44 protein-coding genes are annotated in these 45,015 nt (G+C 69.2%); 28 read left to right on the top strand and 16 right to left on the bottom strand.

The window, feature by feature from the left end:
- Positions 1 to 82: 82 nt before the first annotated feature.
- Positions 83 to 319: a biotin/lipoyl-binding protein gene (locus IEW15_RS17470; RefSeq protein ID WP_188580248.1), complete on the bottom strand. Its 237-nt coding sequence runs from the start codon at positions 317 to 319 to the stop codon at positions 83 to 85.
- 284 nt (positions 320 to 603) lie between these two features.
- Positions 604 to 1,071, bottom strand: coding sequence for a hypothetical protein (locus IEW15_RS17475; RefSeq protein ID WP_188580250.1), 468 nt, complete (start codon positions 1,069 to 1,071; stop codon positions 604 to 606).
- A gap of 417 nt (positions 1,072 to 1,488) precedes the next feature.
- Between IEW15_RS17475 and IEW15_RS17480 the strand changes: the two genes are divergently transcribed.
- The 3 genes from IEW15_RS17480 to IEW15_RS17490 are packed head-to-tail and all read left to right on the top strand — an operon-like array spanning position 1,489 to position 5,341.
- Positions 1,489 to 2,493 carry an ABC transporter substrate-binding protein gene (locus IEW15_RS17480; RefSeq protein ID WP_188580252.1) on the top strand — a complete coding sequence of 335 codons (1,005 nt, stop codon included), beginning with the start codon at positions 1,489 to 1,491 and terminating at the stop codon, positions 2,491 to 2,493.
- Between the two features lie 14 nt (positions 2,494 to 2,507).
- Entirely contained in the window at positions 2,508 to 4,208 is a 1,701-nt protein-coding gene (locus tag IEW15_RS17485) for an ABC transporter permease (protein ID WP_188580253.1), read from the top strand.
- Positions 4,205 to 5,341: an ABC transporter ATP-binding protein gene (locus IEW15_RS17490; RefSeq protein ID WP_229708222.1), complete on the top strand. Its 1,137-nt coding sequence runs from the start codon at positions 4,205 to 4,207 to the stop codon at positions 5,339 to 5,341. The genes IEW15_RS17485 and IEW15_RS17490 overlap by 4 nt, the downstream gene beginning before the upstream one ends.
- Positions 5,342 to 5,351: 10 nt before the next feature.
- Here the strand turns inward: IEW15_RS17490 and IEW15_RS17495 are convergent, their stop codons facing one another.
- Positions 5,352 to 6,569 carry an NAD(P)/FAD-dependent oxidoreductase gene (locus IEW15_RS17495; protein WP_188580329.1) on the bottom strand — a complete coding sequence of 406 codons (1,218 nt, stop codon included), beginning with the start codon at positions 6,567 to 6,569 and terminating at the stop codon, positions 5,352 to 5,354.
- A 244-nt stretch (positions 6,570 to 6,813) separates the two neighbouring features.
- Between IEW15_RS17495 and IEW15_RS17500 the strand changes: the two genes are divergently transcribed.
- Together IEW15_RS17500 and IEW15_RS17505 are read left to right on the top strand one after the other, a co-directional pair.
- Positions 6,814 to 7,911 carry a lipid A deacylase LpxR family protein gene (locus IEW15_RS17500; protein WP_188580255.1) on the top strand — a complete coding sequence of 366 codons (1,098 nt, stop codon included), beginning with the start codon at positions 6,814 to 6,816 and terminating at the stop codon, positions 7,909 to 7,911.
- Positions 7,912 to 8,061: 150 nt separating this feature from the next.
- The gene (locus tag IEW15_RS17505) at positions 8,062 to 8,859 is read left to right on the top strand and encodes a methyl-accepting chemotaxis protein (RefSeq protein ID WP_188580256.1); all 798 of its coding nucleotides are present in this window, start codon (positions 8,062 to 8,064) and stop codon (positions 8,857 to 8,859) included.
- On the opposite strand, the gene IEW15_RS17510 is transcribed toward IEW15_RS17505, so the two are convergent.
- Positions 8,846 to 9,307, bottom strand: a complete 462-nt coding sequence (locus tag IEW15_RS17510; protein ID WP_188580259.1) for a hypothetical protein — start codon at positions 9,305 to 9,307, stop codon at positions 8,846 to 8,848. The genes IEW15_RS17505 and IEW15_RS17510 overlap by 14 nt on opposite strands.
- Before the next feature lie 221 nt (positions 9,308 to 9,528).
- Here IEW15_RS17510 and IEW15_RS17515 point away from each other — a divergent pair, with 221 nt between their 5' ends.
- From IEW15_RS17515 to IEW15_RS17555, 9 genes are all read left to right on the top strand, one after another.
- Positions 9,529 to 10,302 (top strand): MOSC domain-containing protein, encoded by a 774-nt coding sequence (locus IEW15_RS17515; RefSeq protein WP_188580331.1) that lies wholly within the window; start codon positions 9,529 to 9,531, stop codon positions 10,300 to 10,302.
- 24 nt (positions 10,303 to 10,326) lie between these two features.
- Entirely contained in the window at positions 10,327 to 10,812 is a 486-nt protein-coding gene (locus IEW15_RS17520) for a DUF3574 domain-containing protein (protein ID WP_188580261.1), read from the top strand.
- 21 nt (positions 10,813 to 10,833) lie between these two features.
- Complete coding sequence (locus IEW15_RS17525) at positions 10,834 to 11,721, top strand: DMT family transporter (protein WP_229708225.1); 888 nt, start codon at positions 10,834 to 10,836, stop codon at positions 11,719 to 11,721.
- A gap of 109 nt (positions 11,722 to 11,830) precedes the next feature.
- On the top strand, positions 11,831 to 12,277 hold the full coding sequence (locus IEW15_RS17530; RefSeq protein WP_229708226.1) for a PadR family transcriptional regulator: 447 nt from the start codon (positions 11,831 to 11,833) through the stop codon (positions 12,275 to 12,277).
- 121 nt (positions 12,278 to 12,398) lie between these two features.
- On the top strand, positions 12,399 to 13,727 hold the full coding sequence (locus tag IEW15_RS17535; RefSeq protein ID WP_188580265.1) for an NAD(P)/FAD-dependent oxidoreductase: 1,329 nt from the start codon (positions 12,399 to 12,401) through the stop codon (positions 13,725 to 13,727).
- The gene (locus IEW15_RS17540; protein ID WP_188580267.1) at positions 13,724 to 14,980 is read left to right on the top strand and encodes an MFS transporter; all 1,257 of its coding nucleotides are present in this window, start codon (positions 13,724 to 13,726) and stop codon (positions 14,978 to 14,980) included. Before IEW15_RS17535 ends, IEW15_RS17540 begins: the two co-directional genes overlap by 4 nt.
- Positions 14,980 to 16,071: an ArsO family NAD(P)H-dependent flavin-containing monooxygenase gene (locus IEW15_RS17545; protein ID WP_188580335.1), complete on the top strand. Its 1,092-nt coding sequence runs from the start codon at positions 14,980 to 14,982 to the stop codon at positions 16,069 to 16,071. The genes IEW15_RS17540 and IEW15_RS17545 overlap by 1 nt, the downstream gene beginning before the upstream one ends.
- A gap of 128 nt (positions 16,072 to 16,199) precedes the next feature.
- The gene (locus IEW15_RS17550) at positions 16,200 to 21,101 is read left to right on the top strand and encodes an NAD-glutamate dehydrogenase (RefSeq protein WP_188580269.1); all 4,902 of its coding nucleotides are present in this window, start codon (positions 16,200 to 16,202) and stop codon (positions 21,099 to 21,101) included.
- 255 nt (positions 21,102 to 21,356) lie between these two features.
- On the top strand, positions 21,357 to 21,674 hold the full coding sequence (locus tag IEW15_RS17555) for an antitoxin Xre/MbcA/ParS toxin-binding domain-containing protein (RefSeq protein WP_229708227.1): 318 nt from the start codon (positions 21,357 to 21,359) through the stop codon (positions 21,672 to 21,674).
- 103 nt (positions 21,675 to 21,777) lie between these two features.
- Here the strand turns inward: IEW15_RS17555 and purH are convergent, their stop codons facing one another.
- Together purH and IEW15_RS17565 are read right to left on the bottom strand one after the other, a co-directional pair.
- Entirely contained in the window at positions 21,778 to 23,361 is a 1,584-nt protein-coding gene (purH, locus tag IEW15_RS17560; RefSeq protein WP_188580273.1) for a bifunctional phosphoribosylaminoimidazolecarboxamide formyltransferase/IMP cyclohydrolase, read from the bottom strand.
- A 136-nt stretch (positions 23,362 to 23,497) separates the two neighbouring features.
- A complete protein-coding gene (locus IEW15_RS17565; RefSeq protein ID WP_229708228.1) occupies positions 23,498 to 24,505 on the bottom strand; it encodes a lysylphosphatidylglycerol synthase transmembrane domain-containing protein in 1,008 nt (335 codons plus the stop codon).
- Positions 24,506 to 24,704: 199 nt separating this feature from the next.
- On the opposite strand from IEW15_RS17565, the gene IEW15_RS17570 reads away from it, so the two are divergent.
- Positions 24,705 to 25,703 carry an oxidoreductase gene (locus IEW15_RS17570; RefSeq protein ID WP_188580278.1) on the top strand — a complete coding sequence of 333 codons (999 nt, stop codon included), beginning with the start codon at positions 24,705 to 24,707 and terminating at the stop codon, positions 25,701 to 25,703.
- Positions 25,704 to 25,729: 26 nt separating this feature from the next.
- Complete coding sequence (locus IEW15_RS17575; protein ID WP_188580280.1) at positions 25,730 to 26,416, top strand: SOS response-associated peptidase family protein; 687 nt, start codon at positions 25,730 to 25,732, stop codon at positions 26,414 to 26,416.
- Between the two features lie 7 nt (positions 26,417 to 26,423).
- Here the strand turns inward: IEW15_RS17575 and IEW15_RS17580 are convergent, their stop codons facing one another.
- The 3 genes from IEW15_RS17580 to IEW15_RS17590 form a co-directional block, all read right to left on the bottom strand.
- The gene (locus IEW15_RS17580) at positions 26,424 to 27,041 is read right to left on the bottom strand and encodes a hypothetical protein (protein WP_188580282.1); all 618 of its coding nucleotides are present in this window, start codon (positions 27,039 to 27,041) and stop codon (positions 26,424 to 26,426) included.
- Between the two features lie 101 nt (positions 27,042 to 27,142).
- Positions 27,143 to 28,231, bottom strand: coding sequence for an adenylate/guanylate cyclase domain-containing protein (locus IEW15_RS17585; protein ID WP_188580285.1), 1,089 nt, complete (start codon positions 28,229 to 28,231; stop codon positions 27,143 to 27,145).
- An 89-nt stretch (positions 28,232 to 28,320) separates the two neighbouring features.
- Positions 28,321 to 29,049, bottom strand: a complete 729-nt coding sequence (locus tag IEW15_RS17590) for a Bax inhibitor-1/YccA family protein (RefSeq protein WP_188580287.1) — start codon at positions 29,047 to 29,049, stop codon at positions 28,321 to 28,323.
- Between the two features lie 491 nt (positions 29,050 to 29,540).
- On the opposite strand from IEW15_RS17590, the gene IEW15_RS17595 reads away from it, so the two are divergent.
- The 7 genes from IEW15_RS17595 (at position 29,541) to pqqE (ending at position 34,847) form a co-directional block, all read left to right on the top strand.
- Positions 29,541 to 30,092, top strand: a complete 552-nt coding sequence (locus IEW15_RS17595) for an invasion associated locus B family protein (protein ID WP_188580289.1) — start codon at positions 29,541 to 29,543, stop codon at positions 30,090 to 30,092.
- 78 nt (positions 30,093 to 30,170) lie between these two features.
- A complete protein-coding gene (gene rlmN, locus IEW15_RS17600; RefSeq protein WP_188580291.1) occupies positions 30,171 to 31,451 on the top strand; it encodes a 23S rRNA (adenine(2503)-C(2))-methyltransferase RlmN in 1,281 nt (426 codons plus the stop codon).
- A gap of 138 nt (positions 31,452 to 31,589) precedes the next feature.
- Complete coding sequence (pqqA, locus tag IEW15_RS17605) at positions 31,590 to 31,712, top strand: pyrroloquinoline quinone precursor peptide PqqA (RefSeq protein WP_188580292.1); 123 nt, start codon at positions 31,590 to 31,592, stop codon at positions 31,710 to 31,712.
- 9 nt (positions 31,713 to 31,721) lie between these two features.
- Complete coding sequence (pqqB, locus tag IEW15_RS17610; protein WP_188580294.1) at positions 31,722 to 32,642, top strand: pyrroloquinoline quinone biosynthesis protein PqqB; 921 nt, start codon at positions 31,722 to 31,724, stop codon at positions 32,640 to 32,642.
- A complete protein-coding gene (pqqC, locus tag IEW15_RS17615; RefSeq protein ID WP_188580296.1) occupies positions 32,639 to 33,427 on the top strand; it encodes a pyrroloquinoline-quinone synthase PqqC in 789 nt (262 codons plus the stop codon). The genes pqqB and pqqC overlap by 4 nt, the downstream gene beginning before the upstream one ends.
- Entirely contained in the window at positions 33,424 to 33,723 is a 300-nt protein-coding gene (gene pqqD, locus IEW15_RS17620; RefSeq protein ID WP_188580297.1) for a pyrroloquinoline quinone biosynthesis peptide chaperone PqqD, read from the top strand. The genes pqqC and pqqD overlap by 4 nt, the downstream gene beginning before the upstream one ends.
- The gene (pqqE, locus tag IEW15_RS17625) at positions 33,720 to 34,847 is read left to right on the top strand and encodes a pyrroloquinoline quinone biosynthesis protein PqqE (protein ID WP_188580299.1); all 1,128 of its coding nucleotides are present in this window, start codon (positions 33,720 to 33,722) and stop codon (positions 34,845 to 34,847) included. Before pqqD ends, pqqE begins: the two co-directional genes overlap by 4 nt.
- Positions 34,848 to 34,856: 9 nt before the next feature.
- Here pqqE and IEW15_RS17630 read toward each other — a convergent pair whose 3' ends face one another.
- Together IEW15_RS17630 and IEW15_RS17635 are read right to left on the bottom strand one after the other, a co-directional pair.
- On the bottom strand, positions 34,857 to 35,771 hold the full coding sequence (locus tag IEW15_RS17630; protein ID WP_188580302.1) for an MBL fold metallo-hydrolase: 915 nt from the start codon (positions 35,769 to 35,771) through the stop codon (positions 34,857 to 34,859).
- Positions 35,772 to 35,834: 63 nt separating this feature from the next.
- Positions 35,835 to 36,524, bottom strand: coding sequence for a glutathione S-transferase family protein (locus IEW15_RS17635; RefSeq protein WP_188580304.1), 690 nt, complete (start codon positions 36,522 to 36,524; stop codon positions 35,835 to 35,837).
- Between the two features lie 236 nt (positions 36,525 to 36,760).
- Here IEW15_RS17635 and IEW15_RS17640 point away from each other — a divergent pair, with 236 nt between their 5' ends.
- Positions 36,761 to 38,116 (top strand): adenylate/guanylate cyclase domain-containing protein, encoded by a 1,356-nt coding sequence (locus IEW15_RS17640; RefSeq protein ID WP_188580306.1) that lies wholly within the window; start codon positions 36,761 to 36,763, stop codon positions 38,114 to 38,116.
- Here the strand turns inward: IEW15_RS17640 and IEW15_RS17645 are convergent.
- Together IEW15_RS17645 and IEW15_RS17650 are read right to left on the bottom strand one after the other, a co-directional pair.
- Positions 38,101 to 38,802: a glutathione S-transferase family protein gene (locus IEW15_RS17645; protein WP_188580308.1), complete on the bottom strand. Its 702-nt coding sequence runs from the start codon at positions 38,800 to 38,802 to the stop codon at positions 38,101 to 38,103. The two genes, IEW15_RS17640 and IEW15_RS17645, sit on opposite strands and share 16 nt — an antisense overlap.
- A 14-nt stretch (positions 38,803 to 38,816) precedes the next feature.
- Positions 38,817 to 39,788 (bottom strand): DMT family transporter, encoded by a 972-nt coding sequence (locus IEW15_RS17650; protein WP_188580310.1) that lies wholly within the window; start codon positions 39,786 to 39,788, stop codon positions 38,817 to 38,819.
- A gap of 130 nt (positions 39,789 to 39,918) precedes the next feature.
- On the opposite strand from IEW15_RS17650, the gene IEW15_RS17655 reads away from it, so the two are divergent.
- Both IEW15_RS17655 and IEW15_RS17660 read left to right on the top strand, forming a co-directional pair.
- The gene (locus IEW15_RS17655; RefSeq protein ID WP_188580312.1) at positions 39,919 to 40,569 is read left to right on the top strand and encodes a TetR/AcrR family transcriptional regulator; all 651 of its coding nucleotides are present in this window, start codon (positions 39,919 to 39,921) and stop codon (positions 40,567 to 40,569) included.
- Complete coding sequence (locus tag IEW15_RS17660; protein WP_188580315.1) at positions 40,566 to 41,276, top strand: glutathione binding-like protein; 711 nt, start codon at positions 40,566 to 40,568, stop codon at positions 41,274 to 41,276. Before IEW15_RS17655 ends, IEW15_RS17660 begins: the two co-directional genes overlap by 4 nt.
- A 90-nt stretch (positions 41,277 to 41,366) precedes the next feature.
- Here IEW15_RS17660 and IEW15_RS17665 read toward each other — a convergent pair whose 3' ends face one another.
- Genes IEW15_RS17665 through IEW15_RS17675 form a run of 3 tightly spaced genes read right to left on the bottom strand, consistent with a single transcriptional unit; the run spans position 41,367 to position 44,112 of the window.
- Positions 41,367 to 42,290, bottom strand: a complete 924-nt coding sequence (locus tag IEW15_RS17665; protein ID WP_188580317.1) for a hypothetical protein — start codon at positions 42,288 to 42,290, stop codon at positions 41,367 to 41,369.
- Complete coding sequence (locus tag IEW15_RS17670) at positions 42,287 to 43,222, bottom strand: hypothetical protein (protein WP_188580319.1); 936 nt, start codon at positions 43,220 to 43,222, stop codon at positions 42,287 to 42,289. The genes IEW15_RS17665 and IEW15_RS17670 overlap by 4 nt, the downstream gene beginning before the upstream one ends.
- Positions 43,219 to 44,112, bottom strand: a complete 894-nt coding sequence (locus tag IEW15_RS17675; RefSeq protein WP_188580321.1) for a hypothetical protein — start codon at positions 44,110 to 44,112, stop codon at positions 43,219 to 43,221. The genes IEW15_RS17670 and IEW15_RS17675 overlap by 4 nt, the downstream gene beginning before the upstream one ends.
- Positions 44,113 to 44,343: 231 nt before the next feature.
- Here IEW15_RS17675 and IEW15_RS17680 point away from each other — a divergent pair, with 231 nt between their 5' ends.
- Entirely contained in the window at positions 44,344 to 44,715 is a 372-nt protein-coding gene (locus IEW15_RS17680; protein WP_188580322.1) for a type II toxin-antitoxin system RelE/ParE family toxin, read from the top strand.
- A complete protein-coding gene (locus IEW15_RS17685) occupies positions 44,712 to 44,972 on the top strand; it encodes an XRE family transcriptional regulator (RefSeq protein ID WP_188580324.1) in 261 nt (86 codons plus the stop codon). Before IEW15_RS17680 ends, IEW15_RS17685 begins: the two co-directional genes overlap by 4 nt.
- Positions 44,973 to 45,015 lie beyond the last annotated feature (43 nt).

Consider the following 45,015-nt stretch of genomic DNA (forward strand, 5'->3'; position numbering starts at 1 on the left):
AACTGTAATGCTAGGGTCTGTTGAGATTCATCGGCTATGTATGACGGCGGCAGCGAGATAGATTGCGGCTGAGAAGCTTGTATTAATCGGCATCGTCGATCCGGAACAGCACCGCCCCTTCGGCGACCGTGCTGTTGTCGGCCACCGCCACCGCGACCACCTGCCCCGCCACGCGCGGCGCGATATTGGCGATGTCGCTGTGCACATAGGCATCATCGGTGCTTTCGACGAAGCGGCCATGGGTCCACCAGGCAGCGCCATACCAGCCCGCGGCCCCAAGCACCGCCAGCACCACCAACACACCGATGATCCGCTTCATCCTGCCGCCTCCGGAATACTGGACGCATGCGCCCAGAAAATGATGACGCACAAGATGCGCCCTTGCGCCAGCAGGTCAAACGACTTTTTGGATGATCGGGTCCAGAAATTGCCGCGCTGTAAGAAGCGTCACAGGGCTGTACGGGGAACGAGAAGACGCCACCAGTCGCACATGCGGAACGGGCCGGGTGTTCCGTCTGGAACATCCGGCCCGTCCTGTCGGTCCTTCAGGGGAACCCGGCCGTCGGCGCACCCTTCCGCCGGCCTGCTTCGCGGTCGGACCGATCAGTTGGCCGTTGCCGGGGCACCCGGCGCAGGCTCGATCTCGTCTGTATCGCCGTCGATCACCTCCGACGAGGTGCCACCGCCAGCCGATCCGCCCTCGCCGGGCGCCGTGGTGCCGGGCATCGGCTCCTCGGGCTCCAGCGGCTCACGCGGCAGGGCAGGGTCGTCCTGCATCGTGGTGCTGCCAGGGGTCGTGGTACCGGGGATGGCGGATGGCGGTGTGGTCTCGTTCGCCGGCGGCGGCTGCATCTCGGGCGGGGGGGCCGAGGGGGCCGGCGCTGTCGGCTCCGGTGACGTGGGGGCTGGCGCGGTGGGGGCTGGCGCGGTGGGAGTTGGCGTCGGGGCCGTCTGCTCGGCCGGCGGGGTCTCGGCCGGGGTTTCTGCGTCGTCATCGCAGGCCGCCAGGAACAGCACCGTCGCGGCCGCGGCTGCCAGGCGGATCATGAGGCGGGGGGAGGCGATGCCCATGATGGGGGGAACTCCTGGGTGTCAAGAAGGGCGGCCGCGGCGGGGCGCCGCATCTGCCGGTCTGGATGCTCCGGGGAGAGGATCGAAGCATCGCATATCCCCACCGGGCGGGACGGGGCCAGGGTGGGGCGGGATCGGGACCGGCAGTCGGGACGGGCGGGAGGGGAGTGCGGTGGCCCGTCGCGGCCTCAACCACACTGTCGCCCGGAACCGCCGCCAACGCACGTGAGCGATACCGGGCATAGCCGTGCCCGAATTGTGGCCGGCGATGGCCGGCCCGTGCCCATCGTGGTCACGGCCGGCCGTCTGACGCGGGCAGAGCGGCTTCACAATAACGTCCCGCCATCATCTCCCTGAAACATCGGCATGCTATGCGGATGGATCGCCAATCCAGCGCGCCCATGGGAGAGCCGTCCGATGTCGAAGCCGGTCATGATCGCAGCCGCCCTGCTGGCCGCAGCGACCTGTCTGCCCCTGGTCGCCGGCCATGCCGCCGCCGGAACCGCATCCGGGGATCTGGTGGTCTATACCTCGACCCCGGCGAAGGCGATGGCCGATCTGGTCGCGGCGTTCAACACCGCCGAACCGGATGTGGCGGTCAGCGTCTTCCGATCGGGCACGACCGAAGTGATGGCCAAACTGGCGGCCGAATTCGCCGCCGGCGCGCCCGAACCCGACGTGCTGCTGATCGCCGACAGCGTCACCATGGCCGGACTGAAGGCCGATGGCCGGCTCGCCGCCTGGCCCGACGCGCCGGTGGACGGGCTGGCCCCCGACAGCCATGACCCCGACAATACCTGGTTCGGCACCAAGATCATCGCCACCGGCATCGTCTGGAACACGGCCGCCGGCGTGCCTGCCCCCGGCGGCTGGCAGGATCTGGCCGGCCCAGCCGCCACCGGCCGGGTGGTGATGCCAAGCCCGCTCTATTCGGGTGCCGCCACCATCCATGTCGGCACGCTCAGCGCCGACGAGGCATTGGGCTGGTCCTATTTCGAGGCGCTGAAGGCGAACGGCGCCAGCGCCGTCCAGGGCAATGGCGCGGTGCTCGACGCTGTGGCCACCGGCCGTGCCGCCTATGGCGTGATCGTCGATTTCATGGCCTTCAACGCCGCCGCCAAGGGATCGCCGGTGGCCTTCGTCTATCCGGCGGACGGCGTCACGGCGGTGACCGAGCCGGTGGCGGTGCTGAAGACCGCCCGCAACCCTGAAGCGGCGTGGGCCTTCGTGGGCTGGCTGCTGTCGGATGCCGGCCAGCGCTTCACCGTCGCCCAGGGCTATATGCCGCTGCGCGCCGATGCGGGCAGCCCGCCCGGCCGACCGGCTGTCGATGCCATCACCATCCGCACTGTGTCCCCTGAGCAACTCGCCCGTACCAGTGACAAGACCCGGCGCCGGTTCGCCGCCCTCTTCGGCGGGTGACGCCGCCCGGGAGAATGGCCGCCGGCGGGTTGCTGCTGCGCCTGGCCGGCCCCGCCGGCGATCCACGGGCGGCACGGGCCGGGCTGCTGCCGGTGGTGGCGGCGCTGCTGCTGGCGGGCCTGCCGCTGGCCCTGCTGGCGATCGAGGCCATTGCCACGACATCCAGCGCCACCGGCATCGACCAGGCGCGGGTGGCGGACGCGGCGCTGAACACCATCGTCACCGCCATCATCTCCACCACCATCGCGCTGACGCTGGGCGGCGGGCTGGCACTTCTGGTGGCCCTGACCGACATGCCCGGGCGGCGCGCGCTCGGCGGTCTTGCCCTGCTGCCGATGCTGATCCCCAGCCAGATCGCGGCGCTGGCCTGGGGCCGGCTGTTCGATCCGGCGGGGCCGGTCGCCGGCTGGCTGGGCCTGACCAGCTTTGGCGGCCATCCCCTGGAGGGCGCCGCCGGCGTCTGGCTGGTGATGGGCCTGGAACACAGCCCGATCGGCTTTCTGGCGGTGATCGGCGCCGCGACCCGCATCCCGGCCGAGCCGGCGGAGGCGGCGCGCATCGCTGGCGCCGGCCCGACCCTGGCGCTGGCCGTGGCGGCCCGGCCGCTGATCCGCCCGGCGCTGGCGGCCGCCGCCGCCCTGGGGCTGATCTCGGCCGCGGGCAATTTCGGCGTCCCGGCATTGCTGGGCATCCCTGGCGCCTATCCGGTGATGGCGACCTTGATCTATCAGCAGATGTCGGGTTTCGGCCCGGCGGGCCTGGGTGATGTGGCCCGGCTTGCCGCCCTGCTGGGATTGGGCACCCTGATCCTGCTGCATCTGTCAGGCCGGGCGGCGGGCCGCGCGGCCCGTGTCGCCGACAGCGGCCGCATCATCGGGCGGCTGCCGCTGCGGCGCGGCCGCCGGCTGCTGGCGGTGCTGGTCTGGGTGCCGATGCTGGCGATCAGCCTGGGGCCGTTGCTGGCCCTGATCGCGGCATCGCTGGTGCCGGCGCCGGGTGTGCCGCTCACCGCCACCACCGCCAGCCTCGACGGCTTCAGAATGATGGTCGACCCCCGCCATGGCGCCCTCGGCGCCATGGCGACCTCGGCCGTGCTCGCAAGCCTCGCCGCCATGGCCTCTGTGCTCATCGCGGTGCCGATCGGCCTGTTCGCCGCCCGTGGCGGCCGGGCGGCCCGGCTGGGCGCCGGCGCCTTCGATCTGGCGCTGGCCATGCCGGGCACGGTGTTCGCCATCGCCGTCATCCTGATGCTGCTGCCGCCGCTTCCGGGTCTTGGCGTCAGCCTGTACGGCACACCGTTCATCCTGCTCGCCGCCTATCTGGGCCGCTTTCCAGCACTGGTGCTGGCACCGGTGATGGCGGCGGCCGGCAGGCTGGATCCGGCGCCGGAACAGGCGGCGCGGCTGGCGGGCGCCGGGGTGGCGCGCCGTATTCTGGCCGGCACCTGGCCCGCGCTGGCCGGCCCCGCCGCTGGCGGCGCGCTGCTGGTGCTGCTGACCGCCTTCAACGAACTCACCCTGTCGGCGCTGCTGTGGTCGCGCGGCGCCGAGACCATCGGGGTCGCGATCTATGCCCGGCAGGCCGAAGGCGACACCGCTGCCGCCGCCGCGCTGGCGCTTGCCAGTCTGGTCGCCTCGTTGGCACTGGCGCTGACGGGCCTGCGCCTGCTCGCCCGCCTGCCCGGCCTCAACGCCGCCTTCGGAGACCAGCGATGACCGACCGGCCCGTGCTTCATGCGGCATCGGGAATGGTGCGCGACACGGCCGGCGGGCCCGCGGCCATGCCAGCCCTTGCCATTCGCGGCCTTACCCGCCGCCTTGGACGGAAGACGGTTCTGGATCATGTCGATCTGGACGTGGCGCCAGGGGAATTCCTGGCGCTGCTGGGCCCGTCCGGTTGCGGCAAGACCACGCTGCTCCGGCTGATCGCGGGGCTCGACGGCGCCGATGACGGCCGCATCCGCATCGCCGGACGCCCGGTCGATCATGACGGCCGGATGCTGGTACCGGCCGAGGCGCGGGGCGTGGGCATGGTGTTCCAGTCCTATGCGCTGTGGCCGCAGATGACGGTGGCGGAAAACGTCGCCTTCGCGCTGAAACGCGCCCGGCGCGGCCCGGCCGAAACCGCGGCGCGGGTGACGGCGGCCCTGGATACGGTGGGGCTGGCCGAACACGCGGATACCATGCCCGACCGGTTATCGGGCGGCCAGCGCCAGCGGGTTGCCCTGGCCCGGGTGCTGGCGGCGGCGCCGGCCCTGGTGCTGATGGATGAACCGCTGGCCAATCTGGACCCGCATCTGCGCCGCGGCATCGGCGACGAGATCCGCCGCCTGCACGATGCGACCGGTGCCGCCACGGTCTATGTCACCCATGACCAGACCGAGGCGATGACCCTGGCCGACCGGATCGCGGTGATGGATCAGGGCCGCATCGCGCAGGTCGCGGCACCGGCTGAACTCTATGACCAGCCTGCCGATACCGCCACCGCCCGCTTCGTGGGCCAGGGCGCCATGGTGTCGGCCATGGTGCTGCGCGGCGAAACCGCCGGCCGGGTGCCGGTCCGGATCGGTGGCGGCGACGCGGTCATCCGCGCGGCACCCGGCACGCTGGCCGGCCCCGCCCATGTGGTGCTGCGCCCGGAAGCCCTGGTGCCGGCGCCGGCCGGCACCACCGGCAGCCTGCCCGCCTTCGTCAGCCGTCGGACGTTCGAAGGCGGCGGCCATCTGCTGCGCCTCGCGGCCCCCTGGGCAGGTGAGCCGCTGCTGATGCGCACCGGCCGCCACGCGCCCGATACCGGCGAGACCATCGGCGTGCTGGTCCGCGACGGCTGGGTGCTGCCGCGCGCCTGATGATGGTTCGTCAGATCACCGCCAGTTCCACCAGCCTGGCGCCGGCCGCCACGCGTTCGGGCGTGAACTGGCCAAGATCCAGGCTGGTGAACCGGCCATGGGTGATCAACTCGGCGACACCACGCCCGGCGGCCGGCGCCTGTTGCAGGCCGTGGCCGCTGAAACCGTTGATCATCAACAGATTGGGCACTTGCGGCACCGCGCCGATCAGGGCATTGGCGTCGAACACGTTCATCTCGTAATGCCCCGCCCACGACGCTCCCGGCCGCAGACGTTCGAAGGCCGGGATGCGCGCCGCCAGCGCCGGCCAGATCCGGTCTTCGAACTGGCTGTGATCCACCACCAGTTCGGGACTGTCGGGGTCGGCATCGCCGGCGCCCGGCGACCAGCCACAGATGAAGCGGTCGCCTTCGGGGCGCATATAGACGCCCGTGGGATCCACCACCAGCGGCGCGTCATGGGGGCCGTGGGCGCAGTCGAACACGAAGACCGACCGGCAGCGCGGCCGCACCGGCAGGTCGATACCGGCCATGGCGGCGATGTCGGCGGCAAAGGGGCCGGCCGCGTTCACCACCTGTCCGGCCGAAATTCGCCCGCCCGATGCCAGCCGCACATCCGTCACCCGGCGCGGGCCATCCGCCGGGCCGCTCAGGTCCAGCCCGGTCACCCTGTCCTCGATATAGACCGCGCCGGCGGCGCGCGCGCGCCGCTTCAGCGCCTGAAGCAGCGCCCAGCCGTCGAACCAGCCTTCGCCATCCAGCCCCAGCGTGCCGCCGGCCAGACCATCGGTGTTCAGCCACGCAAAGCGGGCCGCCATCGCCGCCGGGTCCAGCAGCAGTGCCTGCGCACCGGCTTCCGCCTGTGCTGCATGAACCGCGGCCAGATGGGCGCCGGCGGCACCGGCGGCATCGTCCGCGCCATTGTCGGCGCCAGCCAGTATCAGATAGGCCCGGCGCACCAGCCCCAGATCCGGCACCGCGCCGTCCACGGCCAGCCATGGCGCCGGGTCGGACAGCAGCGCGAAGCCGAATTGCGACATCCGGATATTGGCGGGGGTGGAGAATTGCTGACGGATCGACCCGGCCGACAGGGCCGACGATGCGCGGGCATAGCCGGCATCACGTTCCACCACCAGCACACGGCCGGTGAATGCCGGGTCATGGCCCAGAAAGCACGCCACCGCCGAGCCCATCACCCCGCCGCCGATGATCACCACATCGGCGCTCAACCTGTCCGCCGCCATCGCGCGGTCTCCCAGTTATCCCTGCCCGCGACCGGCGGGCGCGGCCCCGGCACACGGTAATCCGAAGCCGACGGCAAAAACCAGTGCCGTGCAACGGAACCACAACTGTTGCATTTTAGTTGATGTCCGGTTCGCCACCTGTCCCTCCGGTCATCATGCCTCTGGACGGGCGGTGGCCGGCCGGGAACACTGCCGTCAACGTCACAGTCATCCGAGGACGCATATCACGATGATCCGGTCCGTTTCAGCGCATCTCTGCGGCAGCCTGCTCGCAGGCTTCGTGGTCGCCAGTTTCCCCCTCGCAGATGCGCATGCTCAGGATGCGACATCCAGCGGCAACACCGGTTCCGCCACCACGGTGGTCGGCACCACCGACGGCACGTCGGACCAGCCGGTCGACATGGCCCATGACGCCGAAGGCGGCACCTTCAGTCTGGTGTTCGAAAACGATGTTGTTTCCAACACCGATCGCCACTACACTAACGGCTTCCGCCTGTCCTATATGACAGCCCCGGGCCAGGAGCCCGAATGGTTGCGCAAGGCAGCGGGGCTGCTGCCCTATACCGGCTTCGGCGGCGATATCCGGGTGGTCTGGTCGCTGGGCCAGAGCATGTATACCCCCGGTGATACCTCGCTTGCCAACCCGCTGCTGAGCGACCGGCCCTATGCCGGCTGGCTGTACGGCTCGGTGGGCGTGGTTGCAGAAACCGGCGGTGTGCTCGATCAGCTTGAACTGTCGCTGGGTGTGGTCGGCCCCTCGTCACTGGCCGAGCAGACCCAGAAGACCATCCATGACCTGATTGATTCCGACGATCCCCAGGGCTGGGACACCCAGTTGAAGGATGAACCCGCCATCCAGCTGACCTATCAGAAAAGCTGGCGTGCGCTGGCCGCCGGATCGGCCTTGGGCTTCGCGGCCGATGTCACCCCCCATGCGGGCTTCGCGCTGGGCAATGTCTTCACCTATGCCAATACCGGTTTCACCATGCGGGTGGGCCAGGATCTGCCGCGCGATTACGGGCCGCCACGGATCAGCCCCAGCCTGCCGGGATCGACCTATTTCCGCCCGACCAGCAATTGGGGCTGGTATCTGTTCGCCGGCGTCGACGGCCGCGCCGTCGCCCAGAACATCTTCCTGGACGGCAACACCTGGAAGGACAGCCGCAGCGTCGACAAGAAGCCGCTGGTCGGTGACCTTCAGGCCGGCCTCGCCATCACCATCGGCGGCACCCGCTTCGGCTATACCCACATCTTCCGGACCAAGGAATTCGACGGTCAGGATGAGGGTGATCAGTTCGGTGCGTTTTCAGTGTCGTTCAACTTCTAGGCTTGCAGTCCGAGCACAACGAATACCAGTCAATCAAGACGACAGAGGCGAGTTATTTTCGACACCAAGCTATTCTTAAGATGAACCGTGTAGCATCCGGAAGACGTCGCCATCGGGCGACGCTTCCGGATCCACACAGGATTGCCAGACATGCCGTCCTTCCGCTCACTGAAGATCGGGACCAAGCTGATCATCGTCGAGCGCCTGGCCGCCGAGCAGGAATCCGCCCGTGCCGCACGGGAGGCCGAACGCGTCCGCCGCGATGCCGCCACCCAGCGCTTCCTGACCGAGATCGGCCGGGTGGTCTCGACGCTTGGCTCTTCCGCCAGCCAGATGCGGAGCAGCGCCGAGACCATGACCAGCACCGCCGACGAGAACAGCAGCCGCAGCGCCAGTGTCGCCGCCGCCGCCGAACACGCGACCACCAACGTTCAGACCATCGCGACCGCGTCGGAGGAACTCGCCGCCTCGATCCGCGAGGTGGGCGCGCGCACCGCCGACACCGCCGACGTCACCCGCCGCGCGGTGGCCGAGGCCCAGACCACCGACGGCATCGTTCAGGATCTGGCCCGCACCGCCCAGAAGATCGGCGATGTGGTGCTGCTGATCCAGCAGATCGCTTCGCAGACCAATCTTCTGGCCCTGAACGCCACGATCGAGGCCGCGCGCGCCGGCGAGGCCGGCAAGGGCTTCGCGGTCGGCGCCTCGGAAGTGAAGAGCCTCGCCCGCCAGACCAGCCGTGCGACCGAGGAGATCCAGACCCAGATCGACGCGATCACCGGCGCCACCGACCGTACCGTCCGTCGGTGCCATCCGCTCGATTTCCGGCACGGTCAACCCGGCCGGGCCGCCAACGACGTCCGCGGTGCCGCAGGCTCGCTGTCGGAAGAAGCCCAGCGGCTCCGCACCCTGGTCGACACTTACGTGACGGAAATCAAGGCCGCCTGACCGGGCCGCTCCCGGCTGGCGCGGCATCGGCCGCGTCAGCCACCGCATCCGGGCCAGCAGGCATCCGTGCCAGCCAGGCCATCACCGCCGCCGCATCCGCCCGTTCCCCCTGCCAGCCCGCCCCCTGCCAGCCCGCCCCCTGCCAGCCCGCATGCGGCGGGCTGGTGCAGAGGGTCAGGGTCAGATCCTGCGGGCTGCAGATGAAATCACCCGGCGCGGCAATGCGGACATAGCCATGCGCGCGCATCCACTGATCGGCGGCGGCGCGCAACGCCTCCGGGCCCGGGGTGGGGTCTGGTTCCTCGTCCGACAGCCGGCGGGCTTCGCGCAGCAACTGGCGGGCGATCCGCCACAATCCGCTCAGCATCGCCCCCTGACGACACAGATCCGCCAGACCATCATCTCCCGGTCCGGCCGCCTCCAGCCGGTCGGCCATCCGCGTCGCCATCGCCGACAGGTCAAGCAGATGGGCGCCGCGTGGTTGCTCATTGCCGCAATGTGTCACCGCACCCTCCATTCATGGCAATGCCGCCACTCTAGCCAGATTTCGCGCGATGGTTGGGTTGCGACGCTGCGGCCACTTGCGGCCACCGGCCCTTGGCGGCTAGCATCGCCGCCGCCCGCAGCACCGCCGTGCGTCCGGCGCGGGGCCGACCATGCGGGCTGGAGATGATGATGACCCTGCCCCCGATCGACATCGCCATTCCGGCGATCTTCGCAGGCCCGGTGCGGCCGCTCGGCCCCAAAGCCGTCCCCTCGGCGATCGACCGGCAGCCGGTCGCAGGGCCGGTCTGGCTGGGGCCGCTCGGCATCGTCGGCGACGGCCGCGGTGACCGGCGACACCATGGCGGGCCGGAAAAGGCCCTGCATCATTATGCCTTCGACCATTATCCCTGGTGGCGGCAGCGGCTGGATGCCGACGGCCCCGATGCGCCACCACCGCTGACAGCCCTGCTGTCGCACCCCGGCGCCTTCGGCGAGAACCTGACCAGTACCGGCCTGACCGAAACCGATATCTGTATCGGCGACCGTTTCCGGCTGGGCCAGACGGTGATCGAGGTCTCGCAGGGGCGCCAGCCCTGCTTCCGGCTGAACCTGCGCTTCGGCCGCCCCGACATGTCCCGCGGCGTGCAGACCAGCCACCGCACCGGCTGGTATTACCGGGTGATCCGGCCGGGCCGCATCGCGCCCGGCGACCGGCTGGTGCTGATCGCGCGGCCGCAGCCGCTCTGGCCGCTGGCCCGGGTGCTGGCGGTGCTGAACGGCCGCCATCCCGATCCCGCACGCGCCATGGCCGATCTGCCGCAACCGGAGATTTCAACCACAGGTCTCAAGAGCCTTGCAGCATTGCCGCAATTGGCATCATCCTGGCGGGATCTCGCCCGCAAGCGCCTCGCCTCGGGCCGGATCGAGGATCAGCGCCGCCGGCTCGACGGCGCCTGATCGATCAGAGGAACCGTCCGCGCCATGCGCCATAAGCCTGCCATGCGCCACCGACCTGTCATGGCCGCCATCGGCCTCGCTCTTCTGCTCGGTGCCTGCGCCGGCGGGCCGCCGCGCCCCGGCGCATCCCAGGCCGTCGGCCTTCCCCATGGCGCCTCACCCGCCTGCCTCGATAGCGATGCGCGCATGATCCGCGCCCAGTTGTTCTTCGGCCTCAGCCGACCAGACGGGCGCCCGCCGGTGACCGCCGCCGATTTCGACGGCTTTGTCGACCAGACGGTCAGCCCGGCCTTCCCCGACGGGTTCACGATCATCGAAACCACCGGCGGCTGGCGCGACACCGAAACCGGCCAGACGATCCGCGAGGCGGGACGCAGCCTCATCCTGCTGGCCGACGGCCCGGCCCCGGCGCTGCGCCAGCGGCTCGATACCCTGCGCCGCGATTACATGACCCGGTTCGATCAGCAGGCCGTGGGGCTGGCGCTCGACACCGCCTGCGTCAGCTTTTAGCGGATGAACGCCTTCCTGTTCATGTTCACAGCGCTGCTCTGGGGTGGTGGCGCGCTGGCCACAGCCTTTCAAGCCGGCCCCGTTCCGGCCCTGGTCTCGGTCGGCTATCGGATGGTGACCGCCGGGCTGCTGATGATGCTGTGGGCGCGGTGGCGGGGCGTGACGCTGACGGTGCCGCGCGCCGACCGGCCCTGGGTGCTGGTTCAGGGCGTGCTGTTCTTCGGCCTCGCCTTCATCGCCTTCTACAACGCCGTGCGGCTGATCCCCAGCGGTCCGGCGGCGCTGGTGCTGTCGACCTCATCGGTGTTCGCGGCCCTGTTCGGCCGGCTGGTGCTGGGCACGCGGCTGACCATCCGCCACGGCCTGGGCCTGGGCCTGGGCATCCTGGGCGTGGCCGTGGTGTTTTCCGGCGACATCCTGACGCTGATCGCCGGCAACGGGCTGGCCGGGAGCCGTGGCGGCACGACAGGTGACGCCACCGCCGTTGTTGCCGGCCTCGCCTGGGCAGCGCTGGCCGCCATTGCCGCCGGTTTCGGCACGGTGATCGGCGCCCGCAATCAAGGCCGGGGCCTTGCCATGGAAACGGTGATCACATGGGGCGGGCTGATCGGCGGCGCCACCGCCTTTGCCGCCGCCATCCTGTCGGGCCAGCCGATCCGCTTCGATCCGTCGCTGCGCTATGTGGCCAGCCTCGCCTATCTGGCCGTGCCGGCATCCTGCGTGAATTTCCTGGTCTATTTCAGCCTGGTGCGGCGCATCGGTCCCGGGCGCGCCGCCTATGCCATGGCCCTGGTGCCGCTGGTGGCGCTCAGCCTGTCCTGGGGGTTCGAAGGGCTGGTGCTGACCCCGGTCATCCTGGCGGGCGCCGCGATCATCCTGGCCGGCAATGTGCTGGTGCTGCGGCGGTGACGCCCATCCGGTCCTATACATTCCCGGCCCATACATCTCCGATCCAATACATTGATCATCGATGCATCGGGGCATTGACAGCCGGACGATGCCGGCACAGGATCATGTCATGACCAGCGCCCCCACTGCCCAAGCCGCCACCCGTGCCGTGCCGAAACCGGTGCCCGACTTCACCAGCCGGGCCTATTGGGCCGGCACGATCAAGATGAGCCTGTCGAAGTTCTTCATCCTGCGCGTGCTGCATGACGGCCCGATGCATGGCTATGACATCGCCCGCACGGTTGAGCGGATCACCCGGGGCTGCTGCTCGCCCACCGAAGGCACGATCTATCCGGTGCTGCGCGATTTCGAGGCCGGCGGCTATGTCACCGTCCGCGCCGAACTGGTCTCGGGCCGCGAACGGCGGGTCTATACCCTCACCGATCGCGGCCATCAGGCCTTTCAGGTGGCGGTGGAGGCGTGGATGGAGGTCACCCGCGCGCTGATCGATGCCGGCGCGGTCGCCGGCCACGATCTGCCCGCCACAGCCCGGCCTGACGACCCCGCCTGCTGCTGACAGCCATCACGGCAGCGTTCGGCAGCGGGGTGGCAACCAATCTGGCAGCGGTCGCTGCCTCTTTTTGGCACCTTATACATCGATGATCTATGCATCGATGGCTTGAGACAAGGATCTTCCGATGACCGATACCATCGCGGTTCTGGGCGCCGGCCCGGTGGGGCTCGCCGCCGCCGCCGAACTGGCCCTGCGCGGCCTGCCCTTCCGGATCTATGAGCGCGCCGGCCATTCCGCCGCATCGGTCGCGGATTGGCGGCATGTCCGGCTGTTCTCGCCCATGGGGCTGAATGTGGCACCGGCGGCACGCCACCTGCTCGACCAGGCGGGGGTGGTCCTGCCCGATGACGAGTTCCTGCCGACCGGCGCCAGCCTGATCGATGATTATCTGGCGCCGCTGGCGGCGTTGCCGGTGATCGCCCGGCACCTGACGCTCGATGCCACGGTCGAGGCCGTCACCCGTGCCGGCCTCGACCGTGTGTCGGGTGGCGATGCGGCGGCCCCCCGCGCGTCGCGGCCGTTCATGATCCACTGGCGCGATGCCACCGGCACCCGTCACACCGATCCGGCGCGGGCGGTGATCGATGCCACCGGCTGCTGGGGCAATCCGGCCCCCGCCGGGGTCGACGGCCTGCCGGTTCCGGGTGAAGGCGCCGCCCGTGCCGCCGGCCTGCTGGCGACCGGCATTCCCGATGTCGCCGGCCGCGACCGTGACCATTATGCCGACCGCCGGGTGCTGGTGATCGGCGGCGGTCATTCGGCGATGACGGTGGTGCTGGACCTGCTGCGACTTGCTGATACCGCGCCCCGGACCCGCATCCTGTGGGCATTGCGCCGCAAGGATGCCGGCCGGATCGCCGGCGGCGGCACAGCCGATGGCCTACCCGCCCGTGGTGCCCTTGGCAGCAATGCCCTGGCCGCCGTCGCCGATGGCCGCGTAACCCTGCTCCATGGTTTCGCCGCAACCGCGATCGCCCTTGCCGGGGATGGCGCGTCACTGCTGATCAATGGACAGGAAGGCGATGCGGCGACCCGTTTCACCGTCGACCGCATGGTGGTGGCCACCGGGCTCCGGCCCGATCTGTCGCTCACCCGCGAACTGCGCCTCAGCCACGATCCGGTGGTCGAGGCGCCGCCGGCCCTGGCGCCGCTGATCGACCCGAACCTGCATTCCTGCGGCAGCGTGCCGCCCCATGGCGTGGCGGAACTGCACGCGCCGGCGGAACCCGGCTATTATGTCGCGGGCGGCAAGTCCTATGGCCGGGCGCCGACCTTCCTGATGGCCACGGGGTATGAGCAGGTGCGATCGGTGGTGGCGGAACTGGCGGGCGACCATGCGGCGGCACGCGACGTGCGGCTGGTGCTGCCCGAAACCGGGGTGTGCAGCGCCGCGCCACGCCGGATCGCCGATCCCCGGCCGGCCGCCGCCGGCTGCTGCGGCAGTGCCGCATGACGACCGCCGCGACATCGCCCGCCGCCGGCGCGCCCCCCCGGCATCACCGGCTGATCACCGGGCTCGGCATCGGCCAGATCTGTTCCTGGGGCTCGCTCTATTACGCCTTTCCCCAGATCGCCGATGCCATGGCCCGCGATCTGGGGCATGGCAAGCCGGCACTATACGGTGCCGCCTCGGTGGGTCTGCTGGCGGCGGGGCTGGCGGCGATACCGGTCGGCACCGCCGTCGACCGGGGCCATGGCCGGGCGGTCATGGCCGGCGGCGCGGCGCTGGCCGGGCTGCTGCTTTTTGTCTGGTCGGGCATCGACAGCCTGATGGCGCTGTATCTGATCCTGGCCGGTCTGGGCGTGATGCAGGCCGCCACGCTGTATGAGCCGGCCTTCGCGGTGGTCGCCCGCCGCACCGGGCCGCTTCAGGCCCGGCGCGGCATCACCGCGCTGACCCTCTGGGGCGGTTTCGCCAGCACGGTGTTCATTCCGCTGATCCAGCTCCTGCTCGACCATCTGGGCTGGCGGAACACACTGGTCGTGCTGGGGCTGATCAACCTTCTGGTCTCGGCGCCGCTTTATGCCTGGGTGATCGACCGCCGGGGCCGGGCCGGGCCCGGCGCGGCCCCGGCGCGTCCGGCCGCCATGGCCAGTGGCACCGCCGGTGGTGGCGCACTGCGTCTGGCCCTGCGCCGGCCGGTGTTCTGGGCGCTGGCGCTGTCGTTCACCGCCTATGCCGCGGTGTTCTCGGCCTTCACCTTTCATCTCTATCCGCTGCTGGCCGAACGCGGCTTTGCCACCACGGCCATCGTCACCGCCATGGCGATCATCGGCCCCGCACAGGTGGCCGGCCGGATCGCGATCTGGGTGCTGGCGCCGCGCGCATCGGTGCGGCTGATCGGCATGGGCGTGGTCGCCGTGTTCCCGGCCGCCCTGCTGCTGCTGTGGCTGGCGCCGCCCGGCTTCTGGGCCATCGCGGTGGTGGCCGTGCTCTATGGCGCCGCAAACGGCATCATGACCATCGTGCGGGGGCTCGCCGTGCCCGAGATGATCGGGCCGGAAGCTTACGGTGCCGTCAACGGCGCGCTCACCGCCCCCAGCCTGATCGCCAAGGCCCTGGCCCCGGCGGGGGCCGCGATGCTGTGGGGGATGGGGCAGTCCTATGACACGGTGATGCCGGTACTGACCGCCGGATCGGTGCTCATCGCCGCCGGATTCTGGATCGCCGCCGTGATCGGCCGGCCAGGACGGCGGCTCACGTGATGGCGACAGGCCCGCAAGCCACCGTGGTGCCGGTCGCGATCATCGGTGCCGGGCAGTCGGGGCTGGCCGTCGCCTGGTTCCTGAAGCGGGCCGGCATCGACCCACTGCTGCTGGATGCAGGGGCCGGCCCCGGCGGTGCCTGGGTTCATGGCTGGGACAGCCTGCGTCTGTTCTCGCCGGCCGAGGCGAACACCCTGCCTGGCTGGCCGATGCCACCGGCTGCCGATGGCGGCTTTCCCACCCGCCCTGAGGTCATCGCCTATCTGGCCGCCTATGAAACCCGCTATGGCTTCGACATCCGCAGGCCGGTCACCGTCACCGGCGTCAGCCGTGCCACCGATGGCGCCGGATTGCGGCTCACCGGCCCCGGCCTGAACCTGCGGGCCGGGCAGGTGGTGGCGGCCACCGGCACATGGTCGGCACCGGTGATCCCCGACATCGAGGGGGCGGGCGATTTTCAGGGCCTGATGCTGCATTCCGCCCACTACGACCGCCCGGACCGTTTCAGTGGCCTGGATGTGCTGATCATCGGCGGCGGCAATTCCGGCGCCCAGATCCTGGCCGATCTGTCGGGCGTCGCCCGCTGCACCTGGATCACCGAACATCCGCCGCATCTGCTGCCCGACGACCTGGATGGCCGCGCCCTGTTCCAGCGCGCCCGCGCCCGCGCCGTCGCCCTGTCGCGCGGCGATACCCCGCCTGCGCCGCTGGTGGGCGGGCTTCAATCGATCGTGATGGTGCCGCCGGTGCGGGCGGCGCGCGACCGCGGCCGGCTGGTCAGCGCCGGACCGATCCGCCGCCTGCGGCCACGGGGCGCGGAACTGGTCGATGGTCGCATGGTTAAGGCCGATGCCGTCATCTGGTGCACCGGCTTCCGGCCGGCACTGGCCTGTCTGGCGCCATTGAGGCTTGCGAACGCGGCCGGGCAGATTGCCGTCGATGGCAACCGGGCCCTCGACGAGCCGCGATTGTGGCTGGTGGGCTATGGCGACTGGACCGGCTTCGCCTCCGCGACACTGGGCGGTATCACGCCCTCGGCACGGGCCACGGCCGCCGGCATCGCCGCCGCCTGCCGCCTGGGCGCCGAGTAATGCAGAATCAGCTGATCCGTCATCGTCCCGTGCTTGTACCGAACGCCGTTCGACCCCACCCTTAACGGCGGCAAAGGCACCGGCCCCCCGGCCGGACGCCACCAGAAAAAGCCCGAAGGGGAGGAAATATGCCGGAGGCCACCCAAGCCGGTGTCGACGACACCGGAGCCGTGCCGATGGACGCGATCGCGGCGCTGATCGAAACCCGCATGGCCGGTGACGGTGCGCGCGACGCAATGGCATTCATCCGGGCCTATTACGCCGGCGGGCTGGATGAACTGCCGGCCGGCGGCGCCCGCCGGCTGGCCGGTGCCGCGCTCGGCCACATGGCCTTTGCCCGCACACGCCACCCCGGCGAGACGCTGGTCGATGTGTTCAACCCCGATATCGACCGCCATGGCTGGCAGAGCCGCCACAGCGTGGTGATGATCAACACCGACGACCGGCCCTTCCTGGTCGACAGCGTGGTCGCGGCCCTGAACCAGATGGGATTGGCGCTGCATGGGCTGATCCATCCGATCGTCACCCTGCGCCGCGACGATGATGGCCGCTATCTGGGCATTGCGGCCACCGATGGCGACACCGGAGACGGCGAAGACCAGCCGGGCCGGGTGCTGCGCGAGAGCTTCATGCTGATCGAGGTGACCCGCCAGCCCGATGCCGAGGCCCTGGCCCGGATCCGCGGCCGGCTGGTCGAGATCCTGGGCGATGTGGCGCTGGCGGTCGACGACTGGCGCCAGATGCGCGACGAGATCGACCGCGCCATCGCCGATATCGAGGCCCTGCCCGACACCACGCTGCCCGATGATATCGCGAGCGAGCATGCGGCCTTCCTGCGCTGGATCCGCGACGACAACTTCACCTTCCTGGGCTTTCAGGACTGCCGCTTCGCCGCCGCCGACGAGCACGGCCAGCGGCGGGTGGATGTGGTGAAAACCCTGGGCGTGATGGATGGCCGCACCGACGACAGCGGCCGCGAGCGGCCGCGCGGGCTGGCCGGTTTCACGATCCATACCACCGACACCCCCTTCGGCCCCGATCCGGTCACCATCACCAAATCGCGGTTCCGCGCCACCGTCCACCGCGCGGCACCGATGGATTATATCGGCGTCAAGACCTATGGCCCCGACGGCACGGTTGAAGGCGAGCGGCTGTTTCTGGGCCTGTTCACCTCGGTTGCCTATCACAGCAACCCGCGCGCGATCCCGCTGATCCGGCGCAAGGTGGCCAGCATCGTCGCGCGTGCCGGCTTCGCCGCCGGCGGCCACGACGCCAAGGCGCTGCTGAATGTGCTGGAAACCTATCCGCGCGACGAATTGCTGCAGATCGGCGAAGACGACCTGCTGGCCAACGCGCTGGGCATCCTGAAGCTTCAATTGCGCCAGCGGCTCCGGCTGTTCCTGCGCCGCGACGCCTTCGGTCGGTTCTGGAGCGCGCTGATCTATGTGCCGCGCGACGCCTTCGACGGCCGGCTGCGCCGGCGGATCCTGGCCGAGCTTGAGGCCGCGACCGGCGGCACGCTGGCCGAGGAGGCGGCCGAACTGGCCGAGGCGCAGATTTCCGAAGCACCGCTCGCCCGGCTGCGCTTCGTGCTGATGGTGGCGCCGGAAGACGAGGTGCCGGCGGTGGATGTGGCGGCGCTGGAACGCCGGCTGGCCCGGCTGGTGCGCGGCTGGTCGGATGAACTGCGCGAAGCGCTGGTCGATGCGGTCGGCGAGGAACGCGGCCTCGCCCTGTGGCGCGGCCCCGGCCGAGGCTTGCCGGCGCATTATGCCGAACGCTTCGGGCCCGAGCACGGCGTTGCCGATCTGCTGAGGCTGGATGCCCTGGGCAACGACCCGGCGGCGATCGCCATCGCCTTCTATACCCCTGTCGGCGGCAACACCTCGGCGGCGCTGCGCCTGAAACTGGCCCGCCCCGGCGGCCCGATCGCGCTGTCCGACGTGCTGCCGATGATCGAGAATCTGGGCTTCCGGGTGATCGACGAACAGCCCTATCCGATCGAGGACGCCGACGCCGGCGGCGCCATCGCCTGGCTGCATGATTTCGGGCTGATCGACCTGCATGGCGCGGCCTTCGACCCGGCGCGGCTGGGGCCGTTGCTGGAAGAAACCCTGGCCCGGGTCTGGCGCGGCGAGGTGGAGAACGACCGCTTCAACGCCTTGGTGCTGCGCGCCGGCCTCACCGCCGACGAGGTCGTGATCCTGCGGGCGCTGTATCGCTATATGCGCCAGATCGGCCTGCCCTTCGCGCAGAGCACCGTTGAACAGACCCTGACCCGGCATGGCGACATCGCCCGGCTGATCGTGCAGCTGTTCCACGCCCGGCTCGATCCCACCCGCCATGCCACCGGTTCGGCATCCGATACCGCCGAGGCCGAGGCGGCACGGCTGGTCGACGCGATTGCCCAGGGCCTTGACGCGGTGGTCAATGTCGACGAGGACCGCATCCTCAGCCGCTATCGCGATGTGGTGCTGGCCGCCCTGCGCACCAATGCCTATCTGCGCAACGGCGATGGCGGCCACCGGCCGGTGCTGGCGATCAAGCTGGATGGCGCGGCCCTGCCCGACCTGCCGCCGCCCCGGCCGTTCCGCGAGATCTTCGTCTATTCGCCGCGGGTGGAGGCGGTGCATCTGCGCGGTGGCCGGGTCGCCCGTGGCGGCATCCGCTGGTCCGACCGGCTGGAAGATTTCCGCACCGAGATTCTGGGGCTGATGAAGGCCCAGATGGTCAAGAACGCGGTGATCGTGCCGACCGGCGCCAAGGGCGGTTTCATCGTCAAGCGGCCCCCCGCGACCCGGCCGGAGCTTCAGGCGGAGGTGATCGGCTGCTATCGCGATTTCGTCGGCGGCATGCTCGACATCACCGACAATCTGAAGGCCGGCGCGCTGATGCCGCCGGTGTCGGTCCACCGCCGCGACGGCGACGACCCCTATCTGGTGGTTGCGGCCGACAAGGGCACCGCCAGCTTTTCCGACATCGCCAACGGCATTGCCGAAGAACGCGGCTTCTGGCTGGGCGATGCCTTCGCCTCAGGCGGATCGGCCGGCTATGACCATAAGAAGATGGCGATCACCGCGCGCGGTGCCTGGGTGTCGGTGCGCCGGCATTTCCACGAGGCCGGCGTGGATGTCCAGTCCGATCCGGTGTCGGTGATCGGCGTCGGCGACATGGGCGGCGATGTGTTCGGCAACGGCCTGCTCAGGTCTGAAAGCCTGCGGCTGGTGGGCGCCTTCAACCATCTGCACATCTTCCTGGACCCCGCCCCCGATCCGGCGCGGAGCTTCGCCGAGCGCGCGCGGCTGTTCACCGCCGCCCGCTCAGGCTGGGGCGATTACGATCCGGCGGTGCTCTCACCCGGCGGCCGGGTTTATGACCGCAGCGCCAAGACCGTCGAGACGACACCCGAAATCCGCGCGCTGCTGGGCATCACCGAGACCCGGATCGCGCCCGCGGCACTGATCCGGGCCATGCTGAAGGCGCCCGTCGACCTGCTGTGGTTCGGCGGCATCGGCACATTCGTGCGCGCCACCCACGAACGCGATGCCGATGCCGGCGACCGCACCAACGACGCATTGCGGGTGACCGCGGCCGAGCTTGGCGCCAGGGTGGTCGGCGAGGGTGCCAATCTGGGCTTCACTCAGGCCGCCCGGATCGAATACGCGCTGGCCGGCGGCCGGATCAACACCGATGCCATCGACAATTCCGGCGGTGTCGACTGTTCCGACCACGAGGTCAACATCAAGATCCTGTTGGGCGCGGTGCTGGAGGCGGGCGACATGACCCGCAAGCAGCGCGATCTGCTGCTGGGCGAGATGACCGAAGAGGTCGCAGGCCTGGTGCTCGCCAACAACGAACTTCAGAACCAGGTGCTGTCGGTCGAGCGGCGCGAGGCATTCCACCGGCTGGATCGCCATGCCCGGCTGCTGCGCGGACTGGAGGCGGCCGGCGTGCTCGACCGCCAGCTTGAACGCCTGCCCGACGAGGCGGAGCTTGCCCGCCGTGCCCGCGACGGGCTGGGGCTCACCCGGCCCGAACTGTCGGTGCTGCTCGCCTATGCCAAGATCGAACTGACCCACGCAGTCGCCGAGGATCCGCTGCTCGACGATCCGGCGCTGGTCGCGGATCTGCAATCCTATTTCCCACAGCCGATCGCCGCCCGCTTTCCCGACCATATCGCCGATCATCCGCTGCGCCGCGAGATCCTGGCCACCCATCTGGTCAACGAGATGGTCAATCGTGGCGGCCCATGCCTTGCACGCGAACTGGCCGACGAGACCGGCCAGGGTCCGGCCGAGATCCTGCGCGCCTATGTGGTGGCGCGCGACGTGCTGGACCTGAAGCGGCTGTGGTCGGCACTCGACGAGGCCGAGGGCCGGATGCTGCCGGCCCGACGGCTTGAGGCGCTGGACCGGCTGTCGCGGCGGCTGACCCAGGCCATGCGCTGGCTGCTGGTGCGCGGCGGCCGCGCCGCCACCATCGGCGAGGTCATCGCCCGCTTCCAGCCCACGGCCACCCGCTTGTCGGCGGTGCTGGATCAGGTGCTGCCGTCCGAGGTGGCGGCGGCGATCGGCACCGATGCCGGCCGCCTCGCCGCCGACGGGCTGGATGATCAGGCGGCGCACAAGCTGTCGCAGATGGGATCGCTGGTCTCGGCCTTCGATCTGGCGGCCCTGTCGGAAACCCTGAACCTGCCGGTCGACCGGGTGGCACCGGTCTATTACGCCGTCGACCCGCGCCTGCGGCTGCATGCCCTGCGTCATGCCGCGCGCGCGATCGTCGTCGACGACCCGTGGGAACGGCTGGCGGTGACCAGCGTCATCGACGATCTCTATGGCGTCCAGCGCCGCGCCACCGCCACCATCTTCGCCCGCGATCCCGGCGGCGATGTCGAGGTCTGGGCCACAGCCGAAACCGGCGCCCTCGCCCGCGCCGCCTCGGCCGTCGACGAGGTGCTCTCGGCCCCCGCCATCACTCTCGCCATGCTCATCGTCGCCGCCCGCCGCCTGACCGCGCTGGCGGGGGGATAGCGGCGCGGCCGGGCTTTGCAAGGATAACAACACTTTCAATCTTGCCCGGCGATACAGGATCGCTCTATCTTTAATGAACAGCGCCGGCCCCTCTGCACGTTACCGTGTAAGGGCCGGCTTTTTTTGCCCTGGATTTCTTGATGACTGGTGATATGAAGCCCTTTGGTCCCGCTGTCTCAAAGTATCGCCCATTTACCTCCTTCACTTCGAAGCATATCATTTCGAGATCTTGAGCAATGGCGGATGCCAAGCACAATGGTCCCTGATCTCACTCAACTTTCAGGTCTGGATCTGCATGGAGGGGCACCGTCCGCTGTGACCCTGACCGCACGGATCGCGCACGGATTGTCGTCTGACAAGGAGGAGCGGAGAGCGCAAAGCGCGCGGCTCACACAGATGTGGAGCGAAGCGCTGACGGTGTGGAAAGACGTGGAGGCAGCAGGACGGTTCCTTGTCCGCCCGCACCCTATGCTCGAAGACCGGATGCCGGTCGACGTTGTCATCCAGAGCGCCGCCAGTGCCAATCTGGTGTCGGATATCCTGAGACGCCTCAAGCACGGCAGCGCTGCGTGACCACGCCTCGTCATTCCAACCTCTCGCCCACACAAAAACCCCCGGCTCGCGCCTGCAAGCCGGGGGGTTTGTCGTCGTGGAGACGCCGAACAATGGCGGCTGATCAATGCCGGAAATGGCGCATGCCGGTGAAGACCATGGCCAGGCCATGCTCGTCGGCGGCCTTGATCACCTCGTCGTCGCGGACCGAGCCGCCGGGTTGGATGACCGCGGTGGCACCGGCGGCCACCGCCGCCAGCAGGCCGTCGGCGAAGGGGAAGAAGGCGTCCGAGGCGACCACAGAGCCGTCGGTCAGCCGGCCGGTCAGGCCCTGGGCCTGGGCCGCGTCTTCCGACTTGCGGGCGGCGATGCGGGCGCTGTCGACCCGGCTCATCTGGCCGGCGCCGATGCCGACCGTGGCACCGTTCTTGACATAGACGATCGCGTTCGACTTCACATGCTTGCAGACCCGGAAGGCGGTCAGCAGATCGTCGAGCTCCTGAGCGGTCGGGTTGCGCTTCGTCACCACCCGCAGATCGTCGCGGCCGATGCGGCCGCCGTCGCGGGTCTGGACCAGCAGACCGCCGGCGATGGAGCGCACCGCCAGCCCCGGCGCCGCCGGATCGGGCAGCCGGCCGGCTTCCAGAACCCGCAGGTTCTTCTTGGCCGCGAACACCGCGCGCGCGGCTTGCGTGATCTCGGGCGCGATGATCACCTCGGTGAAGATCTTGGCGATTTCCACCGCCAGCGCCTCGTCGAGCGGCCGGTTGACCGCGACGATACCGCCGAAGGCCGAGACCGGGTCGCAGGCCAGCGCCGCCGCATAGGCCGCGGTCAGATCGGCCCCCTCGGCGACGCCGCAGGGGTTGGCATGCTTGATGATCGCCACCGCCGGCCGGTCGAATTCGGCCACCAGCTCATAGGCGGCGTCGGTGTCGTTCAGGTTGTTGTAGGACAGCTCCTTGCCCTGCAACTGGCGCGCCGAGGCGACACCGGGGCGGTCTTCGCCGGTGGTGTAGAACGCCGCCGACTGGTGCGGGTTCTCGCCATAGCGCAGCATCTGGCCGCGATTGCCGCCCACCGTCAGCCGCTCGGGCAGGGCATCCTCGGCCTGTTCCGCGAACCAACGGCCGATGGCGGTGTCATAGGCCGCGGTGCGGCGATAGGCGCGACCCGCCAGAGCGCGGCGCAGCTCCGGCGTGGTGGCGCCGCGATTGACCGCCATATCCGCCCGCACCAGGGCGTAATCGGCCGCATCGACAACCACGGTCACGAAATCATGGTTCTTGGCCGCGGCGCGGATCAGGGCCGGTCCGCCGATGTCGATATTCTCGATCACCTCGTCCCAGCCGGCACCGGCGGCCACCGTCGCCTCGAACGGATACAGGTTCACCACCACCAGATCGATCGCGTCGATCTCGTGCTCGGCCATGGCGTCGCGATGGGTGACGAGGTCACGCCGGCCCAGAATGCCACCATGCACCTTGGGATGCAGGGTCTTCACCCGGCCGTCGAGCATTTCGGGAAAACCGGTCATGTCGGCGACGTCGACGACCGGCAGGCCGGCCTGCCGCAGCAGCTTTGCGGAACCGCCGGTCGAGAGGATCTCGACGCCGCTGTCCACAAGGTAGCGGGCGAAATCGACCAGACCGGTCTTGTCGGACACCGAGATCAGGGCGCGCGAAATGCGAGTGCCGGCGGGTGCCATCCGGAGGGCCTCCGTTTGATGGATCAATGGCTTGTCTCAAGCCGGGAGCGAGATGGCGGGGCTATAGCAGGAAACGCGTCGCGACGCCAGACCGCTGCCGCGCATGCGAGCCGCGCAAGGCCGGCAGACCGCGCCATCAGCGTCGGCCGTCACCTGATGGCAGCAGCCAGGCCCCAAGGCCGGCGGCGCCCGCCAGCAGCAGCATCAGCCCGAAGGCGACCGAGGCCGCGAAGGCATCGGCGGTGGCGATGCCCGCCAGCGGCAGCAGGGTCACCGCCGCCCCTTCCCGCACACCCCAGCCCGCAATCGCGATCGGCAGGGTGGCGGCGGTGGCAAGCAACACCCCCAGCGCCATGCCGGCCACCGGTTCCAGCCCCAGCCCCAGCGCCTGGGCCACCGCCCAGAAGGCGAGCCCGGTCAGGCTGTGGATCACCAGCGTCGGCGCCAGCAGCGCCAGCGCCAGCCGTGGCCTGCGGGCCAGCCGCCGCAGATCGCGCAGCACTCGGTCGGCCCCGGCACCCAACCGGGCCCGGCGACTGGTGGGATCGAGCGGCCGGACACGGCGTCGCTTTCGTCGGCGCCGCTGCCGACGGGCCAGCAGCCCTGCCGCCAGCACCGGCGCCAGCCCGATCAGCGCCGCCGCCACCGGCAGCAGGGCCAGACCGGGGGCCCGTTCCGATGTCGCCGCCGCGATGCCCAGCGCCGGCAGCAGCGCCAGGGCCACCGCCGCCGCGATCGCCAGCCCCATCAGCCCCGCCAGCCGGTCGAGCACCACGCCTGAGACCAGCGCCGCCACCGGCCGGTCGGGCCGCCGGACCAGCCCGATCCGCGCGGCATCGGTGCCGATCGAGGCCGGCAGCGCCTGCCCAAGCCCGTTGGCGACCAGCAGAGCCCGCAGGGCCGTGCGGCCGCGCAGCACGATGCCGGTCGCCCGGGCCGCCCGCCGCCAGCGCAGCGCCGATATGACCGTCTGCGCAAAGACGATGCCGATCGCGGCCAGAATCCAGCCCGGATCGGTGGTGGCAAGCCGGTCGACCACGTCGCGCGCGCGCGCATCCGGCAGGGCCAGCGCCAGCGCCGCAAGCGTGATGGCGATCTTGGCGATCAGACCCAGCCGACGACGCCGCCGGCCATGCTGCGGCATGGCCACGGAGGGATCTGCGGGGTCGGTTGCGACCGGGGCGGGCGTGAATGACATGCGACCTGATATGGCACGAGTACGGCGGAATGCGAGAGGCGACAGGGAATGCGTGGCCCGAACAGGCGGCACTTGCGGGCCACGGCGACACTTGTCTACCCTTTCGGGCAGCCGCCCAATCATCGCCCGAGGAAAACGCCCCGCCATGTCCACACGCTATCGCGCCTTCGTCATCGACCGCCAGGATGATCGCATCACCCGCGAGGTCACCCGCCGCGAGACCAGCGATCTGCCGGAGGGCGAGGTCACCATCCGCGTCGCCTGGTCGAGCGTCAATTACAAGGACGGGCTGGCGACCTTGGCCAAGGGCGGTGTCGCCCGACGCTATCCGCTGGTGCCGGGCATCGATCTGGCCGGCACGGTCACCGAAAGCCGCGATCCGCGCTTCGCCGAGGGTGACGAGGTGCTGGTGACCGGGTTCGAGACCGGCGTCGCCCATGATGGCGGCTTCGCCGAGCTTGCCCGGGTGAAGGCCGACTGGGTGGTGAAGCGCCCGGCCGGCCTGTCGGCCGAAGAGGCGATGGCCTTCGGCACCGCCGGCTTCACCGCCGCCCTGTCGGTGCGCCGGCTGGAAGAGAACGGCCTCAAGCCCGATCAGGGGCCGGTGCTGGTGACCGGCGCCACCGGCGGCGTCGGCAGCCATGCCGTCGCCATGCTGGCCGGGCTGGGCTATGAGGTCCATGCCGGCACCGGCAAGGCCGATGCGGCCGATTATCTGAAGAGCCTGGGGGCCGCCGCCATCGTCGACCGCCAGACCCTCGCCACGGCCGGCAAGCCGGTCGACAGCCAGCTATGGGCGGCGGTGGTCGATCCGGTGGGCGGTGCCACCCTGGCACGGGCGCTGTCGACCACCCGCTATGGCGGCTCGGTCGCGGTCAGCGGCCTGACCGGCGGCGTGAAGGTCGAGACCACCGTGCTGCCCTTCATCCTGCGCGGCGTGAACCTGCTGGGCATCGACTCGGTCTATTGCCCGATGGCGCCGCGCGTGGCGCTGTGGGACCGGATGGCCGGCGATCTGAAGCATGCGCATCTCACCGGCGCCCTGGTCCACAAGATCGGCCTGTCGGGGCTGGACGAGGCCCTGGCCCGGATTCTGGCCGGCGGCATGACCGGCCGCGCCCTGCTGGATCTTTCGGCCGACTGAGGCATCGGCGAACGGGGGCGGACCGGATGTGCTCGCGCTATGAACTCAGCGTCAACGCCGCCGAGCTGAAGGCGATGCTCGCACGAATGCTCGGCGCGCCACCGGCCCTGCCCCCTGGCCTTGCCGACACGGCGGCCGTCGTCCCGACCGCCGTCGTCAGACCCACCGACCGGGCGCCGGTGGTGCTGGTCGATAACCAGGGCGCGATCGTCGTCGCACGGGTGCCCTGGGGCTGGCCGGCGCCCTGGGATGGCAGCCCTCTGTTCAACGCCCGGATCGAGCGGCTGGACGAGGCCCCGAGCTTCCGCCCGCATCTGGGCCGGCGCTGCCTGGTGCCGGCAACCGCCTGGCTGGAAGGTCGCGGCCAGGGCCGGCTGCGGCTTGGATTGGCCGATGGCGGGCTCGTGCTGATGGCCGGGCTCTATGGCCGCGACGCCGCCGGCCGGCCGGCCTTCACCGTCATCACTCGCGCCGCGGCACCGGCAATCGCCCATATTCACCCGCGCATGCCGGCACTGGCCAATGGGGATGGGGCGGCTGACAGCCATGCCCATCCATTCGCTGGCCTGTGGCTGGACCCGTCGACCGGCGCCGCCGAGGCGCTGGCCCGGCTGGCGGCCCTGCCGCCACCGGCGTTGATCGCCCATGCCGCCACCGACGCGGCACCGGCGACGCCGGACCTGTTCGGCGCAGCACCGGGCGGGCAGACATAGTGACCTGTCAGGGTCGGATCACGGTTTCGCGGGTGAAGACCACCTTGTCGTCAATCGCATAGAGGAAACAGTCGCGGCCGTTCTTCGCGCAGTTCTCGATCGCGCCCTTTGCCGCATCGTCGGCGCTCGACCGGTTATAGGACGAACCCCAAGTGCCGTGACGATTGATCGCCAGCGCGCGATGATCGGGCCGCCTCATGAACTTGTCGTCGATCGCCGACCGGACGCCCTCGCGGATGAAGGGAACAGCGGCAAGCTCGAAGGCGTCGGGATAGGTGAGCCCGCTGGCCCGGGGTGATGTCTCCCCTGTCGCCCGGCCGTCGACAACCGCCAGAATGCACGGCGCCTGCTCGCGATGCTCACATCGCTGCAGCACATTGGCAATGCGCTCTTCAGTCGACCGGTTCTTCGCTGCCGACGCTTCCCACCGCCCGGTGGGGGAAATGGCGAGCGTGTAAAGCCCGGCAGGTGCATCAGCGGCGTCCTTCGCGACGGCATCGCGCGATCCCGGAGACAGTCCCGGCAGCGCCTGCGCATCAAAACTCTGGGCGCTGGCGACGCCACCTGCCGATACAAGCAGCATGGCGACGGTGACAAGCACGGGAATTTTCCGGATCTGCGTCATGAGGTTCCCTTCATCGAATGGGATGATGCGGTCTCATCCTGGCATGCCCGGCATCGCCGCACCACAACCGCCGGATCAACGGCACGGCTTTCGCGGACTTGTCAGGCGGTGGCCGACACGCCCCCCCGCGCGGGATCGGCGGCGATGCCCTTGGCCGTCCGGTTCGGCGGCAGCGCCCCCAGCGCGTAGACCCTGAGCGGTTCGCGCCGGCCGCGGATATCCACCGCCCCCAGCAGCCGCATCGGCATCAGCGGCGCCGCCGCCATCCGTTCCACCAGATCGGCGCTGGCGACCGCATCCTCGCCGGTGTCACGGGCATGGTCGACCAGCCGGGCGGTCACGTTCACCGCATCGCCCAGCAGCACGATTTCCTGACGGATGTCGCCCAGTTCACCCACGGCGACCACACCGCAATGCAGCCCCGCACGCCAGCGCGGCACCGCGCCGAAGACCTGTTGATACTGAAGGCTGCGTTCCGCGATCACCGCCTCGGCCAGTTGCAGCAGCCGGAAGCAGCCACCGGTGCGCGCCACCTTGTCCAGATCCCAGGTCACGATGATCTCATCGCCGACATAGCGATAGATCTGGCCGCCGGTCTCAAGGATCGGCTCCGACAGATCGGCATAGAACCGGTTCAGGAAATCGAGGAAGCGGATGGCGCCGATCTGCTCGGCAATCGCGGTCGAGCCGCGGATGTCCAGAAACAGGATCGCGCGTTCTTCCTCACGCGGGTGATGATAGCGGCCGGTCAGAAACTGCATCAGCACATCCGGCCCCATCATGCGGCGCAGCTGGAACACCATGTTCATCAGCAGCGAGATGGCGATCGCGAAGGCGAAGCTTTCGTCGGAAAACACGCCCATCAGCCCGTCGGCCGCTTCGTCGTCATGGAACATCACGGCGCCGGTATGAATCCCGAACAGGATGGCCGACAGATAGATCAGACTGCTGATGGCAACCGTGATCACCGCCCGCTGCCGGCGCACGAACCGGCCGAAGGCCATCTGCGATATCCAGGTTTCCCACAAGCCGATCGGCAGGGCGATCAGCAGACCGCTGATGATGCCGCGCGCCTGGGTCTCGAACCCGACACCATAGCTGAAGCTGTACAGCCCGCCGTCGAGCACGCCGATCAGAACGACCATCAGCAGCAGGCGCAGGCGGAAGCGGTCTCGGCGGCTGAAGGTCATGATGGCACCGGTGATGGCGGCTGAATGGAAACGGCCCGCAACATATCTGCTGCGGGCCGTTCCATCATATCACAGATGCGGGCAGTCACTCAGTTGCGCTGGCCGCCCATGAACTGCAACAGCAGCATGAACATGTTCAGGAAGTCGAGATACAGCCTGAGCGCGCCCATGACCTTCAGCTTGCCGGCGGTCTCGCCATCCATGTTGGCGGCGTACATCTGCTTCAACTGCTGGGTATCATAGGCGGTCAGCCCCGCGAAGATCAGCACGCCGGCCACCGACACCACGAATTGCAGCATGGTGGAGCCGAGGAACATGTTGACCACGCTGGCCAGGATGATCCCGATCAACCCCATGAACAGGAACGAGCCCCAGCCCGACAGCGACCGCTTGGTGGTATAGCCGTAAAGACTGAGCGCGCCGAAGGCGGCGGCGGTGACGAAGAACGTCCGCGCGATGCTCGATCCGGTGTAGACCATGAAGATGGTCGACAGCGACACGCCGACCGATGCCGCATACAGCCAATACAGCACCTGCACGGTGCCGCGGCTGAACCGGTTGATACCGGCCGACAGCGCGATCACGAAGCCCAGCGGCGCCAGGATCGCCACCCAGCGCAGGCCCGTGCCCATGATCGCTTCATAGACGGCCGGGGTGTTGGCCACCGCCACCGCCACGATGCCGGTCAGCAGCAGCGCCGACGCCATATAGTTGTAGATCCCGAGCATGTAGGCGCGCAAACCGGCATCGAAGGCGGCGGCCTGCGTCCCGGCCGCCCCCGATCCTGCGCCATATGCCCTGCGGGTGTCATACGCCATGGTTGCCGGTCCTTGAAAACAATTATGGGCCTGTGCGATAAGTCGTCTCCGGCGGGCGCCGGAATCATGCTCTGGTCCCGATGCCGCCCCGGCACGGCCCGCAGCATACCACCACGCGCCCGGTATCACGACAATCGTCGGCCACACGTCCCGACCGGGTCTGCATCCGGATCAGCCTGTCATCATTCATCGGATGACGGCAGCGGATGGCGGCCCGGCGAGACCACCTCTGTATCGTGGCAGATATGGCGGGGCTCGATCCGCTGATCAAGGGATCGGCCCCGTGGCCGCGCGATATCGGTTGGATGGTGGGCCGTGATTGCCGCCCGTGATACTGTAACCGTCATGCCGCGCGTTGAACATCGACCAGCATGTGCTTGAAATCCCCGGGCTCCGGAACCAGTCTTTCCGGGTCTCACCCGCCTCATTCGCCGCCCTCCGCCCGGGCACCCGCTTCCGCTCCAGCGGGTCCACCAGATACCGGTGACCAGATGAACCGTCCTTCCGCCTCCACCTTCCGCCGTCTTGCGCTGGCATCCGCCGCCCTCGTGTTCGCCGTCGTCGCCATGCCTGTGGCCGGCATGGCGCCCGCCGCCGCGCAGGAGATCAGCCTGCTTGGCACCTTCGGCGACTGGACCGGCTTCAAATCCGGCTCGGGTAAGACCACATCATGCTGGATCGCGAGCCCGCCGAAGCAACGCCAGGGTGAGGTGAAGGGCCGCGGCGATGCCCGCGTGATGGTCAACCGCCGCAACAGCGGCGGCCGGATGGTCACCGAGGTCAGCGTGTTCGCGGGCTATGCCTACAAGCCGGGCACCGAAGTCGCGGTCACCATCGGCGGCAACAATTTCCGCCTGTTCACCGATGGCGAGGCCGCTTGGGCGCGTGACGCCGACACCGACCGCCGCCTGCTCGACGCCATGCGTGGCGGCGCCACGATGGTGGTCAAGGGCACCGCCCGCCAGGGCGATGTCACCACCACCGATACCTACAGCCTGTCGGGCGTCACGGCCGGGGTCACCGAAATCAGCAAGTGCGGCTGAGCCGCGCGGCGCCCCTCATCTCCAACCCCCTCATCTCCAACCCCCTCATCTCCAACCTTTGAGTAACCACACAACGCCATGACCGTCATCGTCCAGCCGGCGCCTGAAGGCGCCACCGTCTCCCCCGCGATCGCAGCCTCGGCGCGGCGCATGGGTGCGGCCGAGAAGATCGCGCAGACCACCGCCCCCGCCACCCTGGTGCCGGGCGATGGTCGGCGCACGCTGATCGGGCTGGAACGGTCCGAGCTCGAAGCCGAAATGGCGGCGCTGGGCGAGAAGCCGTTTCGCGCCAAGCAGTTGTGGCACTGGATGTATTTCCGCGGCGCCCGCAGCTTCGACGACATGGTGAACGTGCCCAAGGCGTTCCGGGCGAAACTGGCCGATCACTTCGTGATCGGCCGGCCCGAGATCACCGCCGATCAGCGGTCCACCGACGGCACGGCGAAATGGCTGATGCGCTTCGCCGACGGCCGCGAGGTGGAAACCGTCCACATTCCCGATGACGGACGCGGCGCGCTGTGCGTGTCGTCTCAGGTGGGCTGCACGCTCACCTGCAAGTTCTGCCACACCGGCACCCAGACCTGGGTGCGCAACCTGTCGGCCGCCGAGATCACGGCGCAGATGCTGGTCGCCCGCGATCAGCTCGGCGAATGGCCGACCCCGACCGATGCCAACCGGCTGATTTCGAACATCGTGCTGATGGGCATGGGTGAGCCGCTGTATAATTTCGATGCCGTCGCCAAGGCGATGCGGATCGTGATGGATGGCGAGGGTGTGGCCCTGTCGCGCCGCCGGATCACGCTGTCCACCTCTGGCGTCGTGCCGATGATGCGGCGCTGCGGCGAGGAACTCGGCGTCAATCTGGCGGTGTCGCTGCACGCGGTCACCGATGACGTCCGCGACATGCTGGTGCCGATCAACCGCAAATATCCGATCGCCGAGTTGATGGAGGCCTGCCGGACCTATCCGGCGGCCAGCAATGCCCGGCGGATCACCTTCGAATACGTCATGCTGAAGGGCGTGAACGACAGTCTGGCCGATGCGCGCGAGCTGGTCCGCCTGCTCGACGGCGTGCCGGCCAAGGTCAATCTGATTCCGTTCAACCCCTGGCCCGGCTCCACCTTCGAATGCTCAAGCTGGACCCAGATCCGCACCTTCGCCACCTATCTGAACGATCAGGGCTATTCCTCGCCGGTGCGCACGCCGCGCGGCCGCGATATTCTCGCGGCCTGTGGCCAGTTGAAATCGGCCAGCGAGCGCGCCCGCCGCAGCACCCGCGAGCCGGTGGAAGCCGTGACCGACGAGGCGCTAGACGCGGCCGAGGCCGAAGCGCGCGCGGCAGTGCTGTCGCTGGCCTGACCGGTGCTCTCTCTGACATGACCGGGTAAGCGGCCCTCCGGCCGGGAACCATCCGGGCGTTCGACCGTTTCGACTGGCGACAGCGCCGGGCGTTCCCATATCTTCAGGGAGCGCCCATCGAACCGGAGATCAGACCTCATGTCCTGGACCACGCCGATGATCGTCGAAACCCGCCTTGGCATGGAAATCAACTGCTATGCCTGCGCCGAGATGGCCGATACCCAGCCGGGTATCGCCATGCCCGAAGACAGCGACGCCTGAGCGCTCACCTTGCGCGTCGTCATTCTTGGTGCCGCGGCGGGCGGCGGCTCCCCGCAATGGAACTGTCGCTGCCCGGTCTGCGCGCTGGCCTGGGCCGGTGATCCTCGGGTGCGCCCGCGCACCCAATCGGGCCTGGCGGTCAGCGCCAATGGCAGCGATTGGGTGCTGCTGAACGCATCGCCCGATCTGCGCACGCAGATCCTGGCCACACCCGCTCTGCATCCCCGGGTCACCGACAGCCGGCGCCACAGCCCGATCACCGATGTCATCCTGACCAATGGCGACATCGATCATGTGGCCGGGCTGCTGACCCTGCGGGAGCGCCAGCCCCTGACCATCCATGCCGGCCCCCGGGCGCTGGACATCCTGCGCGACAACGCCGTGTTCAACGTGCTGGCGCCCGACATGGTGGCCCGCCGGCCGTTGCCGGTGGATGTGCCGGTGACGATGGCGGGCGGCCTTGCGGTCACCGCCTTTCCGGTGCCCGGCAAAGTGCCGCTCTATATGGAAGACGCCACCACCGCCTGGACGGCAGCCGAGACCGCCGCCGATGACGGCCGGGTGCTGGGCTTCCTGTTCCAGGCGGGCGGCAGCCGGGCGGTGTGCATACCCAATTGCGCGGCGGTGACCGATGCGGTCCGCGAGCGCGTGCGCGGTGCCGACCTGCTGCTGTTCGATGGCACCACCTTCACCGATGACGAGATGCCGGCTCTGGGTCTGTCGCCCAAAACCGCCGCCCGCATGGGGCACCTGGCGATGGATGGGCCGCTGGGATCGATGGCGGCGCTGGAGGGCATCGACGTGCCGTTGAAGGTTTACATGCACATCAACAACACCAACCCGGTCCTGATCGACAGCTCCCCGCAGCAGCGGCTGGTGGAAGCCGCCGGCTGGGCGATCGCCCATGACGGCATGGAGATCCGCCTGTGACCGCGCCGGATGAAGCCCCCCTCACCCCCGACCAGCTTGAAGCGGCGCTGCGCCAGATCGGTGCCGCGCGCTATCACAATCTGCATCCCTTTCACCGCCGGCTGCATGGCGGCGCCTGCACACGGGTGGAAGTGCAGGCCTGGGCGCTGAACCGCTATCACTATCAATCGCGGATCCCGATCAAGGACGCCACCATCCTGGCCCGGATGGACGATCCGGCGCTGCGCCGGGCCTGGCGGCAACGGATCACCGATCATGATGGCGAGGATCGGGGTGGCGGAAGCGGGGGCGACGCAGGGGCGGAGGATGGCGGCATCGCCCGCTGGCTTGCGCTGACCGACGCCTTGGGGCTGGACCGCGCCATGGTCACGGCCGGGCGCGGCGTGCTGCCGGCGACCCGTTTCGCGGTCGGGGCCTATGTGCATTTCTGCGCCGAACGGCCGCTGCTCGACGCCATCGCCTCGTCCCTGACCGAGTTGTTCTCGCCGCAGGTGATCGGAGAGCGGGTCAGCGGCATGCTCGCCCATTACGATTTCGTCGACCGCGCGGCCCTGACCTATTTCACCCGCCGCCCGCCGCAGGCCGAACGCGACGCGGCCTTCGCCCTGGACTACGTTCGCCGTCATGCCGTCACACCGACCGATCAGCAGGCGGTGATGGCGGCGCTGGTGTTCAAGACCGATGTGCTCTGGGCACAGTTGGACGCGCTGTGGCACGCCTATGTCGCCGGCCACCCGCCGCCGGGCGCCTGGCAGCCCACCGATGACGCCAAGGTCTGGACATGACCGGCGAACCGTCGGGTGACGCCCTGCCCGGAAGCGCGCGGCCGCATCTGGCGCGTGGCGTGCGTCTGCGCCACGACACCGTCCGCGACCGCTGGATCCTGCTCGCCCCGGAAACCCTGATCGAACCCAACCCGGTGGCGCTGGAAATTATCCGCCGCTGCACCGGTGCCGCGACCCTGGACCAGATCATCGCCGATCTGGTGGCGTTGTCGGGTGCAGCACCCGAGCGGGTCGCCGGCGATACCCGCATGTTGCTGGGCCAGATGGTCGCCAAGCGATTGATGGTGCTGTCATGACGATCCGCCCAGCCGCCCCGCCCACGGCCGCGCCTGCGGGCCTTCTGGCCGAACTCACCCATCGCTGCCCGCTGGCCTGCCCCTATTGCTCCAACCCGCTGATGCTGGAGGCACGCGCCGCCGAACTCGATACCGACACCTGGATGCGGGTGTTCAGCGAAGCGGCGGCACTGGGTGTGCTTCAGGTCCATCTGTCGGGTGGCGAGCCGGCCGCCCGCTCTGATCTGGAGGTGCTGGTCGGCCACTGCGCCGGGCTGGGACTCTACACCAACCTGATCACCTCGGGGCTGGGGCTGACGCAGGCGCGACTTCAGGCCCTGGCCGATGCCGGGCTCGACCATGTCCAGCTATCGATCCAGGATGCCGAGCCCGCAACCGCCGACCGGATCGCCGGTCGCAGCGGCGCCTTCGCCCGAAAACGGCAGGTGGCGGGCTGGGTGACCGAGACGGGCCTGCCGCTGACCGTGAACGTGGTCGTCCATCGCGCCAATCTGGCGCGGGTGGCGACAATCGTGGATCAGGCGATCGCGCTGGGCGCCGGCCGGCTGGAGGTGGCCCATGCCCAGTATCACGGCTGGGCCGAGGTCAACCGCCAGGCCCTGCTGCCGACCCGTAGCGCGGCGTTGGACGCCGTCCGGCAGGTGGAGGCGCTGAAGCGCGATCTGGCCGGCCGGATCACCATCGATCATGTCGTGCCCGACCATTATGCCCGCTTCCCCAAGGCCTGCATGGGCGGCTGGGGGCGGATGGTGCTGACGGTAACGCCCGCGGGCCGGGTGCTGCCCTGTCACGCAGCCGAGACCATCCCGGGGCTGGAGATCTGGTCGGTCATCGATCATCCTCTGGATCGGATCTGGGCCGACGCCCCGGCCTTCAACGCCTTTCGCGGCACGGACTGGATGCCCGAGCCCTGCCGGTCCTGCGATCGGCGTGACATCGATTTCGGCGGCTGTCGCTGTCAGGCGCTGGCGATTCTGGGCGATGCCCGCGCCACCGACCCGGCCTGCACCCGGTCACCCGATCATCACCGTATGCAGGCACGCGCGGCCGAAACCGAAGCCCCAGCCGGCACCGAAGCCCCCAACAGCCTGCCCGCCTATCACTATCGGACCGCCGTCCGTTGACCGGCGCCGTCAGCCCCGCTGCCAGATGGCGTCCAGCGGCGCGCCGTCACCCGCCGTCACCAATCCACGCGTCTCAAGATGCAGCAGATGCGCCAGAACCGACCGCGCCGCTGCCGGAAACAGCCGCGGATCGGTGCCCTGATACATCGCGGGCACCATCTCCATGATCCGTGCCGGCCCCGCCGCCAGTGCCGCCAGGATCTGGTCCTCACGCGCCTGGCGATGGGCGATGAAGGCACGGACATGGGGGTGCGGGTCGGTGATCGCCGGGCCATGCGTCGGCCAATAGACCGCGTCGTCGCGATCCAGCAGCTTGTGCAGGCTGGCCAGATAGGCCGCCATCTCGCCATCCGGCGGCGCGATGACGCTGGTCGACCAGCCCATCACATGATCGCCTGAGAACAGCGTCCGGGCCTCGCGCCAGCCGAAGCACAGATGGTTCGAGGTATGGCCGGGGGTATGCACTGCCTCGATCGTCCAGCCCTGGCCTGCGATCACATCGCCATCGGCCAGCAGGTGATCGGGCTGAAAATCACGGTCGCCGCCCTCCTCCACCGCCGCCGCACCGCCGCCATCCGCGCCCGCGCGACCGGCACCATGGGGACCGAAGGCCCAGCTTTCGGCGCCGGTCGCCTGTTTCAGCAAGGCGGCCGCCGGGGAATGGTCGTTATGGGTGTGGGTGACCAGGATGTGGCTCACCCGCTCATCCCCCAGCCCCGCCAGCAGTGCCGCCACATGCTCCGGCAGATACGGCCCCGGATCGATCACCGCCACGCGGCCCTCCCCCACCACATAAGTGCCGGTGCCGTGAAAGGTGAAGGCCGAGGGATTGCGCGCCACGATCCGCCGCAGCCCCGGCGCCACGGTTTCCAGACGGCCATAATCGAACGGCATCTCGCGCCGATAGGAAATGGGGGACGACATCGGGACTGCCTGCTCCTGACGATGTGGTGAATGGTGGGCGGCACCGGATTGCCGCCGGCGGGGTCAGCGGGCGGTGGCGCGCAGATCCTGCAGCACGGTGCCGCTCGCCGCCATCTCTGCCTCATGACCGGGCTCGATCCACGGTTCCGCCAGACCGGCATCATACCAGGCGCGCATCGCCGGCAAGGCCAGCAGCCGGGCGGCATAGGCATCGGCGGCACCGCCCAGAACCAGGCCATAGCTCTGGATGCGGAAGGCGACCGGCGCGAAGAAGGCATCCACGGCGGTGAAGGCGGGCCCGGCCAGGAACGGCCCGCCGAACCGCGCCAGCCCCTCGCCCCACAATTCGGCCAGCCGGTTCAGGTCGCGCGCCAGTGCCGGCGGATGGTCGCGCAGCCGCACCCGCACCCCGCACGACATCGGGCAGCGGCTGCGCAGCGTGGTGAAGCCGGCATGCATCTCGGCGGCGGCAGACCGTGCCCAGGCGCGGGCGCGGGTCTCGGCCGGCCACACGCCGGCATGACGCTCGGCCAGATATTCCATGATCGCGATCGAATCCCACACCGCCAGCCCGTCATCATCCAGGCAGGGCACGGTGCCGGCGGGTGAAAAGGCGCGGAAGGCCTGCCAGTTGACCGTGCCGCCGAACGGCACCTGACATTCCTCGAACGGAATACCCAGCACCCGCATCAGCACCCACGGCCTCAGCGACCACGACGAGTAGTTCTTGTTGGCGATATACAAGCGGTACATGGGGCAATGCCTTCCCGTGTCGATGCTCCGGCGTGCGGCCGGCCGCCATCATGCGATGCCGGGCCGGCGGTTGTCGACGGCCCGGCGCATTCTGGTGGCCGCGGCCGGTGCCACCGCCTAGTCTTGACCCGTGAGGTCGGATGCAGATGGGGCGCCCCATATGGGCGCGGCCGGGCTTCAGGGGGAGCGACGCAGGGCAGATGGCATTCGGGTGGATGCGGAAACCGCCGGGGGGCATGCCGGCGCGGCTTCAGGCCGCCATCGCCGACAGTCAGGCCGCCGCCGAACGGGTGGTGGGCTGGGCGCAACTGGGCGTGATCGTGCTCTTCGCCAGCCTCTATGCCTTCAGCCCCCGGGCCGGTGGATCGGACATGATGTTCCAACCGGTGCCCTGGGTGCTGTTGATCTATACCGTGTTCACGGTGACCCGGATGTGGATCGCTTGGCGCCGGCCACTGCCGGGATGGTTCCTGGCGCTGTCGGTGGTGATCGACATGGCGCTGCTGATCGGGCTGATCTGGAGTTTCCACATCCAGTACGACCAGCCGGCCGCCTTCTATCTGAAGGCGCCGACGCTGATGTATGTGTTCATCTTCATCGCCCTGCGCTGCCTGCGGTTCGAGCCGGGCTATGTGCTGCTGGCGGGCGGTGCGGCAGCGGCCGGCTGGCTGGTATTGCTGTTCTATGCGCTGTGGGATGGCGGCGGCATGTCGGTGATCACCCGTGATTATGTCGCCTATATGAGCGGCCCGCGCGTGCTGATCGGCGCCGAGGTCGACAAGATCGTGGTGATCCTGGTGGTCACCGCCGTGCTGGCGGCCGGGCTGGCCCGCGCCCGCGACATGCTGGTGCGCGCCGAAGAGGAAGGGGCGGCCCGCGCCTCGCTCGCCCGGTTCTTCGCCCCCGACATCGCGCGGCGGATCGCCGAGACCGGGCTTGCCATCCAGCCCGGATCAGGGGTTGAGCGGGTGGCGGCGATCATGATGATCGACATCCGCGGCTTCAGCCGGATGAGCGAGCGGATGGCCCCGGACGCGCTGATGAGCCTGCTGGCCGATTACCAGTCGCGGCTGGTGCCGGTGATCCAGGCCGAGGGTGGCGCCATCGACAAATTCCTCGGCGACGGCATCATGGCGACCTTCGGCGCGGTCACGCCCGAAGCCGGCCATTGCGCGCAGGCCATGGCCGCGGCCGAAGCGGTGCTCGACACCGTCGGCCTGTGGAACGATGCGCGCCGCCGGGCCGGGCAGGAGCCGGTGGCGATCGGCATCGGCATCGCCGGCGGCCGGGTGGTGTTCGGCGCGGTCGGCGATGCCAGCCGGCTGGAACTGACCGTGATCGGCGCGCCGGTCAATCTGGCCGCCAAGATCGAGAAGCACAACCGGGTCGCCGGCACCGTGGCGCTCGCCGAGGCCGGCGTGGTCGACGCGGCCGAGGCCACCGGCTGGCGGCCCCGGCGCAGCCGGTTGCAGCGGCTGGTCGCCGCCCCGGTCGACGGGCTGGACGCGCGCCTCGATCTGGTCGCGATCTCGGCCCTGCCCGTCGATCAGGCCGTCGCCGCCGGCCGGGCGGGCGATCAGGCCGGCGGGTAGTTCGACGGGAACAGGGCGCGCAGGGCTTCCTCGTCACGCGTGGTCTTGAACGCGATGTCGCGGCCGACGGCGCGGGCACGGGCAGCGGCCGGGCGGGCATCGATGACCTTGAACCAGCGGTCCAGATTGGGGAAGCCGGCCAGCGGCGGCTCGGCGCCCTTCAGCACCCGCGAGGCCCGCTCCAGCCAGCCCCAGGCCGAGATATCGGCGATGGTGTAGTCGTCGCCGACGATGTAGTCGCGGCCAGCCATATGGTCATCCAGCACCTGATAATGGCGCTCGGCCTCGCGCCGATAGCGGTTGACCGCATAGTCGAGCCCGGCGGGGGCGGCATGCTGGAAGTGCACCGCCTGGCCCGAATAGGGGCCGAGTCCCGAGGCGATGAACATCAGCCATGACAGCAGTTCGGGGCGGTCCTGCGGATCACCGGTGAAGCGGCCGGCCTTCTCGGCCAGATAGAGCAGGATGGCGGTGGAATCGAACACCCGCGCCTCGCGGCCGCCGGGGCCGTCAGTATCGACGATCGCCGGCACCTTGCCATTGGGATTGATCGCCCGGAAGGCCGGGTCGTGCTGTTCACCCTTGCTGGTATCCACCGGCACCACCTCATAGGCAAGGCCGGTTTCCTCCAGCAGCAACGCCACCTTGGCAGGGTTGGGGGTCGGGTGGAAATAGAAGCGGATCATCAGGATGCCTCGTGTCAGTGTCGGGGAGACGGGGTGGAGGACATGGCGGGAGATGGCGATCGCGATGCCAGCAGCACGCCGGCGACGATCACCAGCACCGCCACGATTTCGGCCGGGCTCAATGCCTCACCCAGCACCAGAAAGGCGAGCAGCGAGGCGGTGACGGGGATCAGCGCGATCATGGCGGTGGCCGCCGCCGGACCCAGCAGGGCGATGGCGCGGTTGAAGGTGATCACCGCCACCACGCTCATCAGCACGCCCTGATAGCCGGCCTGGACCAGCACCTCGTGAAGCGGAGCCGCCTGCAACTGGCCAAGGCCCAGAATCAGATAGCCTGGCACCACCAGCAGCGCCGACCAGACACAGATCAGCGCCGCCGACTGCAGGGCGGTCAGCCCGCTTCGGCGGAAGCGCAGGGTATAGATCGCCCACAATGCCGCCGCCCCCAGCATGGCGGCGAAACCGGCCACCGCCCGCATGCCGTGCAGGCCGGCGCCGGCCAGAATCAGGCCCAGCAGGCCGGCGGCGATGGCGGCATAGCCGGCAAGCCGCAGCCGGCCGGGCCGGTCGCCCAGCAGCAGCCAGCCGAACAGGCCGGCGAAGACCGGCATCATGGTCGGCGTCACCGCCGCCGCGCGCGCCGCCGAGGTGAGTTGCAGCCCAAGCGCGATCAGCAGCACGAAGGGCGCGCCCCACAACAGCGCGAACAGCAACCCTTCGCGGCCGGCGCCAGGGGGAAGCCGTCGGCGGCCGCGCATCAGCCATGGTGCCAGCAGCACCGGCAGCAGGATCACCGCGCCGACGCCGAAGCGCAGCACGGTGATGTCCCAGACGGTCAGCGTCGACACGCCGCCAGCCTCTGCGACGCTGAACCGGGTGACGACGAACCAGCCCGAGAAGATCGCCACCGACAGCGCCGCCCACAGCACGCCCCGAAGGGTATTGCCGGGGCCGGATGCCGGTCCTGTGGTTTCCGCCTGGGTCATCACCGCTCCGTGGTCGCTGCTTGCGTTTTAGATCGATCGATTTAAAATGCCGTCAAGCGATGCGGATGGCAACATGCAACCGCATTGCACTGATCACGACGACCATATCAGCCGAGGACGACAGACAGCCATGGCCCGGCCCCGAGAGTTCGACGAAGCGGCGGTGCTCGATGCGGCGATCCAGTGTTTCTGGGCGCATGGCTATGAGGCGACGTCGATCCGCGACCTGACCGCCGGCATGGGGATCACCGGCGCCAGCCTGTACAACGCGTTCGGCGATAAGCGCGCGCTCTATCACCGCGCGCTCGATCGCTATGTCGAGGAAACCTTCGGCGACCGGGTGCGCCGGCTTCAGGGCGTGCCGCCGCGTCAGGCGATCGCCGGCTTCTTCGCCGAGATCATCGACCGGTCGGTCGGCGATCCGCAGCAGCGCGGCTGCATGGCGATCAACGCGGCCCTGGAGGCCACGCCCCGCGATCCCGGCTTCCGGCAGGCGGTGGCCGGCGTGCAGATGCGGATGGAGGCGTTCTTCCTGGACTGCGTCACCAGGGGTCAGCGCGACGGCACCATCACCACCCGCCTGCCGGCCGAGGATCTGGCCCGCCACTTCCTGGGGCTGCTGCTGGGCATCCGGGTACTGGCCCGCACCCGCTCCGACCGTTCATTGCTTGAGGCCGTGCTGCGCCCGGCCCTGTTCCTGCTCGACACAGCATCTCCCGGCGACACCGCGTTCTGCGGCGAGACCGGGTCATCGCCTGCCAAGGAAGGCCCCGTGAGATGATCGACCTGTATTACTGGCCAACCCCCAACGGCCATAAGATCACGATGTTCCTGGAAGAAGCCGGGCTCGATTACACCATCCATCCGGTCGATATCAGCGCCGGCGACCAGTTCAAGCCCGACTTCCTGGCGTTTTCGCCCAACAACCGGATGCCGGCGATCATCGACCATGCTCCGGCCGATGGCGGCGAGCCGCTGACGGTGTTCGAAAGCGGCGCCATCCTGCTCTATCTGGCCGAGAAGACCGGCCGTTTCCTGCCCGGCCCCGCCGATCCGCGCGGCCGCAAGACGGTCACCGAGTGGCTGTTCTGGCAGATGGGCGGGCTTGGCCCCATGGCCGGCCAGAACCATCATTTCGGCCTCTACGCGCCGGAAAAAATCCCCTATGCCATCACCCGCTATGTCAACGAGACCAACCGGCTCTATGGCGTGCTCGACCGCCGGCTGAATGGCCGCGCCTTCATCGCCGGCGACGACTACACCATCGCCGACATGGCGGCCTATCCCTGGATCGTGCCCTGGAAGCGCCAGCAGCAGCAGTTGGACGACTTCCCCGACCTGCGCCGCTGGTTCGATGCCATCCGCGCCCGCCCGGCCACGCTGCGTGCCTATGAAAAGGGCGAACCGCTGGCAAACCGCCCCACCGTCACCGAAGCCGGCAAGAGCATCCTGTTCGGCCAGACGGCGGCGACGCAGATTCAGAAATAGACGGCCGCCATCGATATTGAAAAGCGCCGGATGCCGCTGAGGGGCATCCGGCGCTTTTCTGTTTGAAGGCCTGCCGGGCCGATCTTGTCGTTAGGCCGCCGACAGCTTGGCCGGCATCCGGGCCAGTTCGTTCAGCAGGCAGGCGGCGGCGAACGGCACCAGGGCCAGCGACACGGCGATGCAGCCCGCGAGCCGCGCCACACCCGTGCCGGTCAGCAGCGGCCAGGCCGCGGCCATGATCAAGGCGGCGCCCAGCACGATGCCTGCCCGGCAGGCACCGCCGCCGATCACCCGGGCGGCCCGCGCGATGGCCGTGAAGCCGGCCTCGGTGTCGGGTGCTATCTCCGCCAGCACGCCGGAGGCCGTGCGGCCCCGGGCCAGCCGGGCCATGTCGACGGTCACATGGGACATCGCGACCAGGACCAGAACGATCTGTATCGGCATGGCTGCATGCGCGGGTGCCGCAATCAGTCCGGTCGTCGCGGTGATCAGCACGAAAGGCAGCAGGCGACGGGCGAAGACGGCTGTCGGGCCGCCTGAAATGGTGGCTATCGCGGTTTGCGGCAATCTGCCGGCGGTCGCATGGGTCAAAAACAGCGACAGGCAGTTGGCGGCGTGCAGCGACAGAATGGTCGGCAGCGTGTAGCGGTCGATCAAGAACCAGGCGGCCGGCTGCCGGTCGTTCAGCGTCGCCATGACCAGCACCGCCACCAGGACCAGCAGGCTCGCATTCAGCACCAGGATGATCCGCCCCGACACACGCGATCCGGCAGACCCCGCCCGCAGCGGCCGCATGGCCGGCCGGCGTCCGATCATGGCCGCGAAGCCGAGCACAGCCATCATGGTCAGGGCGCGTGTTTCATTCACCGGCAGGGTGTCGGGGAAGACCGCGCCCAAGGCTTCGCCGATGCTGATGATCAGAATGGTTCCGGCCAGAAGGCCGGCCAGAAGCCAGTTCCTCTCGGCACCGGTGCGGATAGATGGGGCGAGGCACAGGCGGTCGATCGAGATCACGGCTGCGGCACTCCGGGATGCGTCGCGTCATGGCGCGACCTCGTGTGTGACAGGCCGGCCAGCGCGTGGAGCATCGAGGCCACGGCAACCGGCAGAAGGGACAGAACCAGCACCAGCGCATTCAGGCCATGCCATGACCTGTCTGCGGACAGCAGCGGCCACGTCGCCGCGATGGCCAGGGCGAGCGTCAATGCCAGGCCGCAGCCACTGGCCCGCTGACCGATATGGCGGGCGGCACGGGCAATCGCCACGAAGCCGGCCTCGGTATCGGGTGCCGGGTCGGCGAGGTGGCCCGATGCCGTGCAGCCCCTGGCAAGGCGGCGCATATCCATGATCACCATGCCCACGGCAAAGATGATCAATGTCGTCACACCCAACTGCCCCATCATTGAAAGCGCGTGCATCACGCCGGCCATGGTTGCGATCGTCATGGCTGGCAGCACGCGCAGCCCGATGACCGTCCCCGGCGAACCCGATATCACCGCCGGCTTCTGCGTGGAAACAGTGGGCAGGCGGAGCAGAGATAGGGTGAAGGCCGTATACAGCGCCAATGCGATCGCGATCGTGTGGCTATCGACGTTGATCCAGGCGCCGGGGAGCGGAGAGATGAGTGAGCCCCCCAGAAGCGTCATGGTGACACTGAACAAATTGAGGGTGAGGACGATCGCGAGAGCCCGCCCCGGCCGCCGATGGCGAGGATGGGCGCGCATGGCGGGAAGCTGACCGATGATGGCCGCGTGACCAAGGACAACCACCAGAGTGAAGCCGTATGCCTGCCTGAGTGAGGTGATGTCGACGAGGTCCGCGCTCAGCCACGCGCTGATCCCGGTGATGACGACCGTCCCGACGACGAGCCATGCAAGCAGCCAGTTTCTCCCCGCGCCGGCCTGATCGCCGGCATGAACGCGCGCGATGGCGGTCGTGATCATCATGATCTCCGGAAACTGGCGGGGTGGTGGACAATATTGAGCGACAACGCCACGGCGATCGAGACCGCAACGATACAGCCGGCGATCGCGGCCAGCATCCTCGACGCCGGGTCGGCGGCGGTGGGGATGGCGGCCAGCACCAGAAGCCCGATGAGGACAGACAGGATGATCGCAAGGACGCGGACGGCACGGGCACCGGTGATGCGATTGATGCGGTCCGGCAGCACCCCACCAGTCGCCAAACCATGGGCCAGGGTGACCACGCCCAACACCGTCACCACCAGCAGCAGCGGCAGGGCGAGGGTGGACCCGCCGGTTTCGGCAGGCAGCAGGGCATATCCCGCGAACACGACCATGACCAGCGGCACCAGCCGCAGAGCCCAGCCGGCGCGGCCATCCAGAGCACCAGGCCGGGCCGGGCCGCCACGGCGGCCCGGGTCACTGGATGTCACGTGACGCCCGGATGCCGGACGAAGAAAGGCGGCTGCGGCCTGCGCCGGCAGGGCGATCAGCAGGATGAGCATGATGCTGATCCCGTCGAACCAGCCCCGTTCAGGCGCAATCGCCACCAGCCCCCAGGCAATCAGGGCAACCACCAGCACCTGGACCGCCGCCATGCCGCGCCGCGACCCATGGCTGTACAGGGCATGGCCGCGCAGGGCCGGCAACACACTGCCGCGGGTCCAGCCAAGGGCGAACGCCGCGACGACGGCGATGCCGGCGGCCGCCAGTCGCAGCCACGGCCGCGCATCCGCCAGACCGGCGGCGGCACCAAGCCAGTCGGCGCCGAGCGCCGCGCCAAGGGCAACGCCCTGTACCCCCAGCATGGCGAGAGGCGATGGTCCCGGACGGGCGGGCGGGTGAGATGTGCCGGCGGAGACGTGGCGGGTCATGCGGGGCGGTTCCCAGGCAGATATTCAGTGATGTTCCGCATACAGTTCCATGCTGTCCGCTTTCCTGCAAGTTTCATAGCATCCGCACCGATCGCGCCGTAGCTACAGGCGAACGGGCATCGCGGTCGGCGCTGTGACGGGCGCAAAGCTGACCGGGGAGAGGGGATTCCTGCGTGCGCCTGAATCTATGGTCATGGCGACAGCGTTGACGAAATAGCTTAGGAGCTATATATGGTGTGGGATGTTATTTTCGATGATGCGTTTGAAGGGGATTTCGAGATGGTCCCCCAGCCGGTGCAGGATGAATTGCTGGCCTCCGCGAAGTTGCTCCGTGTGTTTGGTCCTCAACTGGGGCGGCCACATGTCGATACCCTGAACGGCTCGGCCTTTGCGAATATGAAGGAACTGCGCTTCAATGCCGACGATGGCGTCTGGCGCGTCGCCTTTGCATTCGACCCGGAGCGGACGGCAATCCTGCTCGTTGCCGGCGACAAGTCGGGCGCGAGCGAGAGGCGTTTCTACAAATCGCTGATCGCGAAAGCAGACGAGCGCTATCAAAGACACCTCGACCGCCTGGCGGCGTTGAAGACGGAGAAAAAATGATGGGACGCAGGCTTGATGATGTGATCGCCGCGCTCCCCGACGATCGACGGGCGCGCGTAGAGGCCCGATTTGAAGAGCTGAGAGACGAAGTGGAAAGTCTCGGTGAGCTGCGCCGTGCGGTTGGCAAGGCCCAGACCGACATCGCCTCCACACTGAAGATCAAACAACCGTCGGTCTCGAAGATCGAGAAGCAGACCGATATGTACCTGTCGACCCTGAAGAGGCTGTCGCGCAATGAGCGCGGCGGGCTGGTTTAGAGCGTCACCGTCGCCTGGGACGGCGTGAGGCGGCCCGTCCTCC

This window comes from Tistrella bauzanensis (genome assembly GCF_014636235.1).
GTDB classification, from domain to species: domain Bacteria; phylum Pseudomonadota; class Alphaproteobacteria; order Tistrellales; family Tistrellaceae; genus Tistrella; species Tistrella bauzanensis.

Excerpts from the sequence above, each read along its gene's own strand:
- purH (WP_188580273.1), bottom strand. The coding sequence starts at position 23,361 with ATGGCACCCGCCGGCACTCGCATTTCGCGCGCCCTGATCTCGGTGTCC.
- IEW15_RS17480 (WP_188580252.1), top strand. The coding sequence starts at position 1,489 with ATGTCGAAGCCGGTCATGATCGCAGCCGCCCTGCTGGCCGCAGCGACC.
- IEW15_RS17580 (WP_188580282.1), bottom strand. The coding sequence starts at position 27,041 with ATGACGCAGATCCGGAAAATTCCCGTGCTTGTCACCGTCGCCATGCTG.
- IEW15_RS17640 (WP_188580306.1), top strand. The coding sequence starts at position 36,761 with ATGCCGGCGCGGCTTCAGGCCGCCATCGCCGACAGTCAGGCCGCCGCC.
- IEW15_RS17660 (WP_188580315.1), top strand. The coding sequence starts at position 40,566 with ATGATCGACCTGTATTACTGGCCAACCCCCAACGGCCATAAGATCACG.
- IEW15_RS17555 (WP_229708227.1), top strand. The coding sequence starts at position 21,357 with ATGGTCCCTGATCTCACTCAACTTTCAGGTCTGGATCTGCATGGAGGG.
- IEW15_RS17680 (WP_188580322.1), top strand. The coding sequence starts at position 44,344 with ATGGTGTGGGATGTTATTTTCGATGATGCGTTTGAAGGGGATTTCGAG.
- IEW15_RS17505 (WP_188580256.1), top strand. The coding sequence starts at position 8,062 with ATGCCGTCCTTCCGCTCACTGAAGATCGGGACCAAGCTGATCATCGTC.
- IEW15_RS17575 (WP_188580280.1), top strand. The coding sequence starts at position 25,730 with ATGTGCTCGCGCTATGAACTCAGCGTCAACGCCGCCGAGCTGAAGGCG.
- pqqD (WP_188580297.1), top strand. The coding sequence starts at position 33,424 with ATGACCGGCGAACCGTCGGGTGACGCCCTGCCCGGAAGCGCGCGGCCG.
- pqqA (WP_188580292.1), top strand. The coding sequence starts at position 31,590 with ATGTCCTGGACCACGCCGATGATCGTCGAAACCCGCCTTGGCATGGAA.
- pqqE (WP_188580299.1), top strand. The coding sequence starts at position 33,720 with ATGACGATCCGCCCAGCCGCCCCGCCCACGGCCGCGCCTGCGGGCCTT.
- IEW15_RS17645 (WP_188580308.1), bottom strand. The coding sequence starts at position 38,802 with ATGATCCGCTTCTATTTCCACCCGACCCCCAACCCTGCCAAGGTGGCG.
- IEW15_RS17470 (WP_188580248.1), bottom strand. The coding sequence starts at position 319 with ATGAAGCGGATCATCGGTGTGTTGGTGGTGCTGGCGGTGCTTGGGGCC.
- IEW15_RS17485 (WP_188580253.1), top strand. The coding sequence starts at position 2,508 with ATGGCCGCCGGCGGGTTGCTGCTGCGCCTGGCCGGCCCCGCCGGCGAT.
- IEW15_RS17530 (WP_229708226.1), top strand. The coding sequence starts at position 11,831 with ATGACCAGCGCCCCCACTGCCCAAGCCGCCACCCGTGCCGTGCCGAAA.
- IEW15_RS17515 (WP_188580331.1), top strand. The coding sequence starts at position 9,529 with ATGATGATGACCCTGCCCCCGATCGACATCGCCATTCCGGCGATCTTC.
- IEW15_RS17590 (WP_188580287.1), bottom strand. The coding sequence starts at position 29,049 with ATGGCGTATGACACCCGCAGGGCATATGGCGCAGGATCGGGGGCGGCC.
- IEW15_RS17635 (WP_188580304.1), bottom strand. The coding sequence starts at position 36,524 with ATGTACCGCTTGTATATCGCCAACAAGAACTACTCGTCGTGGTCGCTG.
- IEW15_RS17475 (WP_188580250.1), bottom strand. The coding sequence starts at position 1,071 with ATGGGCATCGCCTCCCCCCGCCTCATGATCCGCCTGGCAGCCGCGGCC.
- IEW15_RS17675 (WP_188580321.1), bottom strand. The coding sequence starts at position 44,112 with ATGACCCGCCACGTCTCCGCCGGCACATCTCACCCGCCCGCCCGTCCG.
- IEW15_RS17595 (WP_188580289.1), top strand. The coding sequence starts at position 29,541 with ATGAACCGTCCTTCCGCCTCCACCTTCCGCCGTCTTGCGCTGGCATCC.
- IEW15_RS17585 (WP_188580285.1), bottom strand. The coding sequence starts at position 28,231 with ATGACCTTCAGCCGCCGAGACCGCTTCCGCCTGCGCCTGCTGCTGATG.
- IEW15_RS17490 (WP_229708222.1), top strand. The coding sequence starts at position 4,205 with ATGACCGACCGGCCCGTGCTTCATGCGGCATCGGGAATGGTGCGCGAC.
- IEW15_RS17570 (WP_188580278.1), top strand. The coding sequence starts at position 24,705 with ATGTCCACACGCTATCGCGCCTTCGTCATCGACCGCCAGGATGATCGC.
- IEW15_RS17525 (WP_229708225.1), top strand. The coding sequence starts at position 10,834 with ATGTTCACAGCGCTGCTCTGGGGTGGTGGCGCGCTGGCCACAGCCTTT.
- rlmN (WP_188580291.1), top strand. The coding sequence starts at position 30,171 with ATGACCGTCATCGTCCAGCCGGCGCCTGAAGGCGCCACCGTCTCCCCC.
- IEW15_RS17650 (WP_188580310.1), bottom strand. The coding sequence starts at position 39,788 with ATGACCCAGGCGGAAACCACAGGACCGGCATCCGGCCCCGGCAATACC.
- IEW15_RS17545 (WP_188580335.1), top strand. The coding sequence starts at position 14,980 with ATGGCGACAGGCCCGCAAGCCACCGTGGTGCCGGTCGCGATCATCGGT.
- IEW15_RS17685 (WP_188580324.1), top strand. The coding sequence starts at position 44,712 with ATGATGGGACGCAGGCTTGATGATGTGATCGCCGCGCTCCCCGACGAT.
- IEW15_RS17630 (WP_188580302.1), bottom strand. The coding sequence starts at position 35,771 with ATGTCGTCCCCCATTTCCTATCGGCGCGAGATGCCGTTCGATTATGGC.
- IEW15_RS17565 (WP_229708228.1), bottom strand. The coding sequence starts at position 24,505 with ATGCCGCAGCATGGCCGGCGGCGTCGTCGGCTGGGTCTGATCGCCAAG.
- IEW15_RS17510 (WP_188580259.1), bottom strand. The coding sequence starts at position 9,307 with ATGGCGACGCGGATGGCCGACCGGCTGGAGGCGGCCGGACCGGGAGAT.
- IEW15_RS17500 (WP_188580255.1), top strand. The coding sequence starts at position 6,814 with ATGATCCGGTCCGTTTCAGCGCATCTCTGCGGCAGCCTGCTCGCAGGC.
- IEW15_RS17520 (WP_188580261.1), top strand. The coding sequence starts at position 10,327 with ATGCGCCATAAGCCTGCCATGCGCCACCGACCTGTCATGGCCGCCATC.
- IEW15_RS17655 (WP_188580312.1), top strand. The coding sequence starts at position 39,919 with ATGGCCCGGCCCCGAGAGTTCGACGAAGCGGCGGTGCTCGATGCGGCG.
- IEW15_RS17535 (WP_188580265.1), top strand. The coding sequence starts at position 12,399 with ATGACCGATACCATCGCGGTTCTGGGCGCCGGCCCGGTGGGGCTCGCC.
- IEW15_RS17540 (WP_188580267.1), top strand. The coding sequence starts at position 13,724 with ATGACGACCGCCGCGACATCGCCCGCCGCCGGCGCGCCCCCCCGGCAT.
- IEW15_RS17550 (WP_188580269.1), top strand. The coding sequence starts at position 16,200 with ATGCCGGAGGCCACCCAAGCCGGTGTCGACGACACCGGAGCCGTGCCG.
- IEW15_RS17670 (WP_188580319.1), bottom strand. The coding sequence starts at position 43,222 with ATGATGATCACGACCGCCATCGCGCGCGTTCATGCCGGCGATCAGGCC.